The 57,671-nt window shown below is 49.8% G+C and carries 43 protein-coding genes (1 of these 43 running past the window's edge); 19 read left to right on the top strand and 24 right to left on the bottom strand.

Annotated elements, in window-relative coordinates:
• Both putA and BSPA111_RS21555 read left to right on the top strand, forming a co-directional pair.
• Positions 1 to 1,700, top strand: the 3' end of a protein-coding gene (gene putA, locus BSPA111_RS21560; RefSeq protein ID WP_183273193.1) for a trifunctional transcriptional regulator/proline dehydrogenase/L-glutamate gamma-semialdehyde dehydrogenase. It extends 2,260 nt beyond the left edge of the window; only the last 1,700 of its 3,960 coding nucleotides appear in the window; its start codon lies beyond the left edge, outside the window; its stop codon occupies positions 1,698 to 1,700.
• Positions 1,701 to 1,758: 58 nt separating this feature from the next.
• Positions 1,759 to 2,151, top strand: a complete 393-nt coding sequence (locus BSPA111_RS21555; RefSeq protein WP_183273192.1) for a lysozyme inhibitor LprI family protein — start codon at positions 1,759 to 1,761, stop codon at positions 2,149 to 2,151.
• On the opposite strand, the gene rutR is transcribed toward BSPA111_RS21555, so the two are convergent.
• The 4 genes from rutR to BSPA111_RS22535 all read right to left on the bottom strand — a co-directional run bounded on the left by rutR (position 2,152) and on the right by BSPA111_RS22535 (position 4,287).
• Positions 2,152 to 2,790, bottom strand: a complete 639-nt coding sequence (gene rutR / locus BSPA111_RS21550) for an HTH-type transcriptional regulator RutR (protein WP_183273191.1) — start codon at positions 2,788 to 2,790, stop codon at positions 2,152 to 2,154.
• Between the two features lies 1 nt (position 2,791).
• A complete protein-coding gene (locus tag BSPA111_RS21545) occupies positions 2,792 to 3,718 on the bottom strand; it encodes a DMT family transporter (protein ID WP_183273190.1) in 927 nt (308 codons plus the stop codon).
• Positions 3,719 to 3,898: 180 nt separating this feature from the next.
• Positions 3,899 to 4,075, bottom strand: a complete 177-nt coding sequence (locus BSPA111_RS21540; RefSeq protein ID WP_034456279.1) for a general stress protein — start codon at positions 4,073 to 4,075, stop codon at positions 3,899 to 3,901.
• Positions 4,076 to 4,101: 26 nt separating this feature from the next.
• Positions 4,102 to 4,287: a hypothetical protein gene (locus tag BSPA111_RS22535; RefSeq protein ID WP_221200579.1), complete on the bottom strand. Its 186-nt coding sequence runs from the start codon at positions 4,285 to 4,287 to the stop codon at positions 4,102 to 4,104.
• 178 nt (positions 4,288 to 4,465) lie between these two features.
• Between BSPA111_RS22535 and wrbA the strand changes: the two genes are divergently transcribed.
• Both wrbA and BSPA111_RS21530 read left to right on the top strand, forming a co-directional pair.
• The gene (wrbA, locus tag BSPA111_RS21535; RefSeq protein ID WP_183273189.1) at positions 4,466 to 5,062 is read left to right on the top strand and encodes an NAD(P)H:quinone oxidoreductase; all 597 of its coding nucleotides are present in this window, start codon (positions 4,466 to 4,468) and stop codon (positions 5,060 to 5,062) included.
• Positions 5,063 to 5,073: 11 nt separating this feature from the next.
• Positions 5,074 to 5,301, top strand: coding sequence for a YccJ family protein (locus BSPA111_RS21530; RefSeq protein ID WP_183273188.1), 228 nt, complete (start codon positions 5,074 to 5,076; stop codon positions 5,299 to 5,301).
• A gap of 40 nt (positions 5,302 to 5,341) precedes the next feature.
• Here the strand turns inward: BSPA111_RS21530 and agp are convergent, their stop codons facing one another.
• Entirely contained in the window at positions 5,342 to 6,592 is a 1,251-nt protein-coding gene (agp, locus tag BSPA111_RS21525; protein WP_183273187.1) for a bifunctional glucose-1-phosphatase/inositol phosphatase, read from the bottom strand.
• Between the two features lie 173 nt (positions 6,593 to 6,765).
• Here agp and BSPA111_RS21520 point away from each other — a divergent pair, with 173 nt between their 5' ends.
• The gene (locus tag BSPA111_RS21520) at positions 6,766 to 7,221 is read left to right on the top strand and encodes a helix-turn-helix domain-containing protein (protein WP_183273186.1); all 456 of its coding nucleotides are present in this window, start codon (positions 6,766 to 6,768) and stop codon (positions 7,219 to 7,221) included.
• Positions 7,222 to 7,422: 201 nt separating this feature from the next.
• Entirely contained in the window at positions 7,423 to 8,214 is a 792-nt protein-coding gene (locus BSPA111_RS21515) for an SDR family oxidoreductase (RefSeq protein WP_183273185.1), read from the top strand.
• Between the two features lie 89 nt (positions 8,215 to 8,303).
• On the opposite strand, the gene BSPA111_RS21510 is transcribed toward BSPA111_RS21515, so the two are convergent.
• Positions 8,304 to 8,585 carry a SemiSWEET transporter gene (locus tag BSPA111_RS21510; RefSeq protein ID WP_183273184.1) on the bottom strand — a complete coding sequence of 94 codons (282 nt, stop codon included), beginning with the start codon at positions 8,583 to 8,585 and terminating at the stop codon, positions 8,304 to 8,306.
• Between the two features lie 753 nt (positions 8,586 to 9,338).
• Here BSPA111_RS21510 and BSPA111_RS21505 point away from each other — a divergent pair.
• From BSPA111_RS21505 to BSPA111_RS21455, 11 genes are all read left to right on the top strand, one after another.
• Positions 9,339 to 10,757, top strand: coding sequence for an MFS transporter (locus BSPA111_RS21505; RefSeq protein WP_183273183.1), 1,419 nt, complete (start codon positions 9,339 to 9,341; stop codon positions 10,755 to 10,757).
• 28 nt (positions 10,758 to 10,785) lie between these two features.
• Positions 10,786 to 12,090, top strand: a complete 1,305-nt coding sequence (locus tag BSPA111_RS21500) for a glycoside hydrolase family 28 protein (RefSeq protein WP_183273182.1) — start codon at positions 10,786 to 10,788, stop codon at positions 12,088 to 12,090.
• Between the two features lie 321 nt (positions 12,091 to 12,411).
• Positions 12,412 to 14,016, top strand: a complete 1,605-nt coding sequence (locus BSPA111_RS21495) for an arylsulfatase (protein ID WP_183273181.1) — start codon at positions 12,412 to 12,414, stop codon at positions 14,014 to 14,016.
• A gap of 59 nt (positions 14,017 to 14,075) precedes the next feature.
• Positions 14,076 to 15,371 carry an anaerobic sulfatase maturase gene (locus tag BSPA111_RS21490; RefSeq protein ID WP_183273180.1) on the top strand — a complete coding sequence of 432 codons (1,296 nt, stop codon included), beginning with the start codon at positions 14,076 to 14,078 and terminating at the stop codon, positions 15,369 to 15,371.
• The gene (locus BSPA111_RS21485; RefSeq protein ID WP_183273179.1) at positions 15,368 to 16,366 is read left to right on the top strand and encodes a MoxR family ATPase; all 999 of its coding nucleotides are present in this window, start codon (positions 15,368 to 15,370) and stop codon (positions 16,364 to 16,366) included. Before BSPA111_RS21490 ends, BSPA111_RS21485 begins: the two co-directional genes overlap by 4 nt.
• A complete protein-coding gene (locus BSPA111_RS21480; RefSeq protein WP_183273178.1) occupies positions 16,366 to 17,271 on the top strand; it encodes a DUF58 domain-containing protein in 906 nt (301 codons plus the stop codon). Before BSPA111_RS21485 ends, BSPA111_RS21480 begins: the two co-directional genes overlap by 1 nt.
• Positions 17,272 to 17,712 carry a DUF4381 family protein gene (locus tag BSPA111_RS21475; protein ID WP_183273177.1) on the top strand — a complete coding sequence of 147 codons (441 nt, stop codon included), beginning with the start codon at positions 17,272 to 17,274 and terminating at the stop codon, positions 17,710 to 17,712.
• Positions 17,705 to 18,682 carry a VWA domain-containing protein gene (locus BSPA111_RS21470; protein ID WP_183273176.1) on the top strand — a complete coding sequence of 326 codons (978 nt, stop codon included), beginning with the start codon at positions 17,705 to 17,707 and terminating at the stop codon, positions 18,680 to 18,682. Before BSPA111_RS21475 ends, BSPA111_RS21470 begins: the two co-directional genes overlap by 8 nt.
• Positions 18,679 to 20,202 (top strand): tetratricopeptide repeat protein, encoded by a 1,524-nt coding sequence (locus BSPA111_RS21465; protein ID WP_183273175.1) that lies wholly within the window; start codon positions 18,679 to 18,681, stop codon positions 20,200 to 20,202. The genes BSPA111_RS21470 and BSPA111_RS21465 overlap by 4 nt, the downstream gene beginning before the upstream one ends.
• Positions 20,199 to 21,215: a BatD family protein gene (locus BSPA111_RS21460; protein WP_183273174.1), complete on the top strand. Its 1,017-nt coding sequence runs from the start codon at positions 20,199 to 20,201 to the stop codon at positions 21,213 to 21,215. The genes BSPA111_RS21465 and BSPA111_RS21460 overlap by 4 nt, the downstream gene beginning before the upstream one ends.
• Complete coding sequence (locus tag BSPA111_RS21455) at positions 21,212 to 22,207, top strand: HAD family phosphatase (RefSeq protein WP_183273173.1); 996 nt, start codon at positions 21,212 to 21,214, stop codon at positions 22,205 to 22,207. Before BSPA111_RS21460 ends, BSPA111_RS21455 begins: the two co-directional genes overlap by 4 nt.
• Positions 22,208 to 22,989: 782 nt before the next feature.
• Here the strand turns inward: BSPA111_RS21455 and BSPA111_RS21450 are convergent.
• The gene (locus BSPA111_RS21450) at positions 22,990 to 24,180 is read right to left on the bottom strand and encodes an OmpP1/FadL family transporter (RefSeq protein WP_183273172.1); all 1,191 of its coding nucleotides are present in this window, start codon (positions 24,178 to 24,180) and stop codon (positions 22,990 to 22,992) included.
• 394 nt (positions 24,181 to 24,574) lie between these two features.
• Here BSPA111_RS21450 and BSPA111_RS21445 point away from each other — a divergent pair, with 394 nt between their 5' ends.
• Positions 24,575 to 25,339: a hypothetical protein gene (locus tag BSPA111_RS21445; protein ID WP_183273171.1), complete on the top strand. Its 765-nt coding sequence runs from the start codon at positions 24,575 to 24,577 to the stop codon at positions 25,337 to 25,339.
• Positions 25,340 to 25,434: 95 nt separating this feature from the next.
• The gene (locus BSPA111_RS21440) at positions 25,435 to 35,085 is read left to right on the top strand and encodes an autotransporter outer membrane beta-barrel domain-containing protein (protein ID WP_183273170.1); all 9,651 of its coding nucleotides are present in this window, start codon (positions 25,435 to 25,437) and stop codon (positions 35,083 to 35,085) included.
• Between the two features lie 145 nt (positions 35,086 to 35,230).
• Here the strand turns inward: BSPA111_RS21440 and BSPA111_RS21435 are convergent, their stop codons facing one another.
• The 17 genes from BSPA111_RS21435 to BSPA111_RS21355 all read right to left on the bottom strand — a co-directional run.
• A complete protein-coding gene (locus tag BSPA111_RS21435; RefSeq protein ID WP_183273169.1) occupies positions 35,231 to 35,749 on the bottom strand; it encodes a hypothetical protein in 519 nt (172 codons plus the stop codon).
• A 330-nt stretch (positions 35,750 to 36,079) separates the two neighbouring features.
• On the bottom strand, positions 36,080 to 36,559 hold the full coding sequence (locus BSPA111_RS21430) for an SEL1-like repeat protein (protein ID WP_183273168.1): 480 nt from the start codon (positions 36,557 to 36,559) through the stop codon (positions 36,080 to 36,082).
• A gap of 110 nt (positions 36,560 to 36,669) precedes the next feature.
• Entirely contained in the window at positions 36,670 to 38,253 is a 1,584-nt protein-coding gene (locus BSPA111_RS21425; protein ID WP_183273167.1) for a DUF4384 domain-containing protein, read from the bottom strand.
• A gap of 18 nt (positions 38,254 to 38,271) precedes the next feature.
• On the bottom strand, positions 38,272 to 38,598 hold the full coding sequence (locus tag BSPA111_RS21420) for a hypothetical protein (RefSeq protein ID WP_183273166.1): 327 nt from the start codon (positions 38,596 to 38,598) through the stop codon (positions 38,272 to 38,274).
• A 53-nt stretch (positions 38,599 to 38,651) separates the two neighbouring features.
• The gene (locus BSPA111_RS21415) at positions 38,652 to 38,918 is read right to left on the bottom strand and encodes a hypothetical protein (protein WP_221200578.1); all 267 of its coding nucleotides are present in this window, start codon (positions 38,916 to 38,918) and stop codon (positions 38,652 to 38,654) included.
• A gap of 60 nt (positions 38,919 to 38,978) precedes the next feature.
• Entirely contained in the window at positions 38,979 to 39,266 is a 288-nt protein-coding gene (locus tag BSPA111_RS21410) for a hypothetical protein (RefSeq protein WP_183273164.1), read from the bottom strand.
• Between the two features lie 995 nt (positions 39,267 to 40,261).
• The gene (locus BSPA111_RS21405; RefSeq protein ID WP_255459318.1) at positions 40,262 to 40,612 is read right to left on the bottom strand and encodes a C40 family peptidase; all 351 of its coding nucleotides are present in this window, start codon (positions 40,610 to 40,612) and stop codon (positions 40,262 to 40,264) included.
• 505 nt (positions 40,613 to 41,117) lie between these two features.
• Complete coding sequence (locus BSPA111_RS21400) at positions 41,118 to 41,357, bottom strand: hypothetical protein (RefSeq protein ID WP_183273162.1); 240 nt, start codon at positions 41,355 to 41,357, stop codon at positions 41,118 to 41,120.
• 94 nt (positions 41,358 to 41,451) lie between these two features.
• A complete protein-coding gene (locus BSPA111_RS21395) occupies positions 41,452 to 41,691 on the bottom strand; it encodes a hypothetical protein (RefSeq protein WP_183273161.1) in 240 nt (79 codons plus the stop codon).
• Positions 41,692 to 41,787: 96 nt separating this feature from the next.
• On the bottom strand, positions 41,788 to 42,033 hold the full coding sequence (locus tag BSPA111_RS21390) for a hypothetical protein (RefSeq protein WP_183273160.1): 246 nt from the start codon (positions 42,031 to 42,033) through the stop codon (positions 41,788 to 41,790).
• 97 nt (positions 42,034 to 42,130) lie between these two features.
• Positions 42,131 to 43,492, bottom strand: a complete 1,362-nt coding sequence (locus BSPA111_RS21385; protein WP_183273159.1) for an efflux transporter outer membrane subunit — start codon at positions 43,490 to 43,492, stop codon at positions 42,131 to 42,133.
• A complete protein-coding gene (locus BSPA111_RS21380; RefSeq protein WP_183273158.1) occupies positions 43,489 to 45,444 on the bottom strand; it encodes an ABC transporter permease in 1,956 nt (651 codons plus the stop codon). The genes BSPA111_RS21385 and BSPA111_RS21380 overlap by 4 nt, the downstream gene beginning before the upstream one ends.
• On the bottom strand, positions 45,431 to 46,636 hold the full coding sequence (locus BSPA111_RS21375; RefSeq protein ID WP_373925648.1) for an efflux RND transporter periplasmic adaptor subunit: 1,206 nt from the start codon (positions 46,634 to 46,636) through the stop codon (positions 45,431 to 45,433). The genes BSPA111_RS21380 and BSPA111_RS21375 overlap by 14 nt, the downstream gene beginning before the upstream one ends.
• A gap of 224 nt (positions 46,637 to 46,860) precedes the next feature.
• Positions 46,861 to 47,085, bottom strand: a complete 225-nt coding sequence (locus BSPA111_RS21370; RefSeq protein ID WP_183273156.1) for a hypothetical protein — start codon at positions 47,083 to 47,085, stop codon at positions 46,861 to 46,863.
• Between the two features lie 493 nt (positions 47,086 to 47,578).
• On the bottom strand, positions 47,579 to 54,661 hold the full coding sequence (locus BSPA111_RS21365) for an autotransporter outer membrane beta-barrel domain-containing protein (protein ID WP_183273155.1): 7,083 nt from the start codon (positions 54,659 to 54,661) through the stop codon (positions 47,579 to 47,581).
• Positions 54,662 to 55,147: 486 nt separating this feature from the next.
• Entirely contained in the window at positions 55,148 to 55,918 is a 771-nt protein-coding gene (locus BSPA111_RS21360; protein ID WP_183273154.1) for a DUF1266 domain-containing protein, read from the bottom strand.
• Positions 55,919 to 56,175: 257 nt separating this feature from the next.
• A partial coding sequence (locus BSPA111_RS21355; protein ID WP_183273153.1) for an autotransporter outer membrane beta-barrel domain-containing protein occupies positions 56,176 to 57,671 on the bottom strand: 1,496 nt, incomplete at its 5' end.

Below are 57,671 nucleotides of genomic sequence, written 5' to 3'. Positions count from 1 at the left end.
GCCAGGTGCGCAATGATTTCGATAACGAAACCCACCGTCCACTCGGCCCAGTGGTCTGTATCAGTCCGTGGAACTTCCCACTGGCTATCTTTAGCGGCCAGATTGCCGCCGCCCTTGCCGCGGGTAACAGCGTGCTGGCAAAACCGGCTGAACAAACGCCACTGATTGCCGCCCTGGGTGTCTCAATTTTACTGGAGGCGGGTGTACCTGCGGGCGTGTTGCAGTTGCTGCCTGGCCGTGGTGAAACCGTTGGTGCTCAGCTGACAGGCGACTCCCGTGTTCGCGGCGTGATGTTTACTGGCTCCACCGAAGTGGCGACGCTGCTGCAACGCAACATTGCTGACCGTCTTGATCCACAAGGCCGTCCAACGCCGCTGATTGCTGAAACCGGCGGTCTGAACGCGATGATCGTGGATTCCTCAGCGCTCACTGAGCAAGTGGTCGTTGACGTGCTGGCCTCGGCGTTTGATAGCGCCGGACAGCGTTGTTCTGCGCTGCGTGTGCTGTGTATTCAGGAAGATGTTGCCGAACATACGCTGCAAATGCTGCGCGGTGCGATGGCAGAATGCCGTATGGGTAATCCAGGCCGCCTGACGACGGACATCGGCCCGGTTATCGACGCCGAAGCCAAAGAGAATATCGAACAGCACATCCAGACCCTGCGCAGCAAAGGCCGCAAAGTATTCCAGGCCGTACGTGATAACGCCGTGGATGCGAAAGAGTGGCAGAACGGGACTTTCGTTGCGCCAACGCTGATTGAGCTGGAAAGCTTCGACGAGATGCAAAAAGAGGTATTTGGCCCAGTGCTGCACGTGGTGCGTTACAACCGCAGCAACCTCGAAGCACTGATTAACCAAATCAATGCCGCGGGATATGGCCTGACGCTTGGGGTGCATACGCGTATTGATGAAACGATTGCTCAGGTAACCGGCTCCGCGCATGTCGGCAACATGTATGTTAACCGCAATATGGTTGGCGCGGTTGTAGGTGTGCAGCCATTCGGTGGCGAAGGTTTATCGGGTACGGGTCCGAAAGCCGGTGGTCCGCTGTATCTGTACCGCTTGCTGGCGAACCGCCCTGATAATGCACTGCAAACCACGTTAAACCGCCAGGATGCTGAATTACCGGTGGATACGACGCTTAAAGCCAGCTTGCAGGCATCCCATCAGGCGCTGACGCAATGGGCAGCCAACAAAGGTGAATTGCCAGCCTTGTGCGAACGTTTTGCACAACTCGCGCAAAGCGGCACACTTCGCCAATTGCCGGGGCCAACGGGCGAACGCAACACTTACGCCTTAATGCCACGTGAACGCGTACTGTGTATTGCGGATAACGAGCAAGATGCATTGGTGCAACTGGCGGCGGTGACCAGTGTTGGCAGCCGTGCGCTGTGGGCTGATGACAAGCTGCGTCGTGAACTGGCAAAAGCGCTTCCTGCGTTGGTGCAAAAGCACATCGATTTTGCCAAAGAAGAAGCGTTGCTCGGTCAGGTGTTTGATGCCGTGATCTACCACGGCGATTCCGACCAACTGCGCGCGCTCTGTGAAAAAGTTGCGGCACGTACCGGTGCGATAGTTTCGGTGCAAGGCTTTGCTCGCGGTGAAACAAACCTGTTGCTGGAACGTTTATACGTTGAGCGCTCACTGAGCGTGAACACTGCAGCAGCAGGCGGTAACGCCAGTTTGATGACAATCGGCTAAGATTTCACTACGCTAGAAAGGCTCCTTTTATGGAGCCTTTTTTCTTTGAGGAATAATAATGAAACGCGTGTGTTTACTTCTTTCGGGTCTGCTATTAAGCGCAAACGTTCTGGCAGACAGTTGCGACGCCGCCACCTCGCAGGCAGGACTCAACGAGTGCTACAGTAACGAGTACAAAAAGCAGGATGATTTACTGAATCAGACTTATCAGGAGGCGATGAAACTCGCCACCGACACACAAAAACCCCTGTTAAAAACAGCGCAAAATGCGTGGATTGCCTTTCGCGATGCTGATTGCGCATTGATGACATCCGGGGCTGACGGTGCATCCGTTGCGCCGATGGTTCATGCCCAGTGCATGGCAGACAAAACCCGCGAACGCACGGAACTGTTGAAAAGCACACTGCATTGTGAAGAAGGCGATGTCAGCTGCGTTTTCCCACCGCGCTAGTTAACGCACCCGAATCCCCTCAATAATCATCCGCTGCACGTTTTCTACGGTGCGGCGGAAAAACTCTTCATCTTGTAAATTGCTGCCAGCAACCGCCTCGACCTGGCTTGCAAAATCGGCGTAGTGCTGCGTCGTCGCCCAAAGCATGAAAATCAGATGATGCGGATCAACTGCCGCCAGTTTGCCACTTTCGACCCACCCCGCAATGATTGCCGATTTATCATCAATCAGAGATTTCAAATCTCCGGTCAACTCCTCTTTAAGCAGAGGCGCACCTTGTAGCATTTCCAGGCAGAACAAGCGTGAAGCCTGCGGATAATCACGGGACACTTCGAGCTTCAGGCGGATATATTCGCTGATGGCCACCAGCGGCTGTAAATCTTCACGAAACGCGCGTAATGGCGCAAGCCAGATATCCAGGATCTGTTTAAGCACCGCGATATAGAGCGCTTCTTTCGACGGAAAATAATAGAGGAGGTTCGTTTTAGACACTTCAGCGCGTTCCGCCACCTGTTCGATACTGGTGCCGTGAATACCGTATTGCGAGAAATACTCCAGCCCTGCTGCAAGAATAGCCTGCTTTTTCGCCGCTACTGCCCGGACACGCCGTCCGGTTTCTTTTAAAGCTGCCGCACACATATCAGGACTCCTGCCCGTTGAGTTCATCACCCGATACCGGTGCCTTTTTCATACGTTTAAGTTTTAGCTCGCTCACCAGAACGCCCAACACAATCAATGCGCCGCCTAATAACGCCAGCATCGGTAATCGCTCACCGGCTAAACGACCAAAGATCCCCGCCCACACCGGCTCACCGGTATAAATCACTGTCGCACGGGTAGGTGAAACGCTGCGCTGCGCCCAGTTCATTGTTACCTGAATAATGGCGCTAAAAATGCCGAGCCCCAGCGCGATGCCCCACAAACCAGGCGTCAATGAAGGGACACTTTCACCCGCCGGGATCATGGTGGCAAACGCCACTATCGAGGCGGTGGCAAGCTGCACAATGGTCACGCGCTTGATATCGACTTTACCAGCCCAGGCGCTAATCAGAATAATTTCTGCGGCAATGGCCAACGCGCTGATAAGCGTGATGATTTCACCGGCCCCCAGCGTTAGCGTAGTCCCATCAGGCCCGGCAAGGAAAATTAGACCGATAAATGCAAGCAGGACACCAATCCAGGACATGATCCCCGGCATTTTTCCCAGACAAATCCATTGCAGCACCGGCACCAGTGGAACATACATCGCAGTGATAAATGCCGATTTACTGCTCGGGATGGTCTGCAATCCCCAGGTTTGCAAGCTGTAACCGATAGCAATCGAAATGCCGATAAACACACCGGCTTTGACTTCAAGCCAGGTCAAGCCGCGTAACGTTTTAAACGAAAGGAGCGCCACAGCCAGAGCCGCGGTAGCAAAGCGTAATCCAACGAAGAAGAACGGCCCGCTCATCGTCATGGCATATTGCACCGCGAGGAAAGTCCCACCCCAAAACATGGTGATGAGGATCAAAATGGCTTCCTGGGGTTTAACGGTAAATGAGTAACGGCGCAAAAAGGCAGACATGGAAGTACCAGAGCAAATTCAAGCGTAACAAAGAAGGCTATTAGTTTGCGTTCAGGCGTACTGTGCTGCAATGGGCGAGTGAAAATAAAAACCGCCGGTCAAAACCGGCGGTGGGGATGGCAATCAGCTATCTAAAAAGGGAAAACAGATAACTTAGCGAATTGCGAAAGCTTGGCTGGCTTACTTACTGCTGCCTTTGCCGTGACTATTTTTGCCCCCTTTTTGGCCTGCTTCCGAGGCGCGTTGCGGGTCATTCTTGAAATTCCCGCCACTATGCTGGCCACCTTTACGACCTGCTTCTGATGCTCTCTCACGGTCTTCAGCGAAATTACCTGAACCACCACGATGGTTTGCCATTTCTAACCTCCAGATTAGTGAAATAGTTAAGTCATCATATTGCATTCAGTGGAAGAGTCGTCTTTCACCTGGCGACATAAATAGACCTCATTTAATGTGCCGCGTGGAACTAAGCTTAGTGCAGTCAGGGTAATTGACCAGTTAATCGTAATATCTTGCAACATGTAATCGCCGAAACGGGTGATTTTTTCGCTGCTCAAACCATAAGACATTCTTATTTTTAATGAAATAGTCACTCAGTGAAAATGTGACGTAATGCGACATTTACTTAGCCTCCCCTTTCTATTGTGAAGGATCAAGGAATCGGCACTCTAAGTTGCACTCTGGGCCACAGCACATATCTTTAGTTCAGTGCAGCAAAACGCTGCGTCAAGGTAGGAGTGATGCGAAATGGCTAAAGTTCTGGTGCTTTATTACTCAATGTACGGACACATCGAAACCATGGCACACGCTGTGGCAGAGGGTGCGCAGAAAGTTGATGGTGTAGAAGTCACGGTGAAACGCGTCCCGGAAACCATGTCAGCAGAGGCTTTCTTAAAAGCGGGAGGGAAAACGCAAAATGCTCCGCAAGCGACTCCGCAAGAGCTTGCCGATTACGACGCAATCATTTTTGGCACTCCCACTCGCTTTGGCAATATGTCCGGACAAATGCGCACCTTCCTCGATCAGACGGGTGGCCTTTGGGTTGCAGGCGGCCTGCACGGCAAACTTGCCAGCGTGTTTAGTTCTACCGGCACGGGCGGCGGCCAGGAACACACAATTTCATCCACATGGACAACGCTTGCACATCACGGAATGGTCATTGTCCCTATCGGTTACGCAGCACAAGAATTGTTTGATGTTTCACAAGTTCGCGGCGGGACGCCATACGGTGCCACAACGATTGCCGGTGCTGACGGTTCGCGCCAGCCAAGCCAGGAAGAGCTGTCTATCGCTCGTTACCAGGGTGAGTACGTGGCGGGTTTAGCAGTCAAATTAAACGGTTAACGGAGGAGAACATGCAGAATCAACAATCCAAAATTCATCATGTTGGTGAATGGGCGAGTTTGAGAAACACATCTCCTGAAATAGCAGAAGCTATTTTTGAAGTAGCAAAATTCGACGAAAAAATGGCGGAGAAAATTTGGGAAAATGGTAGCGATGAGGTGCTGTCGTTAGCATTTGAAAAAACCGATAAAGACTCGCTGTTTTGGGGCGAGCAGACCATAGAACGGAGAAACGTCTAAGCCTTATCCCCCGCCGATGGCGGGGGTTTTACTTCTTCTATTATTTCGCCTGATTTACGGTCTGCGTTAACACTTCAGTAAATTTATCCCACGGACAAAAACCATTCGCGTCAGTCGGGCAACCATTGAGTTGTAGTGTCACTCTCTGCGGTGGCTGTTGCAGGCTGAGTACATCCGCTTTGCGCAGTTGGTCGCTACTTTGATAAACGTACTCCACTTTCATCAAATCATGGTTGGTGTTGGCATCATGCCAGCGCTGGAACATGATTTTCCCACCGATTGGTGTGCGTTCATATTGGCCAGGCAATTGATAAGGCTTGAAATCCAGTGCCGTCAGCAATGACGCAATGTTGGAGTCATGCCCCACCAGCAAGGTAATTTTTGGCCCTTTAGCGTCATTTCCGACCAGTGCTTTCTGAATATATTTAATCAGCGGCGCCGCCACATTTCGTGCGACTTGTGGCGAGGTAAACAACGTATCCTGATAGCCATTTTTCAGCTCCGATAACACCTTCCACTGCTGGTCAGTTTTGATTTGCCCCCATGCAACATTGTCCAGCGGGAAACCTTCGTAATATTGCAAGGTAAAGGCATCAACCAGCGAGTTCCCCACTTTAAGCGGGCCGCTAACACCCGGCTCTTCCCTGGCATTAGCGCTAAATTTATCTTTCTCGGCGGTTAAATCGCACTTCTGTTTTTCTTTACAGCTCGGAGAGTCTTTGAAGGCAACGATTTGTTCAAGAAGCTGATAGCTGTCATCAAGTTTGTAGTGCTCACGCTGCGTTTCCATCGCCTTCAACGCGGCTTCTTTGAATTCCGGCGAGTCATTAGTGATCACCGGATTAAAGGTCGGGTCCATGGTGCCCATTTTTTCCTGATGATGGACAGGAATATCACATCCAGGAAACGCGCCCGTAATAAAGAACTGCGCTGTGGCCACCGTACGCTGCAAGCTGTTGGCGTAGGCATAAACGCTTTGTGGTGTTGGGCATTCGCCACTTTTCACCATCCCCTGCTCGGCCAGCCACTCGCGCAGGTAATGCCCCATGTAAACTTCCAGCACACCACCTTTGGTGGTGAGTTGGCCACCGGGAACATCCCACTCCGGCCAGGATTGCGCCGTGGATTGTTCCAGCACGCTGCCATTATTCGCCAGCGGTGCGCGCAAATTATGGCGACTCATTAACAAAACTTGTTGGAGCTGATAACCCTGCGGTGCGGTTTCGGCTTGCGCCAGAGCAGGAGCGAAGTAAGCCATTGCCAGTAAAACTGCGATCGTCTTTTTATTCATCTCTTAATCCTCAAGATGTTATTGCACAAAAGTGCAGGATCCATTCTGGCAGAAAATATCAATGCCGCCTTTTGGGCCGATCGCAAAACGAAGCAGAGAAGGCAGGAAAACTACTCAATCCCGGTAATAGGTTTTATAATAAAACTATCTGGCTCTATGCCCATGGAGGATCAATGAAACGCAAAAGTATGCAAGGTAGTGTCTGCCCGGTCGCCCGCTCGCTGGATATCATCGGTGACTGGTGGTCGTTGCTTATCGTGCGCGATGCGTTAAATGGCCTGACACGTTTTGGTGAGTTCCAAAAAAACCTCGGTATTGCCAAAAACATGCTCACTCAGCGGCTTAAACAACTCGTGGAGCAAGAGATTATGACCGTGCGTCCGGCAACTGACGGCAGCGCGTGGCATGAATATGTGCTGACTGAAAAGGGGCGCGCTCTGCAAACCGTTCTGGTCGCCCTGGCGCAATGGGGTGGCGATCATTTGTATGCCAGCCATGAAAAATGCAGTGTGCTGGTCGATGATGAAGGCCATCAACCGCTGCGAAAATTGATGCTGCAAGCGCAGGATGGCCGAGTGCTTACACCAGACGAAGTTGTTGCCCAACGCCCCGATGTCCCTGTGGAGTAACGTGATTTTCGGATGGATGAGCGCCGCGACATCCATCCATTTCCTTTCATTTTTAATCTGTTAGCCATTCAACAAGCCTTCCGTTCAATGCAGAAATAAAAAAAGATGCGCAATTTGGTTGCATTATAAAACCATGGCATCTATTTTTAATTAAGTTTCATTATGAAACCACAATTCATCTTTCATCGACGAGGCTTTACCATGACCACATCCCCTTCAGTTGCAGTAATTACCGGCGCATCTTCTGGTATTGGCGCGGTTTATGCAGAGCGTTTCGCCGCGCGTGGCTACGATTTGTTGTTGGTTGCACGCCGCGAAGAGCGCCTGCGCGACCTGGCCGCGAAGCTTGAATCGGCATACGGTATTTCAGTGCAGACGTTGCCTGCGGATCTGGCTCGTGATGAAGGGATTCAAATCGTAGAAGAAGCGTTACGCAGCAATGATCGGATAAGTGTGTTGGTGAATAATGCCGGTACCGCACACCTCGCCCCTTTCACCGCAGGCAGTGCTGAGTTACATCAAGCAGACATTATGCTGAATATCACGGCGCTGACTCGCCTGAGCCTCGCCGCCCTCACCCGTTTCCAGGCACAAAACAGCGGCACCATTATTAATATCGCTTCAGTTGTTTCCCTTCATGCCATCGCCGGCAGCGCCGTGTACAGCGGTACAAAAGGATATGTGCTGAACTTCACCCGTGGGTTGCAGCAAGAGATTACCGGCAGCAATGTTCGTATTCAGGCGGTTTTGCCTGCGGTGACGGCAACGGAAATTTGGGAAGTATCGGGTGTATCAATGGATCATTTACCACCTGAATCCATCATGACCACAGAAAACATGGTAGATGCCGCACTGGCAGGGTTAGATCAGGGTGAGGAGGTCACCGTGCCGCCGCTGCACGATCTGGCGCTTTGGGAGGCTTATGAATCGGCGAGGCTGGCGATTTTCGATGCTTCACGTACAGGCGTTCCTGCACCGCGTTATCAGAACTAATCGGCATCAGAGCCGGTAGCTGTTATCGGTTCGTTGTCCCTTATTAATCCATTCAGGATGTCAACGAACCGATATAAATCTTTTCCTATTTATCCCCTCACCTTTTTCCCGGTGAGAATGTCATTTTTTATTTTCATGAAAAGAATCGAGCCGGCCAGGATAAAGGTAATGAGATTTGGAATAATGACTGGCAACGCATTAGACATAATGCCATAGGTTAACCATAAGAAAATCCCAAACACAAAGACGGAGTACATTGTTAAAGATATATCTTTTGTTGACTTATTTTTTATAACCAAAACCACCTGGGGAATAAATGAAACAGTGGTACAAGCACCACCTATAAACCCCACCATGTCAATCGTATTCATAGTGTAAACTCGTGTAAATTCCTGTTAGAGCTACAGGTCATTTCTGACCTCGAACTGAGTTCCGCATTATTACCATGCAAATGGATAGTTTTCAGAGATCAGCGAATATAGCGGCATTAAGCGAAGTCGGAGCCAGGCGTAAAAAATCAGGCAACAACGGAAGATGGCCCTCAATAAAAGTGCTTCCCCCGGATATTTCATGCGAAATAACGTTGGCGCCAACCAACCTTGTTAGACCAATTTTACTTCCTGTCTGATAGTTATCTGATATCCCTCTCAAAAAAACCTCATTTTCTCACAAAATATTAACCAGCCATCCATTACTAAGCGTCGAAAACCAAACCTAACCGCTTGATTAACTTGGTGATCAGCGTTTTCTTTACAGATAAACCATCATAAAAACCAATACTTATAACAATTTTAAGATTCGTTATCTTTCGAAAACAATAAGAAATTCATTCCAGAAAAACAATAAAAGATTCGTTTAATAATAAATTATTGGTGAACCACTATCCCTTTATTTTGCAAAGGTAAAATGAAATCCGGACAGATATACATCAATCGTGTGAATGAAATCACAATTATTAAAATAATCACGCTCAGTTATTAATTGTGTGACAGCGAGCAATAAACAATGATGTCATACCAATTATTCTTGCCGCCACTTACATGTATGACACCAATACAAACTGGTCTACAGATTCACATGTATTTTTAAATTTTTTATTACATGAGATTAAAGGGGTTAACTCTATGGGTTCCAATGTTTTGATTGATGAAAAAGCGATAAAGGCAAAAATAAGGCCTTTTGGCATGAGAGATAAAATTGGCTACTTGTGTGGTGATTTAGGGACTTGCTTTATTTTAGGCCTGGTTAACAGCTTCCTTATGATCTATTACACCAACGTCCTTGGTGTGTCAGGAATAATCGTTGGGTCACTGTACTTCGGAACAAAACTGTTTGATGCATTTGTTGATGTCACTGTTGGTCGCATGTGTGACACGTCAAAATTGACAGCAACAGGTCGTTTTAACCCGTGGATTCGGAGAATGAAGTATCCGTTTTGTGCTATTGCTGTCATGTTATTTTTGCCATTTGCGCAAGAACTCTCCTATACAGGCAAAATAATTTATATCTGTGTTTCGTATTTTTTATACGGCGCCCTGCTATCGACCATCAACATTCCTTATGGCGCAATGTCAGCGGCGATCAGTTCCAGCCCAGACGATCGCGTATCGCTCTCTACATACAGAAGCGTAGGTTCGGCAATCGGTGGTGGTGCAACAGGCTTCTTTATCCCTATCCTGATGTACAAAACCCTTGTTGATGGCAGCCAGGTTATTTCTGGACAGCACTTCTTCTGGATCTCTATTGGTTGCGCATGTCTTGCTTTCATCTTCCTGACATTGACCTGCAAATTAACAACCGAGCGTGTCCGTGTTGAAGCGAAAGAGAGCGTACCCGTTTCACAACTGGTTAAAGGCTTGCTGAAAAATAAAGCACTGATCGTTCTGGTCGTGGTTGACCTGCTCATTGTTATCAACCAGGGCTTATCCGGTACCAACATGACTTACCTGTTCAATGATTATTTCCATGATAAACAGGCTATGTCCGTCGCACTCTTGTTTACCTTTGGTTCTCTCGTATTACTGGCACCTTCTGCCTCTTACTTAACCAAGCGATTTGGCAAGAAAGAAGCCAGCGTTTGTGCACTGATGTTCTCAGTTGGCATGTATGTACTTATGTATTTCTGCCACATCACAGATCCGAAGATCTATTTGGTTCTGCTGTTCCTGGCAACATTGGGTGCAGGCCTGTTTAACCTGATGATCTGGGCATTTATGACAGATGTGTGTGATTACCATCAGTATGTCACTGGCACTCGTGAAGACGGCACCGTGTACGGCGTCAACTTCTTCGCCAGAAAAATTGGACAGGCGTGTGCAGGAGGAATTGGTGGTTTCATGTTGGCATTAATTAACTATCAGTCTTCTTCTACAGGTGGATCAGTACAAAGCCTCGAAGTTCAAGAAAGTATTTATACCATGGCAAACCTTCTTCCAGCATTTTGCTTGTTTGCTTCAGCTGTAATTTTGATTTACTTCTATCCATTGAACAAGAAAACCACTCTTGATATGGAAAAAACTTTGAATAAGATCAACGGAATTTAACCGTTTAATTAATTAAGGGAGATTTAGCATGACAACTCAACTCGATATTAAAGACTTTGGTGCAATCGGAGACGGGATCGAAAAAGATACCTTCGCTATTCAGCAAGCGATTAACCAGGGTGCAGAACAAGGTGTTACTGTTTTTATTTCAAAAGGGATTTATTTGGTTGGTGCGCTATTCTTAAAAGAAGGAAGTAAATTAAAATTTGAGAAGGGAGCAACGCTGTTAGGTTCAACCGATATCTCTGATTATCCGGAAATTAATACCCGCGTAGCCGGTGTTGAAATGTTATGGCCTGCAGCAATACTGAATGCTATCTCTGCAAATAATGTCGAGATTTCAGGTGAAGGTTTGATTGATGGGCAAGGCCAACACTGGTGGGATATCTATTGTGGTGCCGACAAAAACAGCGGTTTGCGCGTTGACTACGATAAAAAAGGCCTGCGTTGGATCGCCGACTATCTCGTTAAGCGCCCGCGCTCCTGCTTGATTTATGAAGCTGAAAATATCAAGATTTCTGATCTTACATTTGAGCGTGCTGGCTTCTGGAATTTGCAGATCACCTACGCCAATAATGTCCTGGTTCGTAAAGTAAAAATTGGTGATAACCACGGCCCAAGCACTGATGGCATTGACATTGACTCCTCCACAAATGTGCGTGTCACCGAATGCGAAGCCTCATGTGGTGATGATTGCATCGTTATCAAATCCGGTCGTGATGGCGACGGTCACCGTGTGGGCAGAATCGCTGAAAACATTGAAGTGGATAATTGCAAAATAAAATCTGGTTACGGTATTACGCTGGGCAGTGAAGTCAGCGGCGGTATTCGTGGCGTACATATTCATGACATCGAATTTGAAAATTCGGATTGTGGATTTAGAATGAAATCATCCAAAGAACGCGGTGGTTTTATTGAAGATGTCATCGTAGAAAACCTCCATATGAAGAATGTTCAATTCCCATTCTCATGGATTATGGACTGGCATAACTCGTATAACAGAAAGCTCTTTGAAAATATTGAGCAGTTACCGACTATGTGGCAAGCCGTTGCTCTGCAAATACCCGAAGACATGCAAATGACTAAGGTCAGAAATATTAGTATCTCTAATGTTAATGCCACCTTAGATTCTGATTATGCTTTACCTGCAAGGGCATTTGATCTGGTCGCATTCCCAGAAAAACCGATGGAGAACATTCGATTCAGCCAATGTAATATTGAGGCAAAAGAATTTGGGCGCATCGTTGCGGTTAATGGCCTGCAATTTAATGATGTCACCGTCTCCGTTGCAGAAGAAAACAATTACTCAAACGATACATTTGATAATCAGTAATAGTCATTAAATTAAAAATACACATATTATCGAGGCTGGCGTAAGGCCGCATGATGGCTTTACGTTTCTCGGTAATATGATGTATTGGTTTTGATGTCATCCTCTTAATTGTGCATAGAGGGTGACAACTGCTTTTATTCCGATAGCCACTCCTCAATTTCGCGCAAATTCAGCGTCACCTCCCATATCGATTTAACCCCCGCATCACATTACTATAGTGATAGTTACACACCGATATTATTTAACCGTCTTGGGAAAAATCTGATGACTTTTAAATAGCTTCTATACTCAAAAAGCCCCTAACTCACTGGAGCTTTACTGATGCTAAAGAACGTTCCTTTCCAGAAGACGATGGTCGCCAGCATGCTGACGTTAGCATGTACTGCCGTGTCCAGCGTCTATGCCGCCCCTACAGAAACAACAACTACAACAACAACGTCGTCTGAAGCCCCTAAGCAAGATTCAACTAAACCTAACATCGTGGTTATTTTCGGCGACGATATTGGTTACTGGAATATCAGTACCTATAACCAGGGAACGATGGGTTACAAAACGCCGAACATTGACAGTATTGCCAATGAAGGTGCCAAGTTCACATCCTATTACGCTGAGCAAAGCTCCACCGCCGGGCGCTCTTCATTCATTACCGGGCAAATGCCATTCCGCACCGGGATGAGTAAAGTCGGCATGCCAGGTGCGCCACAAGGCATCAGCAAAGACGACCCAACCATCGCAAACATCCTTAAACAACTCGGTTATGCCACCGGGCAGTTTGGTAAAAACCACCTTGGCGACCGGGATGAATTCCTGCCAACCGCCCACGGTTTCGATGAATTCCTCGGTAACCTGTACCACCTGAATGCCGAAGAAGAGCCCGAAAACCCGGATTACCCGAAAGATCCTGAATACCGTAAACAGTTTGGCCCTCGCGGCGTGATTAAGAGCACCGCCGACGGCAAAATTGAGGATACCGGCCCGCTCACCATCAAGCGTATGGGCACGGTTGACGAGGAAACTCTCGCCGCCAACAACGACTTTATGGAACGCCAGACCAAAGCCGGTAAGCCGTTCTTTACCTGGTTTAACACCACCCGCATGCATAACAGAACCCACCTCAAAGACGGCAGTATTGGCGTCACCGGATTGGGGACGTATGCAGACGGTATGGTTGAACACGATAAGATGATCGGTGAAGTGTTGCAGAAAATTAAAGACCTCGGCATTGAAGACAACACTATCGTGCTTTACACCACCGATAACGGCCCGATGCTCGCCACCTGGCCGGATTCAGGCATGACGCCGTTCAGAGGTGAGAAAAACACCGGCTGGGAAGGTGGTTTCCGCGTCCCTGCCATGATCAAATGGCCGGGTCATATCAAACCCGGCACATTGATTAACGACATTTTCGGCAGTAATGACTGGTTCCCGACGCTGGTTGCCGCAGCAGGCGTTCCTGACATTAAAGAGCAATTGCTCAAAGGCTACAAAACCACATCCATGACCTACAAAGTCCATCTTGACGGCTATAACCAGCTCGACTTCCTGCAAGGCAAAGGTGAAGACCCGCGTAAAGAGTTCTTCTACTGGAGCGATGATGGCGACTTGCTGGCGATTCGCTATGGCCGCTGGAAAGCGCACTTCATGATTCAGGAGCACACTGGCATGGATGTCTGGCGCTATCCATTCACCGTACTGCGTGCACCAATGATTTTCGACCTGGACATTGACCCGCTTGAAAAAGGCGATACCGGTATGGGTTACAACGACTGGTTCTACAGCCGTCTATTCCTGCTGGGTGGTGCGCAGAAATATGTGGGTGAGATGCTGCAAAGCTTCAAAGATTTCCCACCACGTCAGAAACCGGGCTCGTTCACCGTCACCGACGTTCAGTCGCTGATTGAGCAAGGTCCAGGCGCGAATAATTAAAACAACACACCGGGCGGTAAGCTGCCCGGTTTTTCAAGGCCTGCTGTCAGGGGAAAGCCATGAAATACAGCACGACATTGCCGGTTAAAGCATTACCGTCAGCAGAAAAATATGATGGCAAAGGCCCTGAATACAAACGACGCTTCCACGTCATGGCGAAGCCTACTGGCTCAACCTGTAATCTTGACTGCTCTTACTGTTTTTACCTGCACAAAGAGGAGTTACTGCACCAAGACCGCCACACCGGCATGAGCGACGAGGTGCTGGAAAATTTCATTCGTCAGTACATCGACGGGCAAGATGGCGAACAAGTGGTTTTCTCCTGGCAAGGCGGCGAACCGACCTTGATGGGACTCGAGTTTTTTGAAAAAGTCGTCAAATTCCAGAAACAGTACCAAAAAACCGGCCAGCGCATCGAAAACGACTTACAAACCAACGGTGTGCTGATCAACGACAAATGGGCTGAATTTCTCAAAGAACACCGTTTTCTGGTTGGCCTGTCGATAGACGGCCCACGAGAATTGCACGACCGCTATCGCGTCACGCGTAGCGGAAAACCGACATTCGATAAAGTGATGAAAGGCGTCGAGGCGCTTAAAAAATACAAAGTCCCGTTTAATGCGCTGGTCACGGTCAACCGCACCAACGCCCGCTTCCCGCTGGAAGTGTACCGCTTTGTCACCCGCGAACTGGGTGCCACCTACGTGCAGTTTAACCCGTGCGTAGAACCGGTTGATTTCAAAGTCACCGCCCCGCAATTCTGGCGCGATGACACCATCCCGATTACCGGCTCACGCCGCGCACGACCAGGCGATCTCGACTCTATCGTCACAGACTGGTCGGTGGACCCTGAAGACTGGGGCACCTTCCTGAAAACGGTATTTGAAGAGTGGGTTAATAACGATTTAGGTCGTGTACAGGTCAACCTGTTTGAAACCGCCGTTGCTCAAACCATGGGCATGCCCGCGCAGATTTGTACCGCGTCTGAATTCTGCGGCAAAGGCCTGGCCGTCGAAAAGAACGGCGATATTTATTCCTGTGACCATTACGTCTACCCGGAATACCAGCTAGGCAATATCGAAAACACCAAACTGGCGCACATGGCGTTTTCCGAGCGTCAGCAAGCCTTCGGCATGGGTAAAAAAGATACGCTGCCGGAGTACTGCAAACAGTGTCCGTACCTGAAGTTATGCTGGGGTGAATGCCCGAAAAACCGCCTCGTGCGCACCCCAGACGGCGAACCCGGCCTCAATTACCTCTGCCCCGGCATCAAAGCGTTCTTCAATTACGCCGAACCGATCCTGGTCGGTATTGCCACTATTTTGAAACGTGACTTTGCAGGATTGCGTAAATGACAAACCGAGAGAAACTGCTCGAACTTGAGCTGCGCATGAACCAACAAGTACTGGGGCAGGAATCGCTGGTCCGCATGCTGATAATCGCCCTGCTGTGTGACGGCCACGTTTTGCTCGAAGGTTTGCCGGGCCTGGCAAAAACTCGCGCAGTGCGTGAGCTCGCCCGCCACGTAGAGGGCGATTTCCGGCGTATTCAGTTCACGCCGGATCTTCTGCCATCAGACATTACCGGCAGCGAGATTTACCAGCAAAACGCCACGCGTGAAGAAGACCAGTTCCGTTTCCGCCCAGGCCCGGTGTTTGGCAACATCATCCTTGCCGATGAGATAAACCGCGCCTCGGCACGCGTGCAGTCGGCATTGCTTGAAGCGATGGAAGAACGCCACGTCACCGTTGCCGGTAAAACCTGGCCATTGCCGGGGGTTTTCATGGTGCTGGCGACGCAAAACCCCGTTGACCAGGAAGGCACCTGGCCTCTGCCGGAAGCCCAGCTTGACCGCTTCCTGATGAAAGTTCTGGTGGATTACCCTTCTAAAGCCAATGAGCAGAAAGTGATGCAACTGGTGCGCTCCGAACAGCAGCAAAAATACCAGTCTGGTACTCAAGAATCGCAAGAAAAACCACCCGAAACCCTGATGCTCTCGCAGCAAGATATCGCGATCTGCTGGCAGGAAATTTCAGCGGTTTACGTCGCACCCACCATTGAAAATTACATCGTCAACCTGGTGGACATGACGCGCCACCCGCAAGGAATCAGCGACACGCTCGCCAGCTACATCACTTTTGGCGTTAGCCCACGCGGCACGCTGGCTCTCGACCGTTGCGGTCGCGCGCTGGCGTGGCTTGAAGGCCGTGATGCGGTACTGCCGGAAGATATTCAGCGCGTCGCCCCTGCGGTGCTGCGCCACCGCCTGATGCTGAGCTACCAGGCAAATGCCGATAACTGCTCGCCGGATGACGTGATTAAGCTATTGCTCGATGCGGTGGTGGCGTAATGAATAGCGCATTGCAGGTGGACCGCCAAACGCTGATGGCACTTGCAGGCGAAGCTCGGCTGCTGTCGAACCCTCCGGGGCAGATCCCACCGGGTGCACTGGCGGGTGAACGCGTGTCACGCCAACAAGGGCGCGGGCTAAACTTTGACAGTCTCAGGCGCTATCAACCAGGGGATGATGTCCGGCTAATCGACTGGCAAGCCACTGCACGTCTGCGATCGCCGTGGATTCGCTTGTACAACGAAGAGCGCGAACGCCCGGTTTTTCTGATTGTCGATCAGCGTCTGGATATGTTTTTTGCCACCCGGGGGCAAACCAAATCGGTAACCGCCGCCAAAATTGCAGGCCTGTTGGCGTGGCGAAGCTGGCACGATGGCGATCGTCTGGGCTGCGCGATATTCAGCGACACGAATTACAGCCTGCAAAAATGCCGGGCTCCACGAACCAGTCTGCCTGTCGTGCTCGACGACGTGCTGCAATACAACCAACAATTACCCGAACGTTATCCTGATGAAACGCCCGCTACAGTCACTCTCGCAAGCGTGTTGCAACACGCCGTACAACTGATCCCCAGCGGCTCCTGGGTGGCGGTAATCAGTGATTTTCACGATCTGGATGCCCCCGCTGAAGCCTTGCTTGCGAACCTGAGAAGACGCTGTGAAATCAGCGCATTTATCACCCTTGACGATCTCCATCTGACGCTCCCTGCGCAGGGCAATCTGGCTGCCCGCTATCAGGGTCATGAAGCGGCATTTTCGCTCTCACCAGGGCTAAAAGATGAGATCCAACAGAGCGTGACATCGCGGCTGTCCAGACTTGCGAATCGACTGACACGGCTGGGCATTCGCGTAAATCAGATAGTGGTCGCGCAGGATCTTATCAAACAGCTACAAAAGGGAGTGTGAATGCTGGAGAAAGGATTTAGCGTGCCGGCGTTATTGCTCCCGGCGCTACCGCAGAAAATATCCTGGTTTCCCCTGCCCCCAGGCTGGTTTGTTCTGGGCGGCGTGTTACTCCTCGTGTTACTGGTTTATCTGTTATTCCGCTTTGCCCGCTGGCGGCGCAATTTATGGCGTCGTGAAGCACAGGCTGCGTTGCAACAACCGCACAGCGCCGATAGCTGGCTGGAACTGATTAAACGCATTCTTCTGATGCACCAGGCGCGCAGCCATATCAGCCACACTCTTTCACCACAGCAACTGTTACAGCAGGTGGAAATCGACAACGATTTGCGCCAGCAACTGAGCGACAAATATTGCCAGCCGGATAACCAACTCGACCCGGTTCAAAACGCACGTCTGCAATCGCAGCTGAACACCTGGCTGGAGAAACTGCCTTATGTCTGAGTTTCTGAGCCGCCTGGATTTTGCCTGGCCCTGGGCGTGGCTGCTGATTTTTCTGCCGCTGATTGGCCGTTATTTTTTACCGCAAGACCGTGAAGTGAAAGAGCATGTGCGCGTGCCGTTTTTACCGGAACTGATTGATGAGCTTAAACTTAACAGCCAGCCGGTGCGCAGCAGTAAACTCGCCAACCTGGTTTTCTGGCTGGTGTGGCTCCTGCTTGTCGCAGCACTTTCACGCCCGGAATACCTGACGCCGCCGCAACACATTCAAAAACCGATGCGCGATGTGGTGCTGATTCTGGATGTTTCCGGTTCGATGGGGAAAAACGATGTTCAGGGCGGTTTAACCCGTTTGCAGGCGGTCCAGGCATCAGTGCGTAAATTCGTCGCGGCGCGTAAAACCGACCGTATCGGACTGGTAATTTTTGCAAGCCAGGCCTGGCCGTTTGCCCCGGTCAGCGAGGATAAACAGGCGTTACAAACGCGGATTAACCAACTCGCTCCCGGCATGATTGGCCAGCAAACCGCCATTGGCGATGCACTGGGTGTTGGCGTAAAACTGCTCGACAGCACCACCAATAAAGATGCCAGCAAGCTGGCGATTTTGCTCACCGACGGGAATGATACCGCTTCACAATTAGCGCCAGCACTCGCCGCACAACTGGCGGCGACGCATCACGTTCAGGTTCACACCATCGCCTTTGGCGACCTCAATAGCACTGGCGATGACAAAGTAGATTTGCCGCTCATGCAGGACATTGCTCGCATTACTGGCGGAAAATCCTGGACCGCCGCCAACTCAGGAACCGCGCTGGACAGTGTCTGGCAAGAGATCGATGCCATTACGCCGGTACAGGTGAAATCCATCGGCTGGTCGTGGCACATTCCGTTGTTCCAGTGGCCCCTGCTACTGGCGCTGGCGTTGCTGATTTTGCTCGCGGCCGGGCGGTTTATTCGGGAGAAAACAGCATGAGTGACTTCCATTTTGTTTATCCCTGGCGGCTACTCGGCCTGCTGATTTGCGTGCTGTTATGGTTTATCTCCACCCGCAGCCGCAGCGCCTGGCATCAGATTATGGATAAACCTTTCGCCAACGCGTTGATTATCGGGCGGCAAAAAAAACTGACTCAAATATTACCGTGGTTATGCGCGCTGGGCGTCATCGCGCTGGCGGGCCCAACCTGGCAGCGTGAATTGCCCGCAGCACTGACCCAGCAAAGCAATATGATGGTGGTTTTGCAGCAAGACCCGGCGATGCTCGCGCAGGATGTCGCCCCCAGCCGCCACCAGCGAATGCAAAGTAAAATCATGGACTTGATGAACCGCTCGACCGGCACGCATTTCGGACTGGTGGTTTACAACCACCATGCGTATCTGACCACGCCGTTAACCTCCGACCCGACGTTTTATTCCTTGTTTTTACACGCGCAAAGCCCGAATTTACTGCCAGAGGGGGAAGGCTCAGGGCTGAAGCAGGCCATCGCTTTAGCGCTAAAAAACATGCCAGAAACGCCGAATATGCCGCGCAATATCATACTGGTCGCTGACACGGTTTCACCGCAGGATGCCGCCTGGCTTGCACAGCTTAAAGCGCCGATTCAAATCTGGGTTCCCGGCACCGCTCGTGGAGGGGAATTACCGGAAAGTTATGCCCAGCGCGGCATTGATACACGCCTGAACGTCGAGCGCTTTAGCCAAATTCGCGACGGCGGTATTCCGGTGACGCTGGTCACCACCGACGATAGCGATCTGGCTGTTATCACCAGCCACATTCAGCAATCGGTAGCCGCACAAAACAACGCTCGAGGCGATTTGCACTGGAAAAACAGCGGCTATCTGCTGGTTATCCCTATGCTTTTATTGCTGCTGTTTGGGCGGCGTCAGTTGATTTGCTGGCTGGTTGTCCTGCTACCGCTTCTCTACATGCCGCAAAGCTCTGCCGCCTGGCAGGATGCGTGGGTGAGCCCGGATATGCAGGGCCAAATCGCGTTCAACAAAGGTGATTACACACTGGCGGCAGAGCGTTTTCAGGACCCGCTATGGCAAGGCATTGCGTATTACCGTGCGAGAGATTTTGTTGCGGCAACCTCGGCGTTTCGTCAGGCACCACAAACCGCTGAAACGCTGTTATGGACGGGCAACAGCTACGCTCAACAAAAACAGTGGCAGCAGGCAATTAACAGCTATGACCGCGCGTTGAGCCTGCGCCCGGACTGGGAAATGGCGCTGAAAAACCGTGCGGCAATCGCCAGAATCATTATGGAACTGCGGCAAAAAGAGCGCGATCGACAGGCCGCTCAGGGTAAAGAACAGGATTATAAGCCGGACGAAATCAAGCACGACCTGAAGAAAGATCAGGGCGTGAATCAGAAGGATATTCAACCGGTTGCCAGCAGCAGTCCGCAGGTGAATCAGTGGTTTGAAAACCTGGAAGTCTCCCCATCCGGCCTGTTGGAAAACCTCTATCGCGCCAATACGGAGGAGACGCCATGAGAGTTTTTTGGGCACTGTTTTTGCTGGCAGCGCTCCCAGCCCACGCGGCAATGGACATCACTCGTGAGCTTGAAGCGCCTGAACATGTCGCGCCCGGTCAGCCGATGCGGGTTGCCGTCACCTTCTGGACAGATAGCTGGTTTAACCCGCCACCGGTGTGGCCTGATTTTACAATCGAAAACGGTGCGCTGATGGCCACGCCGTTACCCAACCAGCTCCTCAGCCGCCAGAAAAATGGCATTAGCTGGAGCGGTGTACGCCTTGAACGGCAAGTCACCGCATGGGATCAAGGGGTGCTGCGGATGCCGGCCGTGGAAATCACACTCACTTCAGCCAACCAGTCACCGATCACCGTACAACTGCCGGAGCTGAAAAAAGAGGTTGTCTGGCCAAAAGGCGTGGAGCAGCCGGACCGTTTCCTGCCAGCCAGTCACTTAACGATAAGCCAAAAAATCACCCAATATCACGCCAGCAAAGACGACAAGTTACACGCCGGAGACGTGGTGGAACGCACCGTCACGGTAAAAGCCAATGGGATTGTCGCAACACAAATCCCGCAGTTGTTGTATGCGATTCCGGGAACTGACACCCAACGCCTGACGCCGGTGAATACGCTGCTAAAATCTGGGCGTGGTGAAATCGAAGGGGCGCTGCGCGAAGAAGTCCTGCGCTACCTGCCCTCGCAGGCGGGCACCCTCACCCTGCCACCGGTAAAATTACGTTGGTGGGATACCGCAAATCAGCAGTGGCAGGTCGCTCAATTGCCCGGCTCAACAATGCGAGTTCTTGAGGCTCGTGCGGCGGGCGGTGAATCCGCCCTGCGCGGCACAACCAACGAGGCGAATTGGCGCAACGCTCTGATAATCGGTGCTTGCGTCATCATGGCATTACTCATCTGGTTTACACGACGCCTGTTGAAGCGCTGTGTGAAGTATCTACGCCACATCTGGCAACGCTTCTGGAACCCTATCCGACTGCCCGAACTGACTCCCACCAAAAGGGGTGAACGATGAAAAAGACCTTATTACTCAGCGCCATATTATTGGGCACTTTTGGCGTAGCGCATGCTGCTGACCCGCTTTCGGCGTGGAACGACACCGCCGCGAAACAGGCTATTGAAGAGTGGGTGCAAAACGCGACCAACAAAGATCGCTCGACCTTTATCCCGCCTGCAAAACGCTACGTGGTATTTGATAACGACGGGACGTTATGGCCTGAAGCCCCGCTGACTTTCCAGTTACAGTTTGCGATTGATGAAGTGAAACGCCTGGCGCCACAGCACCCAGAATGGAAAAGCGACCCGATTGTGAGCGCGGCGCTTAATGATGATTTGAAAACCATTGCCGCAGCGGGTGATAAAGGAATCATACGGCTTTTAGAACTGACCCACAGCGACATCACAACCGAAGAGTTCGCCCAGCGAGTTGGCAACTGGGTCGACAGCCATCGCGACAGCCGTTTTGGTTGCCGTTACGACCAGATGGGATACCAGCCAATGCGCCAGTTACTCGACTACCTGCGCGATAACGGTTTTAAAACGTGGATTGTTTCCGGTGGCGGTATCGATTTTATGCGCGTGCTGGCAGAAAAGATGTATGGCATCCCTCCTGAGCAAGTTATTGGTTCGTTCTCAATCGGTGAGTTTTCGCTGACGGATAACGGTACCGAAATCCGTAAAACCATGAAAGGCGCGTTTCTTGACGATGCGGCAGCCAAACCGGTCGCCATTCATCTGTTTATGGGCCAGCGCCCGGTGGCCGCGTTTGGTAACAGTGACGGCGACCTGGCGATGATGCAGTACACCGCGTCAAACCCGGATTATAAAACCTTTGGTTTGCTGGTTCATCACACCGATGCCGAGCGCGAATACGCCTATGACAGCCATCCCCCTGCAAGCGGGAAGCTGATTGAAGGGTTAAAAGTGGCGCAGGAAAAAGGCTGGACCGTCGTCGATATGAAGCAAGCATGGAAGACGGTGTTCGATCCGGCATTATGCAAAAAATAAGCTATTCATAGCTCAAAGGTTCTTAATTTGGTAACGGTGATATCACGTCAAAATTGTTGAGATTTGGATGGGTTGTTTATATCGGAAACGGTGAAGATTTCGTTCACCCGAAGTATTTCGATTTCTATAGCCACCGAACCGGTGAACGACTTAGGGTGGCCACCGTCGCCACCCTAAGAACCCGGACTCCCGGCAAGTAAATCGCCGCTTCGCGGTAAACCTCCATTTTTCCTTTCAGTCACTGGGTCGGTTGTGATGCGCTCCCGGCGATCACAACCTCTCGCCGTTCCCGACGGCGAGACCCGCTCCTTACAGTCAAAACGGAGGCGATTTAAGCCGGAACCAAAGTCAACTTCAACTTCAACTTCAACTTCAACTTCAACTTCAACTTCAACTTCAAAACCTAAGGTCAAAAGCCGAAGCGGTTTTGACTTTGTTCCCGGTATAAATTGCCCCAGCGTTCCCCATAAGTCGGGGTGGCGTGGTCGGGAACCACGCCAGAGAGCGATCGTCTGGAACGAATCGCGAACGACCCTGAACGTTGGGGATAAGCTGGGGTTTACCGCGAAGCGGCAATTTAAAACCGGGCGCCGAGGTCGCCAGGAGGGTGGCGTAACCCTCCTGGCACGTTCACCGTTCACAACGGTTGCAGAGATAATCAGCCGCACGGGTGAACGGAAAATCAGCGAAGCTTACAGATCTCACCCTAGCAGGCCAACAGAGTAAGAACTGTATAAGAGACAGATTATTAACGGCTATGACGACCATGACCGCGAAGGCATTTAAAATAAATAACTGTAATTCGCCGTAATAAAATAGAGATTGGGATTATCGTAAGTACCGCCTAATGCGGAATCCGAAACCGTAGAGCTTTCCATCTTCATATATTCAAAAGCTCCGCCGACGCTGCTCTGTTTAGTGAGTTGGTACTGCGCTCCCACTCCCCAGCGCCAGGCATCACCGGATGGCATGGTGATTGATGTGTCATTCTGGTTTTTATAAAAACTGCTGTCGTAAGCAATACCGCTGTTGAGCCGCCATTCAGGCGTTGCCTGAAACTGCACGCCAAGTGCCGTATGCCAGGTATCTTTCAGGCGATCTTTACTTTGCAACGACTGGCCAGCAACTGACGTTTCACTGCCACTGTAAGCACTCCAGTCCTGCCAACCCAGATCCGCCAAAAGTGCCCACTGGCTATTCAAATTGTGGAAAGCGCTGAACATCAATTGTTGCGGTGTCTGAACTGCCGCACTCAAGGGCAGTGAATAGGTTGGGCTACCGGGCAAACGGTTTAACGTGATATCGGTTTTAACGTCAAAGTCATATTTTGTTTTACTGGTATAAGTCAGACCAAAACGCGTCGCCTCACTCAGTTCAAACAAGAGCCCAAGCTTACCGTTGAGCGCCCAGTCGTGGTCGTCCGTTTTCTCCTCACCGTCTGCCGTGTTGCGCTTCAGGGAAAATAACCCGTAGTTGATACCAGGACCGCCACCTATCGACCACTTATCGCCAATTTTCCACGCAATAACCGGTTGGAAAGTCAGCGCAATTAACGTTGTATCATTGATTAATTGGCTGCCAACCCAGTCATTAAAATGCAGCCCTAAACCGTAGTTACCGTACATTCCCAGACCCACTTTGATGTCATCATTGACACTGTGGCTGAGAAAACTACTGGCTCCGGGAAACCAGCCGATGACGTTACCGGGCCCTTTTCCTTCGCCCTCCAGATTGTAGTGCGCATCGCCATACAAAGCCTGACCACCGAGCGTCAGGTTGTCACCCTGCAAACGGGTTAAACCTGCGGGATTACTCACTATCGTTCCAGCATCCTGTGCCCGCGCTGCCTGTCCAGCACCCGCAAGCCCCACATCTTCAGTCCCCACTTCATAAAGATAGAGCCCGCTGGCAAAAGTCTGCGTTACGCACAAAAGCGACATCGCACAAGCAATCTGCGACAAAATCTTTTGCATAGATAGCCTCGTTTAAATAAGCATGAGTTCTAAATCGCTCAGGGATAACCACGAAAAAAACAAAATGTCATTTTTATATTTTAAAAAACACAATCAAAACAAACATATTACTATCCAGATGCGAGGAGTTAGTCTGGAATATATAGACTAATCAACTAACCATTCAAACTATAGAAGACAACATTCATACCCGTGAGTTAAAACAATAAAAATAAAACCATACTAATACTATGTTATTAGAAATAACCGACCCGGTAATTTATAAGGATTTTTAACCTGAAGATTTAACGCCTGATTTGCATAAAAATTCTATGGAATGGCTACCTTTTTTTTAGAACTGTGCAACGCTTAAGATACCTGTACAACTTTTTCACCAGCCAGGGAATAAGAAGTAATGCTAAGCACTTTAATCAGCCATCCGCTTTATTTATTTGTTGCATTGCTTGTCATCTTGCCACTGGCATCAGGCATTGGCGTCTACTGTTTGAATCGTAAAGGGAATCTTGATGAAGAAACGCTGAAAGATTTCAGTATTGTGCAAGCCGCCACGCTGACTCTGCTTGCCTTATTGATTGGCTTTAGCTTTTCCGTTGCGGTTAATCGCTACGACCAGAGAAAAGATTGTGAATCAGAAGAAGCCAACGCGATAGGGACAGAATATTTACGCACCGACTTGCTTTCTGCCGCAAATACGTCTACTGCGAGAGAGCAATTAAAAAAATATCTCGATTTACGTATCAGCTGGTATCAATTAACGGACCGTGAAGAACTCGCGCAGGTAGACAAAAAAACCGCTGCTATTCAAAACGATCTGTGGCAAACCATGAAAAATGAGGCCAGCCTCTCAACCACACCTGTTACCGCGCTGGCGATTTCTGGAATGAATGAAGTTATTAACACCCAGGGCTATACTCAAGCAGCATGGATTAAACATTTTCCCGTTTCGGCCTGGGTGTTACTTATTACGATAGCCGTATTTTGCAACATTCTTATTGGCTATGGTTCGCATAGCCGCAAAAGTAATAAGGTCTATCTTTTTATATTACCGTTAATGATTGCCACCTCCCTGACTCTTGTTGCTGATATATCAAGCCCTCGAGGGGGATTAATCCTTATCGAACCGCAGAACCTGATATTACTCAAACAATCTTTGCAATAAAAACCTCAGGTGTTTCAAAGAGTAATAAATACCGAATGGCTTAGCATTAATAAAAATTATCATAACAGTATTGATTCGCGTCAGGAGCTCTGGATATGAACCGTATTTATCGTCTCGTATGGAACGAGAGCCAACAGGCGCTCGTTGTGGCTTCAGAAACCACCAAAAGCCGTAAGAAAGGCCGGGGTAAAGTGCGCCATGCGGTCGCCTTAAGCGTTTCGCTATTAATGGCCGCTCCGGTTTACGCAGATGAAGTCAATTGGTCGACGGCATACCCTTCCTATTTATTCCCACCTCTGGTGAATTACGATCAGGTCAGGGAAACGGGGATCGCCTTTACCATTGATAACAATACCGCCACGGCCAACCATTATGCGACAGGCACCACGCTGGATATTCTGGGCCCTATTCCACAAATCGCACCGGGTGTGAACGGCAGTGCGACGCAGGTGTTAGTCAGGGATGCCCTTGCCGATAGCGGTGGCCCGGAAGCCGGGCGCATTACCACGATTGTCGCCACGGATTCGCAGGGCAATACCACGCCAATCACCTCGGCCAACATTGATACTTTCAGCTACTCCACAAACCCTTCTACCCCGCAACAAAACCAGGAGCTCAACGTTGAGGTGCCGGGCCTTGAAGGAAGTTTTTCGGTGATTAAAGTCTATGATTCAGGGACTTTTGCAGCGCCTGGGACGTCGCTGGTCGGCGATCTTTCACTCAACGTTTACGATCCCAACTCTTTCCGCATTTATAACAACTTTGGTATTGCGGCGGTCACCGACGTAGGCGGCATAGCCAATATTAATATCGGCGATGACACCAACGGCACGACCCCTATTGCCGCACCGACAAATACCATTGAGCTGCTGGCAAAAAACTCGATTCTTGCTCAGGCATCAGCAACAGGCACACCAACCAGCAGCACGAACTGGATCTCTGATAACTACATTCATTTTGTCCCCGCAGCGGTTATCTCTCCCGATATCTCGGGATTGCAGGCCGTGAGTTCGGAGTACAGTGACAGTATTACGCTGCCGAATTATATCCAGGTTGGGCCACAGGTTATTTTGGATCCCCTCCAACCCTCAATTACCTTCACGATTAATTCCGCTCAGGATATTGCCACCGTCAACGACTTTTTACTGGGCCAGGGGGCGTATGCGGGTCGACAAAGCCAGGTTCAGCTTTGGTTAACCGGCGGAGTACAACTCCCGCCTGAATTCGGCAGTATCGTTATTGATTCCAGCACCATCGCTCAAAATACTTACAACGGCATCATTGAAGAGTTGCTGGGCGATGAGCAACAGAACCGCGTTAACTTGTCTTACCATGTCTGGAATGACCAACTGGCGCATACCAATAACGCCACTCTCTCCACAGGCGATCTGAATGTCATCTACGCCACGGGTGCCAACGCCTCCGGTACCGTGACCGCACAAGGCAGCCTGGGGGTTGACGGCGCGTCAGCCGTGATGCGTGGCGATAACAACGCCGTCCTGACCAACAACGGCGCGATTAATGCCTGGAGCAGCAGCGGGTCCAGCCCGACGGCTATTGCTATGAAGGTCACTGACGCCACCGCGTTGAACACCGGAACGATAAACGCAGGCCTGTTTATTGAAAAAGATGAGACAAATCAGAATGTCCATAACCAGGGCAGCATCGGTATTCAGGGTCTGGGAGCCAGTACGGTAAACAACGAGGGATTTATCAACATCGCATTGACCGACGGCAGTTCAGCCAGCGCTGTTGGCCTTCAGGCGCGAGGAACCACATCGGCAACCAGTAGCGGCACCATTGCCTTAACAGGTAACAGTTTTAACGCCGATGGGCGAGCGTCCGGTTATGCCGTGGATATTGGCGATGCCGCAACCTTTACCAACGAGGCTTCCGGAAATATTTTTATTGGCAGCACGCCCATTACCGCAACCAAAGTTTATACGCCGGTCTTAATGGTGGGCGGACAGGCGCAATCGGCGGGTATTGTGACCAGCAGCACCGGGAACGTCACCAACGACGGCACCATTACGCTCGGCGCGCAAACCCGCAATGCAGTCGGGATGCTGGTTAACGGCGCAACAGGCCAGGTCACCAACAACGGCATCATTAATGTGTTTGGGCAACTGGCGGGCGGGGCCGCTGCGCCTAACTATGGGCTTTCCGTTATTGATACCCAAAATGTCACCAATAACGGGTTCATTAACGTGTTTGGTGATAACAATGCCGCCATCAGTATTCTGGCCTCCACTCAGGCTGCCACCGCCGTTTCTACAAACACCGGGATAATAACCGTTGGGGCTGCCGGAGACGCAGGCGGCTCCGATAACAACCCACTGACCTACCGTAATTACGCGGTCTATGCCGAGGGGCTAAAAGGTATCCAGGCCACCGCGAATATTGATTCAACGATGAATCTCCTCGCCGCGGGTGCCATTGGCGCTCATGCCCGTGGTAGCGCCACGATTAACGTTGGCGCTAATGCTGCGTTGAATTTTAATAACAGCGACCAGATTGGCTATTACGCCTACGGACAAGCCGCTCAGATAAACCTCGCCAATGCGGTCATTGATGATAACGGCCAGACGCACGCGTTCCTGTTTCTTATCGACCACGGTGCCACTTTCGACGGCGATAGCGGCACGTCGGCGGGTGCTTATCAACTCACCCTGACGGGCGATCGCTCCATTGGGGTGTTTGCGCATGGTCTGGACGATGGCCCGGATGGGCAAGTCGGTACTGGCGACGATGTGCTCACAACCCTCAATACCGGTGCGGCAACCATCAACGTGAATGGTGAAAATGCGGTTGGCGTAAAAGTGACCGGCGGCGCACAAGGCACGATCAACGACGGCGGGATCATCCTCAGCCACGACAATACGACAGGCGTCGTCATTGACGGGCGTGTTTACACCATTGATGGAAACGTCAGCAACGCAGGTGACGCGCGTAGCACGCTGGTCAACTCAGATGTCGCCATCACCACCAGTGCCGCACAAAGCGGCATTACCGGTTATGACGTGTCTTACAAAGGCCAGGCCACGCTCAACGGTGCGGGCATTAATCTGAATGGCGATAACAGCACCGGCCTGCGGTTGCATGACGGCGGTATCGGTATTAATAACGCGCCAATTAGCGTTTCAGGCGCTAACAATATCGGCGTCCATATTCAGAACCAGGGCACGCTGACTAACACCGGGGCTATTACGGTGAGCGGCGCTCCCGGCAGTGGCAATGTGGGCGTGAAGGTTCAGGGCGCGGGCGCTCAGGTGACACAGTTGGGTAGTGTCACCGCCAATGGAGGACTTGCCGCCGTTCAGCTTATCGATAACGGCGCAACGCTTGCCATCAGCGGTGCAGGCAACCACATCACCGCCAGCGGTGGCGCGGACGGTATCCGTATGGATGCGGGTGCGGCGTCCCTCACTGCCAGCAATACGGTGATTGATATTTCTGGTTCGGGCGCGGGCATCAACAACAACGCTTCCACCTCAAACATTAACCTGAATACCGTGACGATTAACGCCTCAGACGGGCCAGCCATTCGCACCGCCGTGACGTTTAACGCCGAAGGGACAGGAAACATTCTCAACGTTTCTGGCAGCGGTGCAGGTTTTGCGTTTGAACAGGCCGATGGCAGTAATACCACCGGCGATCTCAGCATCGGTACGGGCTACACGATATTTGTACCCGGAACGACAGGAGCCAACGGCAACGGTATTCTGGCAAAAACCAACGGCTCCGTGACGTCCAGCGCCAATATCACCATGGGGGCAAACAGCGGCTCGGCAATCTCAGCCATTGATGCCAGCGCCGTCACTAACGGTGGGAACATCCAAACCACCAGCGACGTGAACAGCAGCGTGCGTGCAGACAACGCCTCATCGTTTACCAACACCGGCACGATTAATTCCACCAGCACCGCAAACACCCAGGCACTGGTGCGCGTGAACGGTGCCGCTTCAGCGCGCACTATTTTGAACAGCGGGACGATTACCGATAGCAGCCAGAATTCAGTGGCCATCGACGCCAGTGGAGCCGCCAATAACACCATCACCAACCAGGGGACGCTGAGTGCTGCCAGCAACACGGCAACCGCCATTTTAAGCGGCAGCGGTAACGATCTGATTACCCTTAACGGTGGCGCGACGCTCGGCCTGATTGCCGCAGGCAGCGGTACAGATACGTTCACCTGGAACAGCGGCACCTTTGACGGCGCGGTAGATTTTACCGGGGCCGATGGCAACGATAAGGCGCTGATTGGCAATGTCGATTTAGGCAACACGCGCCATATCCTGAGCGAGGGCGGCACCAATAATCAGCTCTCGCTCACCGATACACATCTGTGGAACGGCGGCGCAGGCCCGGCATTAATTGGCACGCTGGCGGCGGATAACGTTCTCACCGCAACCAACATCGGCACTGGCTGGAGCACACTTTCAATCAACGGTACACAAGGTCATGTACGCGTAGTCAATGACCTTGTGCTTTCCGGAACGCCATCGATTAGCGTGACGGGCGGAGCCAGACTGCGCACCGGCGACAACGCGGTGACGGTCAATAACGCCACCATCAATAATTACAACGTCAACATTGACGGCCTGGAAAGCCGCATTGTTTTCGATGGAACGTCAGCCGCTCAAGTGTACTCCGGCATTGTCAGCGGAACGGGTCAGTTGAATCGCGCAACCGGCGGCACCACGATTCTGACCGGTGAAAACAGCTATACCGGCGATACGATTATCGATGCTGGCGGCACCTTACAATTGGGTGTGGGGGGTGCCGAAGGCGCACTTTCCCCAGCCACTGACATTATTGATAACGGCATTCTGATCATTAACCAATCTGATGTCGTCAACCTCGGCGGTGTGATTATCGGCACGGGCGCATTCCATCAGGATGGCACCGGCGTCACCCGTTTGACGGGTGCCAACAGCTACACCGGCGTGACACAGGTAAATGCGGGTACGCTGCTGGTCAACGGCAATCAGTCGGCCGCAATAGGTGATACGACCGTTGCAGGAACATTAGGCGGTACAGGGATTATCGGCGGTAACGTCATCTTTACCGGCTCGACCCTGGCACCCGGCGACGGCGGCGCAGGCACGCTGACGATTAATGGCAACCTGACGCTTGCCCCTACCACCAACAACCAGTTTGAGCTGGGGGAGCGTTTTGTACCCGGCGGTACTTTAAACGACCTGGTGAATGTGGGCGGCAATCTGACCCTGGATGGCGACCTGAACGTCACCACGTCGGCGGGCGGGATATTCGCACCGGGCGTCTATCGCTTGTTTAACTACAATGGCTCACTCATCAACAACGGGCTGAGTATTGTGTCGCTGCCCCCGAACAACTCCGCTATTTATAATGTCCAGGTGACGCTACCCAACCAGGTTAACTTAGTCTTAGGCTTTGCGCCGGATACCACGAATCTCCAGTTCTGGGATGGGGATGCCGCGGCAAACCACGGCCCGACAGGTATTGAAGGGAATAGCGTGGTTAACGGTGGGAATGGGATATGGAGCGCAAGCGCAGGCGTCAATGACAATAAATGGACGCTTTCCGATGGTATCGGTAACGCACCGTGGCAGCAGCAGGCATTTGCTATTTTCCAGGGTGATGCGGGCACGGTTGTGGTCAGCAATGCCAATGGCCCGGTGGTGACTTCCGGTATGCAATTTGATACCGATGGCTATTTGCTGACGGGCGGCACGCTGGATATGGCCCGCAGCATTAGCCAAATCCCGACGACGGTCTATGCATCTCAAGGCGAAACGCCGGCGAATGCCTTTTTTGCTATCCGAGTCGGGGCTGGCGGTGCCGGTGCTGACGTGACCACCACCATTAATACCACCCTGCATCAGCCCAGCCCGTCAGAGATACTCAAGCTGATTAAACTCGACCCTGGCCGCTTAATTCTGACCGGTAATAACGATTATGAGGGTGGCACAGTCATTTACGATGGCACACTTAACGTGTCCTCCGACGCCAACCTCGGTCTTGCGGGCACGTCGATTCTGGTTAACAACAATTCCACGCTACAAATCGGTGCGGACTACGCCACCGCGCGGCCAATATTCCTGAGTGCGACCGGCGGCGGGCAGTTCGACCTGTTCGGCCACACCTTTACTCCAACGCTGATTGGCGGTGATGGCGGGCTGACCGTGCTGGACTCATCAGCGGGAACCGATGCCAGTAATCTGGAGCTCAATAACGCCAATACTTATCAAGGCACCACCACCATCACCGGTAAAAATGGCACCGCTGACGTGAACGTCAACGCCAATATCACCGGGGCACTTGGCCCGGCGGCAAGCGTGCTGACGGTCAACAACCAGGCGACGTTGAATTTCAATAACAGTGCATCGGCACAGACGCATACCGTCAACCTCGACAATTCAACGCTGAACTTCAATAGCAGTGCGACGGCGGAAGGCAGCGTGATTAACGCGGCAAACGGTGCCGATGTTAATTTCGCAAGCTCCGCCAACGGCGGCAATTCAGCCATTACGCTGGCGGCAGGCACATCGCTTAACCTGAGTGATACGGCTAACGCCGGTTCTGCGACCGTCGCGAATAGCGGTCTGGTGACTTTCGCCGGCAATGCGCAGGCGCAGAATGCGAAAATCGCGAACAACACGGGCGGCGTGGTGAATATCGCCAGTTCCACCAGTGGTACCACGGTCGGCTCGCTCTCAGGTGCCGGGAACGTTGAGCTGGGCGCACAAACGCTGAGCGAGGGTTCGCTTAACCTGAGCGATATCATCAGCGGCGTGATTTCGGGCGCGAACGGCGGACTGACCAAAATCGGCAGCGGCACATTAACGCTGACTGGCGATAACACCTGGACCGGCAATACTTCCGTGCAGCAAGGCGTATTACTGGTGAACGGTAATCAACAAGCGGCAACCGGGGATGTTACCGTTGATGCCCTTTCCACTCTCGGCGGCGCGGGAACATCAGGCGGCAAAGTCACCGTGGCAGATAACGCGCATCTTGCCGCGGGTGCAGACCTGGCAAGCGTCGGCGTGTTCACGCTTGGCGGTTTGACGCTGGGTAACAATGCTCAGGTCGATTTCCAGTTCGGCCAGGCGTTTACACCGGGCGGCACGCTTAACGATCTGATTAATATTAACGGCGATCTTAACCTCGACGGTAAGCTCAACATCACCCAAACGCCGGGCGGCACCTTCAATGTGGGGCTTTACCGCGTGTTTAATTACACGGGTAATTTGATTAACAACATTATGGATATCGGCACCGCTCCGGACGCGGCCGACGATTTGTATGTCCAGACGTCGATTGCAGGCCAGGTCAACCTGGTGAACAGAACGGGCGTGGTCCTGCGTTTCTGGGATGGTGACCTTACCGTCTCTAAAAATAACGGTGGAATAGACGGCGGTAACGGCGTATGGCAAAACAGCCGCGGTAACGACAATTGGTCAACCGATGCGACTGACCCGGATGGGCTGTTTAACGCCCCCTTCAGCGACGGCTCGTTTGCAGTATTTGGCGGCGAACAAGGCACCGTTACGGTGGATAACAGCCTGGGTGAAGTGCTGATTAGCGGCGCGCAATTTGCCACAGACGGTTATGTCATCAATGACGGAACGATCACCACCAACACCGCCGACACGTTGATTCGCGTCGGCGATGGCACGGCACCAAGTGCTAACTACACAGCAACCATCAACTCGGTCATCGCGGGCTCGGGCGGGATTGATAAAGCCGACGTGGGGACGTTGCTGCTCAACGGCAATAACACCTACAGCGGCGGCACGACGGTTTCTGGCGGTACGTTACAGGTTTCGCAAGATGCGAACCTGGGCAAGATCGGAACAGGGATTACGCTTAACGGCGGGACGTTCCGTTATGGTGCGGCATTCAATACCGACCGCAATCTTACGGTTGCCGCAAACGGCGGCACACTCGATACCAACGGTAATAACGTGTCGCTGCTCGGCGCAGCTTCCGGTAGCGGCGCACTGACCAAAGCCGGTGCTGGCACGTTAACCCTGACCCAGGACAGCACTTACACGGGTGGCACCACCATCAGCGAAGGGAATCTGCAACTGGGTACCGGCGGCGAACAGGGTAGCGTTATCGGCAATATCGTCGATAACGGCGTACTCCAGGTTAACCGTTCTAATGAGCTTGCACTGACGGGCAATATCTCCGGAACCGGTCAGCTGTGGCAGCAGGGTTCTGGCACCACCGTTTTGGGCGGAACTAACACTTATTCGGGTATCACACTGGTGGAACGCGGCACGTTGCAGGCGCAAGGGGCGAACCGGTTTAGCGCGGCTTCAAGCCATATCGTCAGCAGCGGTGCAACACTGGATACCGGAGGTGAAAACCAGACCGTCAACTCGCTGGTGAACCAGGGCACGGTGAACCTGCGCGGCGGCGATGTCGGCTCTACGCTGACGGTCAACGGCGATTATGTTGGGCTTAACGGCGTGCTGAAAATCGCCGCCCAGCAGCATAGCCCAGGCGTGGCTGACCATCTGGTGATTAACGGTGGCACAGCGACAGGCAAAACGTTACTCGATATCGACGTCAGCCAGTTGGGTGAACAAACCGAAGGCGACGGTATTCTGGTGGTTGACGCAGTCAACGGTGCCACCACCACCGCGCAGACCACCAAAGACGCGTTTACCATTGGCGCGGATCATCTGGAAGCGGGCGCGTGGGAATACCGTCTGTTTGCCGGTAACGGGCTGGGAGAAGGCGAGGACTGGTTCCTGCGCACCTCTTATCGTCCTGAAGTGCCGATCTTCGTGACCATTCCGTCAACGATTCGTCAGGGCGATCTGGCGGTACTTGGCACCCTGCACCAGCGCGTCGGTGACGAACAACCGTGGAATACCAGCGTCACTCAGGATAACGACCAGCGCTTCTGGGCGCGGTATATCGCTCAATCCACCCATCAATCGTTTAATGATGCCACCGCGTCACAAACAGACAGCAATATCAACGGCATGCAGATTGGCTTCGATTTGTACGTCGATGAAAACTGGCGTGCCGGGATGTACACCGCCATTGTGGATAACGACACCAGTATCCAGGGCGCGAACTCTGGCGGCTATGGCACTGCGGGGTACAATTCCACCCTCTCCACTTATGTTGCCGGTTATGCGACATATACTGCACAAAGCGGTTTCTACGTCGACAACGTGTTGCAGTATGGAAACCACAGTATCGACCTGAAAAATGCGCAAAATCGCAACAGCTACAGCCCGGACGGCAACAGCTTTGTGGCCTCGGTCGAGACGGGTTACCCGATTCGATTTGGTGACACCAACTGGGCATTTGAACCGCAGGCGCAGCTCATCTGGCAGCACAGCGATTTCGACAGCGTGATTTTGCAGGGCGACGCCAAAACGCGTGCTTCGGTGGATGCCGACGATGCCATCATCGGGCGTATCGGTGCACGCCTCACGGCGGAATATGAAACCGGCGTCGGCAAAGTCAAACCGTACGTGCGGGTTAACCTGTGGCAACAGCTTTCCGACGGGCAGGATACCGCCACGTTTGAAAACACCACCAATAACGCAGGTAAATCGGTCATTACCGCAGACCAGAAATACAGCACCACTGAAGCCGCCGTTGGCGCAACATGGACCATTTATAAAAACGCCGAAGCCTATACGGAAGTGGGTAAAATGTGGAGCAACGGTGGCAGCGATACCAGCATCAGCAGCGATATCAATGCGTCAATTGGGATGAAAATTCGATTCTGAGGAATGATAAGTCAGATACACAGCGCGTCATCTGACAAAACGCAAAAGCCCCGCAGTTCTTTGAACTACGGGGCTTTTTGCGAAATAATTCAGCTTAAACAAACGGATGACATTTAAACTGCATCACTCCATTTGAAAACCGACGTTATTTTTTCCACTTCAACGCCATCAACGCTTTTTCGCCATCAGCCAGATATTTAGATTCATTTTTTTCAGTCGTGTTAAACGATGCTACTGCCAGTTTGCCGTTTAAGCTGGTAAACATTATGACATTTTTGACGTTTCCATCTGCAGCAGGCGTCGTCATTTTCAACAAAACCACTTTATGACCATCAATGTCCATGTCATTAAAGGTTGGAGAAAGAGGTGCATACTGTTTCTTCATAACATCAGTAAATTTCGGGAGGTCTTTTTCAGAAATAGCCGATGATGTCATGTTGAAAACAAACGCTGCGGTAGTATCCGCAGTAGAGTATGCCTCTGGTGGTGTCTGCACAGGGAATTTAGTCTTGCGCATTTCATCACTCATTTTTGTATAGCCTGCCGGGAGCTCAATATAAGCTTCCCCATCCAGCACTTTAGTGCCTTGAGTCTCAACCTCCGAACACGCGGTGAGAGAAAACATAACCAGCAAAGACACGCCTACAGCTTTAATAAACGACATAACAACACCTAATTTGAAGAAATAAGACAGTTGCTCACTGCATATCTTCAGCGGCAACTGATTAACAGAATAAATGCAAATTATTTTGCTGGAGGGACACCAAGCCCTCCACAATTAAGCAACCCGACACCTGACAATAAAACACCAGGGAATTACTATCGATTTATTTTATTCCACACACAGAGAAAGTCACTGAGAAAGTGTTTTTCATTTTATTAAAAACACATGCACAGAGGGGAATACACCAGGTTGTTTATGACAACACAGAAAATACCATCATGAGTAATCTATCATTCATACAATAAGTTACACCTATATTAATAGATTCATTTATTTATTTTGATCCTCAATTACTTTTCCTTGTGGAGCTTCCTTCTCTTCTTTTGCTTCTGGAATTGAACCGGCAAGCAATAACATCCACTGTGGCGTTACACTACCCTGTTTATCCTTTGGACCTGACAATATTAGCGACATCATTTTTCGAGCCTGATAACTTCCTCCTGCAGCGGCTAACTTATAAAAATAAATAGCCTTGCTATAGTCTGGGGGTACCGAAGACCCCTTATGGTATATCACGGCCAGACGATACGCAGAGGTACTATCCCCTGCTTCTGCTTTTAAAACGAGCATTGAAAGCTTTGCTTTTATTTCACTTGTCGCAGTATCAATAGCATTATTATTTACATCAGTTTTTTTAGTCTCTTCATTTTCATGAGGTTTTTTTTCTTCTTCCTGCAAACCTCCAGAGACATCTTTCCCTGGATTTTTTTCATCTGCATTCAATAAAAAACCGCTGCTCTTCTTGCTCATATTGACACCATCAACAATGACATCAGCATATGAAATGTATGATGTGAATGCGAATGTAGAAATAAAACACCAGCGCCACCTTTGCAACGCACAACTGCACTGGAAAATCATTATTTAACCGTCCAGTTAACTGTACCAAATGTAATTTCCCCAGTGCTTAAACCTTTAAGGGTGTTTTGCAAAGAGATATTATCAAATGCTGCGTTAACCGAAGTGAAATCGGTTTTAAACAGATCGGGTATCTTTTCTTCTGCAAGTTTCTGTGCTGTTGCTGCGCAAAGCACGGATTCTTGCCCCGGTTTAGACATGGTCAACGCAAACAAATCCGCATTATTATTTGGCGGAATTGTATGTAAACGAGAGGCATCAACCTTTGGTGCAGACTGGAAAACTGAAGGATAAATTTTAGTTAACACCCCATTACTATTCTTATAATAGCAGTACAACCAGGCTTCTCTATTTACCTGCACAGAGAATGCAATGTTTTCATTTACTGAATACTCTTTTCTTTCTGGCTGAAGCTCTACATTTATCATTAAGGGGTTAGTTTCATTAGTCTTTGTATCTGGCCAAATATTGTCGTTATCCTTGTTGCGTTTTTCTGAATCATCCCAACCAATGCTTTTAAAACGACCATTGTTATCAATGGTAACGTAATGGCGCATTATTTTTTCATAGGTTTCAAAATTAGGTATTCCAGTAATCACAATACCTTCATCTTTTTGGAAAGTCAGAATAGCTTGTTTAAGATCCTGAGATAAACCTTCCGTTTCACGAGTGGAAAGATACCCTCCGGAGTGCAGCGCATTGGCAAAAAATTCAATTTGCTGGGAGGAGCTCATCTCCCTGTACCAGTCGTGCATTTCACGCTGAAACTCTGGATGTGTCTGATCCAAAGATAAGCACTGCCAATAAGGAACTTCTGCCCATTTGCCAATGACTTCTATCATTCCTAAGTCAACCAATGCACGCGTTGCTGGTCCAACCCCCTGACTATAAGCTGCGCTCAGGCTAAATTGAGTGCCCGCTTTACTGATTCTGCCACCACCATCCAGTGCATCTCCTTTTCCAGCAATCGCCAGTTCATTCGCGGACTCAATACCAGGCAGAATCGTTCGGGTATCAAAATCACCAAGATGGAGTTCAAGGCTGAAATTAGTCGCAATTAAATCGCTTGTCATGCCTAACTCGAAATCGTCGCTTGCAATACCCAGACCGGTTCCCTTAGTCATCACGTTCTGGTCCATGCTCGTTATCGCGCCTGAAACATACAACTTCGGTTTAGGAATATGCATATCGCCACTATTGAGTAGCAAGGTCGTAATGTTTTGCACGGTATCTTGTTTTAATGGATCTGTTTCAAAATCCACAAATTCGAAAGCATGGCTCGAGCGGGACATTTTAGAAAGTGATGTCACAATCATATCTTTTACTGAAACAAATACCTTTCCTGAAGCATCAGGAATTAACTTACTGGTGATGTAGGTAGACGGCACATTGTTCTTCAGTAAAAGTTTATCCATACAAGAAAGACTGTCGTCAAAATTTGAAATTGAGCGCACAGGTTTCATTAATGATTGATTTTCTACCAGGGAAGTTTCAAAAAAAGGAATCTCCCCGCGAGGCGAAGTATTACAACCATTTAATACGAGGCAAACAATGGATGAAAGAACTGTTTTTTTTACAAATGCCATTAGTTATCCTTGGAACTCTTATCCACAGACATTGATTACATTGCCTGTAACGACCACTACGCTTGGCTGCGTTTTAGAATTTCCCAGTGGATGGGGGTAAGAAGGGTCGGGAGCATTCCCTACTGTTGTTGTACAATTCACACCGCTGCCGATGTTATTGCTTGATTTAACCGAATCCTTTGTTTGTTGCTTGACACCAAATCCTACCCACTTTTTTGCTTCAAGCGATTTTACTGTCGCAGCATCTTTAGGATCTAAAGATTTGCGCTGGACGACACTACTTTGTGCGCAAATAACATCACCTGAAATCGCAAGCATAAAAATAAGGGTAATTATTTTTTTCATTTCCATTACCTCTTCGGAATGCCAGCAATTGAATGCTGGCATTGTCAGACAATTTAGTTACCGACGTTGGAACCTAAATGTTGTTCTGCCGTCGAAGCGGCACCCACTACTGAGTTCGCTACTGCGCCCTGAACGGCAATGGTTTGCGTGTTGTTACCTTTAACGGTCACGTTACCCACGTTTGATGCTAATGATTGTTTTGCTTTTGAAGCTGCCCCAACTACGGAGTTCGCGACCGCACCCTGAACGTTTACCGTCTGTTTATTATTTCCCTTAATGGTGACATCTGCTTGTGCAGTCGTTACAACAGCAGCAGTCATTACTAGTCCAGTAAAGATTGATTTAATTAAACTCATGATTCTCTCTTATTAATTGATAAATTATCGATTGTTTATAGAACTGACATTAATTTCAGATTTAGAGCCTTTGCCCTTTGATACATTCACAACTGAACCGCCAATGGAAACGGTTTGCGACACACCGTCCACAGTAACGTTCTGCTTACCATTCCCTAAAACCGAGCCTATGTTCGTTAACGCAACTCCCCCCTGGTTCGCCTCGCTATAGACACTGCCTTTAACAATGACAACCTGAGAAGAATTTGCACCACATATTCCAGAGAATAAAGAAAGGCCAAGCAAAATTACCGTTGCTTTCCGAAACTTCATTTTTTATTCCATCCGCAATTTATTTGGCGGGCCATTTATATAAACATCTTAGCGCTTATGCAAATGGCAGGAATAACGTGGAAGGTAAAATTTAACATAAACGTCACAATCAAGAATAAAATAGTAAGATCAATCAATTACAATTAATTCAATCCACAAAAAAACTTCTTACGTAACAATTCATAACTTCATTTGAAAGTTTTTTTCTTGTTTTTATTTTTTATAAACCCACACTTCTAATAGACATTGCTTAGACCGAAATCACATTAAATTTCATTTATAAATCATAAAATTAACTCCACACTCACTTTCACCTTCACGGTAAACCTCACTCCAGAGTGATTACAAAACAAACAGATATGTTATTTGTTTGTATTGATTACATCAACTTCCCCTTCAATTTTGCTCGTATCAATAAAATACTTTGACAAATAAAAACGCCATTTATAAAGCCAATTTAAATAAGAACTTTCCCGGTTCAATTGCTCATTACATAAACAAATAATTCTATATTTATCCAGATATGATAGAAATCGTGTTCTCCGCAAGAAATCCCATCAAAAAAAACTCTAAACAAGAGATATTTGAGAAATATCGCGTTGCAATATTCATTTTATGTAGAGTTTTAGCAGTCTCTTAATTCCTGACAGAAATAAACTGCCATTTTTCACATCATAAATCTTCGCAGATAGCTCAAGGAGCCACATAGTTAGAGTCCGACAAGAGAATGCGCTGAGAGGAGGAGGGCTTAACGCGTGGTTTGCCTGAAGCCGGAAATAGCTATTGCCAGTTCCGTCCACAAGCAACCCATCAAAAATATCCAGCAAAAAAGTCGTTTCTTTTTCGGGTTAATTACTCATGATACGGATTTTCTTTTTTGGGGACTTTTTTCCCCCTTACAAAATCATCATCGCACTTCTCTCTGAAAGCCCTCACATGATGACCTTTCTCTTTCCATAAAGTGAAGCATACCTAAGACTTTGTCACCGCTTAACTCAGGAAGTAATGCGCTTTGAAAGCTCGTAATGCTCCACCCAGTACGGGTTATCCAGCGAGGAGATGGTTACGCCTTTGCTGCTTGAAGCATGCATAAATTTGCCGTTGCCAACATAAATGCCAACGTGGCGCTGTTGTGGCGTGGTTTTAAAGAACACCAGGTCGCCAATCTTAAGATTCGATTTCTGCACTTCTGTGCCGTGTTTAATTTGTTCTGTTGTGGTTCTCGGCAAACTGATATGCAGCTTTTTAAAAGCCTCGCGAGTGAACGCAGAGCAGTCGATACCCGCCATAGAAGTCCCGCCCCACTTGTACTTAACGCCCTTCCATTTGCTATAGAATTTAGACACTTTGCTCTGGCTGATATCTGAAGGCCTGAGGGTAAGCTCAGCAAAAAGTTCGTTTCTTGGCAGCGGTTCAGCATGAATGTAATGCGCAAAAAAAGGAGAAATGAGAAACATCAAAAACAATACAAATTTAATCAGACGGGAAATCATTCAACAGTACCCAAGTAGTTGGCACTTGCATCTTTATCTAACGGCCCTGTAGTCATAAAAATCTAGAGTGCGAGACAGAAAGCCCCCTCGTATCTGGGTATAACCAGTCATGTGGAGCGATGTAGACAGCGAGCAAATAATAACCACCGCACTACGTTTTTTCCATACACGTAATTAGAAATGAAAATTCTAATTGTTAAAAAGAAAGGGCGTAATTGTTTCCTGGGATGGCCCATGCCTAACCTGGATTTAATGAGCGTCTTTCGGTCTGAAGAATATGAAATTTTTCTCAAAAAAAAACCTTCACGCATGCATGAAGGTTAAGATGTTCGAAGTTATTTAAAGATACTGAGTTATGCTAGCACTTAGTACCAAATAAAATATGCTTACTTTCCAACTTCTTATTACCATTTTTATAATATACAAATCGTTTACATGTAATCGAAAGGAAACCGTTTTGTGTTTTCTTCCATGGCCCATAAATGGTTTTACCACCACCGCCCGCATCAAATGGCATGTTTTGGGCATAGGCAGAACCCGATGCCAGAACACCAAAAATTAACCCAGGGAGAATGACTGACAGAATTTTACTTTTCATTTAAATATCGTCCTTATACTGTTTATATCATTTTATTATCGTGCGATTTCCACTAACTATTGGATTTCGCATCAACGCCATTAAAGGTATTGCCTTAGCATTTAAACCCAATCGGAATCCATTTTTGCTGTTCTTTTTTACTGCCATTTTTATAATAAATAGTACGAAAACAAACGCTGCCGAAAAGCCCCGTGGGAACTTTCCTCCATGGACCATAAATAGTTTTACCACCACCACCCGCATCAAATGGCATGTTTTGGGCATAGGCAGAACCCGATACCAGAACACCAAAAATTAACCCAGGGAGAATGACTGACAGAATTTTATTTTTCATTTAAATATCGTCCTTAATCTAAAGTTATGTTTAACAGATGTGCAAAAGCGTAGTGCCTCAGCACTAATATCTATATCAGCGTTACTATTTAACTATTTAGCAAGATTGCCAAAACCATACATCTTTAATTTGCTGGTGGTGATATTTTCCATTTTTATAATATTCACGATAGCACATGTGTCTTGTTAGGGGGCTGGCTAATTTTATTCTCTCCCACTTAGTCCAACCTGTTTTCCCTCCCGCAGCCCCAGGACCATCAAAAGGCATATTTTGAGCCTGAACCGGTAACGTTGCCCCTAATATCACACCTGATACGAGCAATGATAATAAAACCTTTTTCATTTCAATTTCTTCCTTTAATTTCAATAGAATAAAAATGGTATACAAGACCACCGCACACGTTAATCGGTGATTTACAGTACGGTTCGTTTACTGACTATTACCCTCCTAGCGCTAACCACAGTTTCATCGTCGAATAAAGATAGTTATATTGCAGTTCAGAAAGCGTCGTTTCACTATTCAGCAAGCTGTCCTGTGCATCCAGCCATGTCTGAAATGAAACTTCACCCGCCAAATATTGACTCTTTGTAAGCGACACTCTTTTTTCAGCCAGCAATGATATTTTTTGTTGTTCATTCTTGCGCTGCTGATAACTCAGGCGTGAAGACATTGCGTTATCCACATCCGACAATGCACTGTAAACTTTGGCGCGAAAATTAAGCGCGGCTATTTGTACATCCACACGGGATTGGTCGATGGTGAGTTGGACTTTATTCCACTGCACAAAAGGAAGCGCTAAAGCTCCCCCCACTACGCTTGCAGGGTTAGCAAACCATTGCTGAAACACTGCATTCGCGGCCCCCAGCGAAGCATCAAGAGTCAGAGAAGGATAAAAACTCAGTCTCGCGGCATCCGAGCCTGCAAGAGCCGCACGCAACTGAGACTCCGCTGAGCTGACATCTGGCCTACGTGATATCACTTCCAGCGGCGTTCGTTGCGCCACAGGCACGTTCTGGCTGGTATCCAGCATTTCCCGCTCCGGGCGACGGTCACCCGGTGGACGATTAAAAAGCAGCGCGAGCGCGTTGCGAGTCTCCTCGCGCTGTTGCTGTAAGGTATTAAGTTGATTCTGTCTTTCAATAACCGTCTGATCAGCAAGTAAGACGTCAAGCTGTGTGACATCACCGGCGTTATAACGTGAAGTGGTTATTTTGACAGTGTCTTGAGCAATCGCTATTCCCTGCTCTTGCAATTTAATTTGCTGATTTAAATTGGCAATCTGCCAATAATACTGTGCGGTATTCCCTATTAGGGTTAGTGCAATTTCTTGCCTGTCTTGCTCTGACGCCTTAGCTTCCCATTCAGCTTGTTCGCGAATTCGGGCTAATTTCCCCCACAGGTCTGGTTCATAACTCAGTGCCAGTGATGTGTTGAATGATTTATTCGACGCCGTGTTGTCATTGAGGTTTTTATTATTATTAACCGTGCTGCTCAGCGTGAAATCAGGAGCCTGGTTGGTGTTGGTTAAACCCGCCTGCAATCTCGCTTTTTGTAACTGCAATCCTGCTTTCGCAAGATCATTATTACTGGTCAGTGCTTGTTCGATAAGCATTGATAGTTGATGATCGTTAAAATTGTTCCACCAGTGAAGATTATTTTTCAGATAGGCAGAACCTGTCACCTCAGCTCGCCATTGAGAAGGAATAGATATCACTGGTTTCTGATAGTCACTTTTTACCCAGGCGCCACAGCCGGTGAGTAAAATAATAAAGAAAAGCGGGAGTTTAATGATTTGCTTCATTCGCGTGCTAATGCCTCTGTAGGTTGAAGAGCAGAGGCACTTCGGGCAGGGAAAAAGCCGAAGCACAGCCCAATGATTGCAGAAGTACCGCAAGCCAGGACCAGAGGTTGCCATGTGAACAATAACTTAATGCTGTCGCTGAGCCCGTTAACGATCAACCCAATAATCAAAGAGAGCCCTATTCCCAGCATTCCACCAATAAGACATATCACCACAGCTTCAATCAGAAACTGGCGCATAATATCGGCAGGTCTGGCACCAACGGAGAGGCGAATACCTATTTCATGAGTACGCTCTATGACAGACACCAACATTATATTCATCACCCCCACGCCTCCCACCAGAAGCGATATTCCTGCAATCGCAGCAATAAAGCGGGCCATGGAATCTGAAGCATCCTGGATAGTTTTTGTCATTTGGTCGTTGGTCAGGGTAAAAAAATCCTTCTGCCCATGAGACTGAATTAATAGCCGTTCAATACTGCCCTGAATCTGTTTAAGTGACTCACGTTCGCCAGCACGAACAAGAATTGACTCGATGGTTATTTCGCCAGAGAGGCGCTCAATAAGCGATGTGTAAGGCATCCATGCAGACAAATTGCCACCAGACCAGGACGTTGTGTTCTGGGAAGCAACACCTGCAACTCTAAATGGAACACCCGATAGTTGAATTATCTGACCGACGGGATTCTCCTGCCGTGCAAATAAAGTTCTGCGGGTTTCAGCATCTATAATCACCAGCGATTCACGCGCTGCAATATCTTGCCGGGTAAAGTTACTGCCCGCGGAAAAATGCATCCCCTGAACACGGAAATAACTATTACTGACGCCAGAAAGCTGAACAGGAACCTGTTTTCCGTTACGGGATATCTCAGTGACTTTGCTCACAACAGGCGAAAGGCTATCAACATACCGCTGTCTGGCTAATAGCTTTACATCCGCGAGGGTAAGCGAGTTTTCAAAATCCGGACGCGGGTTATCCCACCCCAGACCCGGTCTTATTTCCAGGGTGCTGCTCCCCAACTGGCTTATCTGCTGGAGAATATCTTTCTGCGCTCCCTTGCCTAAGGCAATTGAGGAAACAACGGAAGAAATACCGATGATAATGCCCAGCATCGAGAGAAAGGTACGCAGGCGATGGCCCAATAAAGAGTGCAGTGCGCCACGTATCGTTTCACCCAGATTGTGCCAGGCTTTTGGCCGAGCGATGGATTGCGTAATCGGTAATGCCGACGTTATGGGAGTGCGGACGGCATGACGTTCCGATGGCGAATTGATAACGCTTCCGTCACTGATTTCGATAATCCGCTGCGCCTGATTCGCGATTGCGCGATCGTGGGTAACGATAATAATGGTGCGGCCGTCCTGGTGTAATGAATGCAGGATGTCCATCAACGCCTTGCCGTTAGTGCTGTCCAGTGCCCCAGTGGGTTCATCCGCAAGGATAATGTCTGCATCATTCATTAATGCGCGGGCGATACTCACCCGCTGCTGCTGCCCACCGGAGAGTTGCGCAGGTTTGTGATGAAGCCTCTCTTCCAACCCAAGTCGCGCTAATAAAGTACGTGCTCTTTGGTTACGTTCGGCTACAGGCAAGTCTGTATACAGTGCCGGCATGGCAACGTTTTCTGCGGCAGTGAGATACGGTATCAAATGATAACGCTGAAAAATAAAGCCAACGTGCTGGCTGCGTAATTGCGCAAGCTGCTCAGGAGTGGCTGATGGGGTGGCTACGTTACCGAGCTTCATCTCCCCTGATGTCGGCTTGTCCAGACAACCAATAATATTCATCAACGTGGATTTACCAGACCCGGAAGCACCGATAATTGCCACCATCTCCCCGCGCTGGATAGAGAGCGATACCTCTTTTAAAACCGTGATTTTCTCAGTACCTGAGGAGAAACAGCGGGAGATATTTTTAAGCTCGATGGCAATATCATTACGGGTATTCATGCTGTTCACTCTCAGTGTCTGGAACAGGCATCACAATTTCATCACCTTCGGATAAACCCTGTTTCACTTCCGCGTACTCGCCGTTGTTAATCCCGGTCACGATTTCGCGCGGTTCTATTTTTTCATCCACCCTGACGTTAACCACATAGTGATCCGGGCTTTTGGGTTCACCCAACGCATCCGCCGAGATCCTGACAACGTCTTTGGCCTGCGCCGTGATAATAAAAACTTGTGCCGTCATTGAGCTGCGCAATAGGCGAGCCTGATTCGCCACATTGAATTCTGCGGTGTAATAGACGGCTGAACTGGATGGGTTTTGTGAGCCTGGCTGATCATTTTCGATCAATGCAGCAAGTGGAGCTTCCTGAATTTCGCCCATTACGCTGTCAAAACGTTGGCTGGGATTCGCTGCGACATAAAACCATAGAGGCTGACCTGCATGAACTTTCAAAATGTCTGTTTCTGAAACAGAGGCATGAACCGTCATGGTATCGACATCAGCCAGGACTAAAATAGTTGGCGCAATCTGTGATGAAACAATGGTTTGCCCTTCTTTGGTGACAATCCCCAATACCTCTCCTGAAATAGGGGCGGTGATTTGGGTGTAACCCACATTGGCTTTGGCTGTATCTAATGCGGTTTGAGCCTGGACGATGAGTGCCTCATTAACTTTAAGCTGGGCAACTTGAATATCGAATTGTGCCTGGGCATCTTCCAGATTGCTTTTAATACCGGAACCATCGCTGTCTAACGCCAATTGCCGCGTTAAAGCCTGCCGCTTTTGCTTTAATAAGGCCTGTGCGCTTTGCATCTGCGCCCTGGCGCTTTGCAATTCAGCTTCCGATTTCTGAAGTTCATTTTGCTGCAAGGTTGGGTCTATTTCAGCGAGCAGTTGACCCTTTACCACTCGGTCACCTGTTTTGACATGTAGTTTTTTTAGCTGACCGCTGACTTGAGCTCCCACGCTCACCTGTACAGAAGGTTTGAGTACACCGCTTGCCAGTACCGTTTTTTCAATGTCGCCTTTATCGATAGTTCTGGCTAACACTGGCATAGGGTTATCTCTATTGAAGAAACACACGACAGTGATAATAAAAATTAACAGCGCACAGCCTGACACCCACACTCTTTTTCTTTTTTTTAGCAAGGCTGAAGCGTTTATTTTTTCTTTTCCCTCCTCATGAATGTTCATTTGCATGCAACTCTCTAAGCTTCAAAATGTGACAATCACATGTTTGTGCATGCGATGCGGAATATGGCACTGCTCTTAATCCACAGCACCATAAGATAAAATTAAGGGAGTTTTTTATTTAGCGCCTGCACCACAAGTGTCAGTTTTATACTGCACAAGCACTCTATTTTTATTAATCACACATATCCTTATCCTACCGATAACAGCGGATATAAATTATGTTTCTAGCAAAAGCCACCTTTTCTTTGAATTGACAACTTACCGTTTTTGTAACGATATCGTTCATACTTACAGATATTAAGAGAAGGCAGGTAAAGATTCATTTTAGAAACTGTGTACCAGGGAGTCCAGTATCCACCACCGCTGTCAAATGGCATATTTTGAGCGTGGGCACCCACAGAAATAAATAGTGCACCTGAAACAAGCATTGCGGTCATGATGTTTTTCAAAATTCTCTTCCTTGATATTTATGATAACTCGTCAAATTGATAGTTATTTATTATAGAAATGGCAAAAACAAAATACAGGTATAAAATACCCAATAAAAATAACCATAATAAACAACGCAATACTAAAACATCGAATTTAATTGTAAAGAATTAAACTACACGTATACACTTTTTGAGATTCTTCTCGCTTTTATCGCTGACGTTAAAAATAGGTAACAAGAATTCGCTGCAATGACTGACGTAAGGTCGCCAATAAACGTTGCCTTCGCTGTTTTTAGGAATTGTGCTGTATAAATTTAATTTTTGCGCTCTATCATAATCGGGCAGGTTGATACTCCAATTACGAGTTATTGTTTTCTTTGTGTTTGTGTCTTTCCCCGAAATAATCGGGGATTTTTTTTGCTCAAAATTCGCCCCCCCATTCAGCCGCAGCATAAAAAAGCCCCGGGTTTAAGCCCGGGGCAAATATTACCTGCAGAAGTACTGCTTATTATTATTTAAAGCTGTATTTCACGCCGATCATCGCCGCACTGTCGTTGTAACCTTTGTCGCCCACCTGCACGCCAACGTTACCCCACATGTTCAGGTTTTTGTTCAGCTGACCTTCCACACCCACTTTCACTTCACCAATGTTGCGCGTTCCTGCCTGGCTGCTGTTCACGCCGTCAAGCGTTGAGCTGAAGTTGCTGGTGTTGTGGATCCAGTTCGCTTCCACGAACGGCTGGAACTCACGATCTTTACCGTTGTCACTTGCATCATGGCTCTTCAGGTAAGCACGTGCGCCCAGACGCGTCTGCACATTACCGTCGCTGCCCTGCACTTTCGTGCCGTTCGCTTCACGGTGATCGTCAGCTTCCACACCCATCCAGATGGCCTGCGCCTGAGGCTGAATGTACCAGGTGTTGGTGGTGCCTTTGCTGCCTTTGAACTCGCCCATGTTGAAGGTGTAACCGGTTTCTACCGACGCCGTCACGCCCTTCGACTTGTACGATTCCGTCGCCAGTTTCTCACCGCTCACGTGGTTATTGAACCAGCTGTACTGCGCCCACGTATCCACATACAGACCGTTTTTCTCAGCGTCGTTGTCATACCAGGTCGCGTACACACCGGTGCTGTAACCATCAACCGAGCCGTCTGCCGAATAACCGGTTGCATGCGAACGGGTGTTGCTGTGGCTGTTACCGTAACCCGCCATCACGCCCAGGTGCAGGCGGTTCAGACCGTCGGTGCTCCACTGCGCCACGTCGCCACCCATCTGCAACACATAACGGTTGCTCTGGGTCTTCAGCTGGCCGCTGTTATCACGCGAGTTAGTGTGCCCCCCCACGTTGCGCATCCACATGCTCGTCACTTTCTCTTCACCCGTCAGCACGTCCGTGTACTGGGTTTCACCCAGACGATCGTGCAGGCGGTTCAGGAACATGGTGTTGGCTGCCGCCAGGTTCGCCGTGTACGCCGCCGCTTCCGGACGAATAATCAGCTCAGGAGCCGATGGTGCCGCCGGATCGGTTGGGTTCGATGGATCAACCGGCACCGTCGGATCAACCGGTATGCCTGGGTCAGTGGGTTCAACCGGCACGCTGCCATCCACGGCATTAGTCAGGTACCAGTTGGCGTTGTTGCTGCCTTCACCACGTACCAGTGCATAGTCATACGCCCCGGCCACAATACGACCCGCCTGCTTAAACTCACCGTCAGAAGCCCCACCCACGCTGATAAGCTCAATGCCGTTCAGGGTCTGCGCACCGGTGCCGCCCGCGTTGGTCACGCTGACGTTAGTGGTGCCTGCGGTGTTACCCGCAACGACCAGTTTGTCGGTGACAGAACTGTCGTCGCCCAGCACGGTGTTGAAGTTAATCAGACCGTCGTTACCGGTGTAGTTCCCGTTCACATTCAGTACGTTACCCGCCACGCTGCCGTGAGCGATATTCACCGTACCGTTGTTCACCAGGTCCTGACCGACGGTAAAGGTCTGTGCCGCACCGCTTTCATTCTGCGCGCCCACATACAGGGTGCCCAGGTTGTTCACGTTGCCTGCCACACCGCCGTAACCGGCGAGGAACGCATCCTGTGCCACGTTAACTTGCGTGCTTGCCAGTGTGACCGGAGCCGCTTCGCTGCCCAGCATCAGACCGCCTGCCTGGATATCCGTCAGACCGGTATAGGCGGCATTGCCGGACAACGTAACCACGCCAGCGCCCTGTTTGGTCAGGTTGCCTGCGCCACTTAGGTTGTTGGTCAGCGCCCAGTTATCGGCCGCATTCAGTACCAGTTCGCCTTCGTCAGCAATGTCCGCAGTACCCAGTTGCTGTGCCGCCGTAGCCGTCAGTTGTGAAGCTGCGTCGATGTTAAACACACCGCTGAAGCCGCTGTTATCACCACTCAGTGCAAGCTGGCTGTTCACCAGATCCACGCTGCCTGCAGTAGCAGACAGTGCACGAGTCGCTGCTGCCACGCCATCACGGATGTTGTTGGCAACGGTACCTGCCGCATCACTGAACATCACTTTACCGGCGTTGACGATATCGCCCACACCCAGACCCGCGGCGTCATTCAGGGCAACTGTTGCCCCGTTTGCTACGGTGGTGGTTGCGCTCAGGCCAGTGTTAGCACCGTTCACGGTCAGCGTATCCGCCAGCACGTTCAGTTCGCCGCTACCTGCCAGTGCGCCGTCAGACACGCCGCCATGGCTCAGGCTCAGCGCCCCGCCGTTCAGGTTAACGGTTGAGCCCGCAGTAGACTGCAGGGAACCCACGGTCTGTGCCTTGCCGTTCATGTCCAGCGCCGTATCCGCTGCCAGAGACAGCACATCGGTCTGGCCCAGTACGTTATCGGCAATCATTTTCAGGGTGCCGGAACGAATATCGGTGTTCCCGACATAATCGTTAAGCGTGTTAGACAGCGACACGGTATTGCCCGCGCCAGTATCAATCGCCAGGTCACCGGTACCGGTGATTTTCGCGCTCAGGTCAGCCGCGTTACCGCTCAGGCCTGCCGCATTCAGCGCCAGTGCATCAGCACCCGCCGTCAGCAGGTCAACCTGGGTCAGACCGTAGCTGATGTACAGGCCGTCAGCCGCATCACCGCTGGTCAGACGGTAGTCATAGGTGCCTTTCGCCACCGTGTTACCGTTCTGGGTAATGTCTGCTGTGGTGCCATCGCTGATCACGTTGCCATCCTGGTCTTTCAGCACCAGAGCGCCGCCGCTGCCGATAGTGGCAGTGGCAGTGGCAGTGGCAGACGTCGCCAGTTGTACCATCGCGTTGGCATCGTCCTGCGCCAGAAGATCAAGCAGTGTCGGGGCCAGTGGGTGATCGTTGCTCACCGTACCGACAGCGACCTGCACGGTACCAGAGCCACTCAGATCCATGGTTTTGGTGGTGTGTACGCTGCCTTTGGCCACGGTTTCACCCGGTGTACCGCTGTCAAATTCCAGCGTACCGCCGTTGAACTTCAGGCCGCTGATGGTCTGCTCGCCGTCACCCACGTGTGTGGTGCTGCCGTTATCCAGACGCAGAGTTGCATCGGACAGAGCGGTGGTGTTCAGACCCGCTAACTCAAAGGTCGCATCCGCCAGCGCCACTGTTCCGGCAAATTTGTCCGCTGCGTTGTTGGCCGTGAAGTTAAAGGCTTTATCGCCTTCAGGTGCCAGTTGAACCTGCAGCAAACCGCTGCCGCTTAAGTGGCTGTTAAAATCAACGTTATTAGCGTTCAGAATACGTAGCGCACTGTCAGCTGCGATCGCAAATCCGGTGCCTGCTGCATCATTCTGCGCATCACCCAGCGGCAACAAGGTGTCTTGCAGCGTCAGGTCTGCCGCGTCTGATAAATTGATTATTTCAAACTGTTTAAGTGCTGCAACATCTGTCAGCACATAAGACGAATCCACCATATTGAGCGCGTCGCTACCTGTGCCGCCTGTCAGGGTATCAAACACCCCTGTTACGGCTGATTTCAGGTGATTCAGGTTAAAGACGTCATCACCGCTACCAGTCGTGAAATCAGTCCCTTTACTGCCTTTTTCCAGATTGACGGTGTTGTTACCTGCCATCAGGTTGACATGGCCCTGAATGACGGCATCTTTCAGGTTGGTGAAAGTCACACCCGCGCCGGTCAACGTTTCCACCGCTTTCTGGGTTTTATCTGCTGCCAGAATTTTGCCGCTGTTGTTAAAGGTGGTTACCGCACCGTTATCAATATCCACCACGCTGCTGGCTAAAGATGTGGAGGTCAGTACACCCGACTGGTTAACCGTCTTCGTGCTGCCTTTGATTTTAAGCGCTGATCCACCGGCGTTATTTTTGACATTGACGCTGACGCCCGTATCCAGATCCTGAGTCGTGTTGGTGACCAGACCTTTGCCGTCTGCTGAGAGCACATCGATGACCAAATCCTGAGATTTCGACATATCCAGCTTATTACTGGTGGTGTTGCCGTTCATGCCTTCAAACAGAATCCCGGTACCGCTGCCGCTAACGGTGATCTTACCGCTGTTCGTGTCGGCCAAAGATACGGCGGTATGCACGCCGTTACCGTTACCCACGCTAATAGTGGTGTTACCGAGCTTAATCCCGGTGACACCCGCCTGGTTTTCGATCCCGCTACCGGTCCCGCTGGCATCCATATTGATCGTGGTATCTTTTACCGTCAGCCCTTTAGCCCCGGTCCCCAGCAGGATGCCGTGCGCGGTACCAGCCGCAGCAGTGCTCCCACCACCTGTCAGGTTCAGGGACGCGCCGTTATCAACAAGATACGCTGCGGTGCCGTTAGTCGCATTAACAGTAGAAGTATTGGAAATCGTGGATGTCGCCCCAGTGACGTGAACCGCAGTCCCGTTAACCGAAATATCACCGCTATTATTGAGTGTGCCGCCATTAACCAGGACACCCGTGCTGCCTGCAGTACTGAAATCTATCAGCCCAGCATGGTTCAGGGTGCCACCATTAAGCGCTTTATATCCGTAAGCGCCTTCGGCCATTTCACCGCTGCTGCCAAGCAGTTCAGCGTAGCTGGTGAGGATCGAATTCCCTTTTTTGTTTGTGACTAATGTTCCGGTGAGATCGTAATAGTTTCCGTCAACGATTCCCGCAGTCGCACCCTTACCCTGAAGTTTAATCGTTACATCAGACTCTAACGTTCCACTCGCGCCACCTTCAACTTTGATGCCGGTGCTATCTTCTCCCGCAGCCGTAAAGCCAAGACCGGTTGCATGTACGTCGCTGCCTTTACCGGTCACCTGCATCACCACACTATTTTTGCCAGAAGCGGTGATCATTGCCTGTACAGGCGTTGTGCGTGCAAATGTGGCGCCGTCCTCAATGCGGAATAGCATTGAGTCGTCGGTAGCAATATCTACGCTGCCACGATCGGTACTGGTAATTTTGGTCCCGGCACCCGAAACGAAATAACCAATTTGTTTATTGCCTCCAGCAAAAGTCATGGAAGCATCGTCAGCAATAGTTAGTGCGCCTTTGTTACGCGCATGGACGCCAATCGTTCCGGCACCATTAAGATTGATCTGCCCCGAAAACTTCCCTCGAGCCGTAGCGCCATCAATAAACATTCCGTAGTTCGCTTCGCTCGAAACAGGATCAAGTCCACCGTTAATATTGATCGTGCCGCTGTTTTCAGCTGCGCTGTTGGTCGTAATTTTCATGCCATAGGCATTCACACCATTGAGGTTAATGGTGCCGGCATTGACCACATCCGTCGCGGCACTTTGGGCAAGCATGCCAATATTGACCGCGCCACCAGAGGTATTACCGTTAACATTTATCGTGCCCTGGTTCAGCGAGTGAGGATTAACGCCCTGGGTCGAAATTGCCGTGGCGTTACGGGTTAATGAACCAATGGTAATGGTCCCATCGGCCATATTAGTGAAATGACCATACGAGACATTGGCACCGACCGAAGGTTGGTTAATAGCGATATCTGCCGTGATATCAGTCGTCTTTCTTTGCGACTCGCGGCCAATGTAGATCTCACCCGCATTTTTTACCGTCGAGTTACCATTTACCACAAAGCCATAGTTATACATGCCCGCCAGCGAGTTTTGAGCATCCGGTGAAGTGGAGATATTCAGTGAACCGTTATTGGTAAAAATCCCCCCGGTGCTGGCAAAAACGCCCATATTGGTGGTCGACACCCCATGGGATGCCAGGTTGATGACCCCATTATTCACGCCTGTAGAGCTATCAAAAATTCGCAGACCATACAAACCATCGCCCCCCAGGTTGCTCAGAGTATAAGTACTGCCGTCTGGGAGTTTGTAGTTCAACATATCCGGGTTAGTCCCAACATCGACGACACCATTGTTAATCACGCTGGTGCCAGCACCCGTCGCCATAATCACAGCCGAACCATAAACTTTGCCGCTCACGCTACCTAATACGCCGTCGTTTACCAATGAAGCCCCATTCTCAACGCGTACCACGCTAATATCGGAATTCACGATTTCGATGTTTGAGTCTTTGCTTATATTTATTTTTGCCTGTGCGCCATCCCCATGAATATAAGCCACTTGATCAAAGCGAACGATCGCATTGACGGCATCATCAGGTGAAATATGGGTATCAACAAATATTTGGCGTGGTGTGTTATCCCAGGCCTTTAACAGCTCGGCGGAATATTGCGCTTCCGTTAATTTCCCTTGCTGTACCGCAGCAATCAAGTCGCTATTATATTGTTTGAATTCAGCGATGTTTGTGACATTTCTTTTCCCCAGCACGCTGGTGAAGGATCCAACAAAGGTATCTGAGGTAAAGTTTGCAACATATTTTGTGGGGTCTTTAATATTGCTGGCGTTATTACCCGCAATGACGACCGTTTTGGTATCGTAATTTAACGTCGAATTTGCATCTACCAGAAATGCTGAGGAAGTGGTTGCGCCCGGCGTCGTCCCTTTCAGATAAGCATAAAAGCGTGATGACGAATCATTCGTCCAGTCTGCGGTCTCTTTAGCAACCTGTACGGTCAACTCACCACCGTCTTTCACCTGCCAGAGGTTTTTATCGACATATTGCCCGTTTGCGCCAACAGCAATACTCGGCGCAATGCCGATAGACGCCGCAGATGAACTGGTCATTTTGCCATTGTCATAGACGCGGACAGTCACCGTATTATGGGTAATAGGGTCGATGTAAGAGACCGTTTTCGTCTGGTCGCCAATTTTGAATACGTTGAGATCAACATAGCTTGCCTGCTCGGGCGTCACTATCAATCCCTGGTCACGGGCCTGCCCCAACGTCATGAGTTCATATCCCATATGACCTGAATTAATCATGCCAAATGAACCGGTCAATACGTTGAATCCGTTTATAAATCTACCCACACTGGCATCTTCAGGTCGGGTTTCCTCGACGGTTATTTCAATAGCATAGGAAGGAATAGCAAATAGCTGCGCCACGACGAGCGCTAAAAATTTACGGGAGCAAGTACCCATGCTGGTTAAGCGGGTATTTTTCTTACCGTCATTAGATGACGTGCTTTTTACCTTGCCACAGCGGCGAGCCAATTCAGACGTCACAACAAAACATTGCAAGCAATGATTCCATACAACATTGAAAATTTTATTCATTTTTCACTCACATAGTAATATTGCGATGCGGCAAAGAGTAAATACGCACGACTCTGGAGGTATTTTCAGAAATGAAAACCCCGCACCATGGATGATGATTAATTAGATGTCACAGCCTAAAATTTGAGAAAAGCGGTCCTTAACACGCAATAAAATAAGCGCTTAGCATTAGAGCCATCGTTATAACTGAGTGAAAACACCCAGGAGATTGCGGTTTTATTGAATTAGGAGAGGCTGATTTATTCACACAAATCAGTCAATATGACAGAGTTCGACCACAAACATTCATGGAACCAATAATAGATAGAATAGTTCAAACAGGCAATCAAATTGCATTTTCTATTTTTCGAAATAAACAGCCCACACTTACTGCTTTTGTACTTGTTTTAACCTTGTGAAATTGCATTCACGTGCATCTGTGATAAATAAAAAAAGCCCCGTGTTTTACGACGGGGCTCTTCTACGAGGCTTTACAACTGTCTATTTTTATTCCTGACTCGAAACACTCTTTAACGGATATTTAACCCACAGGCTGTTTTCCTCGAACATGTTTCTATAAAATCTGGATATTTCATACGATGACTCAGCATACTCAAGGCTACGCCCCAGGAAAAAGGCGATAAAATAGTCCTTCCAGTCTGCGTATTTTTCTTTCGCCTGACGCTGTGCTTCATTTATATATGACCAGGCTTCGTCTTCAGTAATATAGCCTAACGCCAGACTACACCTGGCCAGAAATGCTGCACGTTCAAGATCCCACGCTCTCAGGTCCGTGTTTACAGACAGGCTATCGTCATAGTCAAGATCGGTTTTAAATGCCGTCGTCGCGGCCTGGTAGTTATTAATCGAGGAACGGACCTCTTCGGCTGTCTCCTCTGTGTCCTGAATATCCTTGTTTCTTAGTTTTATTAACAGATTTTCTGAATATGCTCTCCACTCTGTCTTTTCTTCCGAGTGATGCAATAATCCCTCAATAGTGGAATGAGCACTTTGGCTATCGTTAATATCCCATTGAGCAGCTAAACCATCAGCCGTTTCGTCTAATTTACGCACCGGTAAAATGCCAGGAACCTCACCTCTCTGCCGGGTTAACAGGGCTCCGAACGCAAGCAGGCTCTCCTTTTCAGGTGGAAGTTGATGCTGGCTATAAAGTTGCTCTTTCTCTTGTTCCTCTTTTTTAACACTACGAACAAACTTAACGGCAAAATAAGTAATCACGGATATTATCACCACCATGATAATAATTAATTTCTGCATTTCTGATTCTCCAAATCTTGATGACAGGCAGTTTTAAAACAAATACTTAGAAACTGGATGGTTTGCTGTTATTGATTGATTTCAGCCACCCCGTTTTGTCTCACTCATTGAAAAAACAAGCTGTAAGCATTAAGGCCAAACAAATACACAACACAGAATATGATGATTCATTTTATTTAATTCCTGATTTTATTGAGTTAAAAAAGCCCCGGGTTTAAGCCCGGGGCAAATATTACCTGCAGAAGTACTACTTATTATTATTTAAAGCTGTATTTCACGCCGATCATCGCCGCACTGTCGTTGTAACCTTTGTCGCCCACCTGCACGCCAACGTTACCCCACATGTTCAGGTTTTTGTTCAGCTGACCTTCCACACCCACTTTCACTTCACCAATATTGCGCGTTCCCGCCTGGCTGCTGCTCACGCCGTCAAGCGTTGAGCTGAAGTTGCTGGTGTTGTGGATCCAGTTCGCTTCCACGAACGGCTGGAACTCACGATCTTTACCGTTGTCACTTGCATCATGGCTCTTCAGGTAAGCACGTGCGCCCAGACGCGTCTGCACATTACCGTCGCTGCCCTGCACTTTGGTGCCGTTCGCTTCACGGTGATCGTCAGCTTCTACACCCATCCAGATGGCCTGCGCCTGTGGCTGGATGTACCAGGTGTTGGTGGTGCCTTTACTGCCTTTGAACTCGCCCATGTTGAAGGTGTAGCCGGTTTCTACCGACGCCGTCACGCCCTTCGACTTGTACGATTCCGTCGCCAGTTTCTCACCGCTCACGTGGTTATTGAACCAGCTGTACTGCGCCCACGTATCCACATACAGACCGTTCTTCTCGGCGTCGTTGTCATACCAGGTCGCGTACACCCCGGTGCTGTAACCGTCAACCGAGCCGTCTGCCGAATAACCGGTCGCATGAGAACGCGTGTTGCTGTGGCTGTTACCGTAACCCGCCATCACGCCCAGGTGCAGGCGGTTCAGACCGTCGGTGCTCCACTGCGCCACGTCGCCCCCCATCTGCAACACATAACGGTTGCTCTGGGTCTTCAGCTGGCCGCTGTTATCGCGTGAGTTAGTGTGACCACCCACGTTGCGCATCCACATGCTCGTCACTTTCTCTTCACCCGTCAGCACGTCCGTGTACTGGGTTTCACCCAGACGATCGTGCAGGCGGTTCAGGAACATGGTGTTGGCTGCTGCCAGGTTCGCTGTGTATGCACCCGCTTCCGGACGAATAATCTGCTCAGGAGCCGATGGTGCCGCCGGATCGGTTGGGTTCGATGGATCAACCGGCACCGTCGGATCAACCGGCACTGTGCCATCAACGGCGTTGCTCAGGTACCAGTTGGCGTTGTTGCTGCCCGCGCCACGTACCAGTGCATAGTCATACGCCCCGGCCACAATACGCCCGGCCTGCTTAAACTCACCGTCAGAAGCCCCACCCACGCTGATAAGCTCAATGCCGTTCAGGGTCTGCGCACCGGTGCCGCCTGCGTTGGTCACGCTGACGTTAGTGGTGCCTGCGGTGTTACCCGCAACGACCATTTTGTCGGTGACGGAGTTGTCGTCGCCCAGCACGGTGTTGAAGTTAATCAGACCGTCGTTACCGGTGTAGTTCCCGTTCACATTCAGTACGTTACCCGCCACGCTGCCGTGAGCGATATTCACCGTACCGTTGTTCACCAGGTCCTGACCGACGGTAAAGGTTTGTGCCGCACCGCTTTCATTCTGCGCGCCCACATACAGGGTGC

Origin of the sequence: Buttiauxella sp. A111, assembly GCF_014189855.1 — a bacterium.
GTDB classification, from domain to species: Bacteria; Pseudomonadota; Gammaproteobacteria; order Enterobacterales; family Enterobacteriaceae; genus Buttiauxella; species Buttiauxella selenatireducens.
Note: the sequence above shows the minus strand (reverse complement) of the source record. Positions and strands in the feature narration are given on the sequence as shown.

Bases quoted from the DNA above. Each gene is read 5' to 3' on its own strand.
- BSPA111_RS21555 (WP_183273192.1), top strand. From the start codon at position 1,759: ATGAAACGCGTGTGTTTACTTCTTTCGGGTCTGCTATTAAGCGCAAAC.
- rutR (WP_183273191.1), bottom strand. From the start codon at position 2,790: ATGTGTGCGGCAGCTTTAAAAGAAACCGGACGGCGTGTCCGGGCAGTA.
- BSPA111_RS21545 (WP_183273190.1), bottom strand. From the start codon at position 3,718: ATGTCTGCCTTTTTGCGCCGTTACTCATTTACCGTTAAACCCCAGGAA.
- BSPA111_RS21540 (WP_034456279.1), bottom strand. From the start codon at position 4,075: ATGGCAAACCATCGTGGTGGTTCAGGTAATTTCGCTGAAGACCGTGAG.
- BSPA111_RS22535 (WP_221200579.1), bottom strand. From the start codon at position 4,287: ATGTCTTATGGTTTGAGCAGCGAAAAAATCACCCGTTTCGGCGATTAC.
- wrbA (WP_183273189.1), top strand. From the start codon at position 4,466: ATGGCTAAAGTTCTGGTGCTTTATTACTCAATGTACGGACACATCGAA.
- BSPA111_RS21530 (WP_183273188.1), top strand. From the start codon at position 5,074: ATGCAGAATCAACAATCCAAAATTCATCATGTTGGTGAATGGGCGAGT.
- agp (WP_183273187.1), bottom strand. From the start codon at position 6,592: ATGAATAAAAAGACGATCGCAGTTTTACTGGCAATGGCTTACTTCGCT.
- BSPA111_RS21520 (WP_183273186.1), top strand. From the start codon at position 6,766: ATGAAACGCAAAAGTATGCAAGGTAGTGTCTGCCCGGTCGCCCGCTCG.
- BSPA111_RS21515 (WP_183273185.1), top strand. From the start codon at position 7,423: ATGACCACATCCCCTTCAGTTGCAGTAATTACCGGCGCATCTTCTGGT.
- BSPA111_RS21510 (WP_183273184.1), bottom strand. From the start codon at position 8,585: ATGAATACGATTGACATGGTGGGGTTTATAGGTGGTGCTTGTACCACT.
- BSPA111_RS21505 (WP_183273183.1), top strand. From the start codon at position 9,339: ATGGGTTCCAATGTTTTGATTGATGAAAAAGCGATAAAGGCAAAAATA.
- BSPA111_RS21500 (WP_183273182.1), top strand. From the start codon at position 10,786: ATGACAACTCAACTCGATATTAAAGACTTTGGTGCAATCGGAGACGGG.
- BSPA111_RS21495 (WP_183273181.1), top strand. From the start codon at position 12,412: ATGCTAAAGAACGTTCCTTTCCAGAAGACGATGGTCGCCAGCATGCTG.
- BSPA111_RS21490 (WP_183273180.1), top strand. From the start codon at position 14,076: ATGAAATACAGCACGACATTGCCGGTTAAAGCATTACCGTCAGCAGAA.
- BSPA111_RS21485 (WP_183273179.1), top strand. From the start codon at position 15,368: ATGACAAACCGAGAGAAACTGCTCGAACTTGAGCTGCGCATGAACCAA.
- BSPA111_RS21480 (WP_183273178.1), top strand. From the start codon at position 16,366: ATGAATAGCGCATTGCAGGTGGACCGCCAAACGCTGATGGCACTTGCA.
- BSPA111_RS21475 (WP_183273177.1), top strand. From the start codon at position 17,272: ATGCTGGAGAAAGGATTTAGCGTGCCGGCGTTATTGCTCCCGGCGCTA.
- BSPA111_RS21470 (WP_183273176.1), top strand. From the start codon at position 17,705: ATGTCTGAGTTTCTGAGCCGCCTGGATTTTGCCTGGCCCTGGGCGTGG.
- BSPA111_RS21465 (WP_183273175.1), top strand. From the start codon at position 18,679: ATGAGTGACTTCCATTTTGTTTATCCCTGGCGGCTACTCGGCCTGCTG.
- BSPA111_RS21460 (WP_183273174.1), top strand. From the start codon at position 20,199: ATGAGAGTTTTTTGGGCACTGTTTTTGCTGGCAGCGCTCCCAGCCCAC.
- BSPA111_RS21455 (WP_183273173.1), top strand. From the start codon at position 21,212: ATGAAAAAGACCTTATTACTCAGCGCCATATTATTGGGCACTTTTGGC.
- BSPA111_RS21450 (WP_183273172.1), bottom strand. From the start codon at position 24,180: ATGCAAAAGATTTTGTCGCAGATTGCTTGTGCGATGTCGCTTTTGTGC.
- BSPA111_RS21445 (WP_183273171.1), top strand. From the start codon at position 24,575: ATGCTAAGCACTTTAATCAGCCATCCGCTTTATTTATTTGTTGCATTG.
- BSPA111_RS21440 (WP_183273170.1), top strand. From the start codon at position 25,435: ATGAACCGTATTTATCGTCTCGTATGGAACGAGAGCCAACAGGCGCTC.
- BSPA111_RS21435 (WP_183273169.1), bottom strand. From the start codon at position 35,749: ATGTCGTTTATTAAAGCTGTAGGCGTGTCTTTGCTGGTTATGTTTTCT.
- BSPA111_RS21430 (WP_183273168.1), bottom strand. From the start codon at position 36,559: ATGAGCAAGAAGAGCAGCGGTTTTTTATTGAATGCAGATGAAAAAAAT.
- BSPA111_RS21425 (WP_183273167.1), bottom strand. From the start codon at position 38,253: ATGGCATTTGTAAAAAAAACAGTTCTTTCATCCATTGTTTGCCTCGTA.
- BSPA111_RS21420 (WP_183273166.1), bottom strand. From the start codon at position 38,598: ATGAAAAAAATAATTACCCTTATTTTTATGCTTGCGATTTCAGGTGAT.
- BSPA111_RS21415 (WP_221200578.1), bottom strand. From the start codon at position 38,918: ATGACTGCTGCTGTTGTAACGACTGCACAAGCAGATGTCACCATTAAG.
- BSPA111_RS21410 (WP_183273164.1), bottom strand. From the start codon at position 39,266: ATGAAGTTTCGGAAAGCAACGGTAATTTTGCTTGGCCTTTCTTTATTC.
- BSPA111_RS21400 (WP_183273162.1), bottom strand. From the start codon at position 41,357: ATGAAAAGTAAAATTCTGTCAGTCATTCTCCCTGGGTTAATTTTTGGT.
- BSPA111_RS21395 (WP_183273161.1), bottom strand. From the start codon at position 41,691: ATGAAAAATAAAATTCTGTCAGTCATTCTCCCTGGGTTAATTTTTGGT.
- BSPA111_RS21390 (WP_183273160.1), bottom strand. From the start codon at position 42,033: ATGAAAAAGGTTTTATTATCATTGCTCGTATCAGGTGTGATATTAGGG.
- BSPA111_RS21385 (WP_183273159.1), bottom strand. From the start codon at position 43,492: ATGAAGCAAATCATTAAACTCCCGCTTTTCTTTATTATTTTACTCACC.
- BSPA111_RS21380 (WP_183273158.1), bottom strand. From the start codon at position 45,444: ATGAATACCCGTAATGATATTGCCATCGAGCTTAAAAATATCTCCCGC.
- BSPA111_RS21375 (WP_373925648.1), bottom strand. From the start codon at position 46,636: ATGAACATTCATGAGGAGGGAAAAGAAAAAATAAACGCTTCAGCCTTG.
- BSPA111_RS21365 (WP_183273155.1), bottom strand. From the start codon at position 54,661: ATGAATAAAATTTTCAATGTTGTATGGAATCATTGCTTGCAATGTTTT.
- BSPA111_RS21360 (WP_183273154.1), bottom strand. From the start codon at position 55,918: ATGCAGAAATTAATTATTATCATGGTGGTGATAATATCCGTGATTACT.